A 54,614-nucleotide genomic window follows, 5' to 3' on the forward strand; every position below is an offset into this window, starting at 1 on the left:
CCGCGCCGCCCGCCGCGCCGGCGGCCCCCGCGCAACCGGCGGCGAGCGCCGAGGCCGCGCAGGCGCCGTCGCGCACGGTGCCGCGCCTGCGCGTGACCACGCTCGACGGCGGCACGTTCGACCTCGCCGAGCGCCGCGGGCGCTGGGTGGTGGTCAACTTCTGGGCGACCTGGTGCAAGCCCTGCATCAAGGAGATGCCGGAACTGTCGGCGCTGGACACGATGCGCGAGCACATCGAGGTGGTCGGACTGGCCTACGAGGAGATCGACCCGGCGGCGATGCGCGAGTTCCTGCGCAAGGTGCCGGTGGTGTATCCGATCGCGATCCTCGACGTCACCGCGCCGCCGGAGGATTTCGAAACGCCGCGCGGGCTGCCGATGACCTATCTGATCGCGCCGGACGGGCAGGTCGCGAAGACCTTTCTCGGCCCGGTGACCGCGAAGGCGATCGAGGACGCGATCGCCGCGCACGGAGCCGGTCGCCGGTGAGCGCGGCGCGCTTCTTCGTGAGCGGCCGCGTGCAGGGCGTCGCGTTCCGCGCGCACACCCGCGAGCAGGCGCGCCGCCTCGGCCTGCGCGGGCATGCGCGCAACCTGGCCGATGGGCGGGTGGAGGTGCTGGCGGTGGGCGCGGCCGACGCGATCGAACGCCTGCACGCCTGGCTGCACGACGGCCCGCCGCTGGCGCGGGTGGAACGCGTGGAGCGCTGCGCCGCCGCGGAGGACGAGGCGGGCGAGGGGTTCGGTATCGGCTAGGGCCGACGTGCGGGTGGTGGCGTCGAGGCTCGCGCACGTGCCTGCCGCCCTCGCCGGCCCGGCCGTGGCGAGCCTGCCGAAGCACGGGCGGGCCGGCCGACGCGGGGAACGGAGCCCGCCCGCCTCCGGCCCGCTCCGCACCCGCGTCGCCCTTCACTCCACCGACGGAATCGGCTTCAGCACCCGGTAGCGTTCCTTGCGCGGCTTGCCATCCAGCGGCGGCAGGCCGATCTCCACCGGCGGCAGCGCGGTATCCGGCAGGCGCGAGAGCAGATCGCGGATCAGCGTCAGACGGCCGCGCTTCTGGTCGTTGAAGTCGACCAGCGTCCACGGCGCCCACGGCGTATGGGTGGCGCGCAGCATGGCGTCGCGGGCGCGGGTGTAGTCCTCGTAGCGTTCGCGCGCGCGCACGTCCACCGGCGAAAGCTTCCAGCGCTTGAGCGGATTCTCCAGCCGCTCGGCGAAGCGTTCCTCCTGCTTCGCCTGGTCGCAGCAGAGCCAGTACTTGAACAGCAGGATGCCGTCCTCCACCAGCATCTGTTCGAACACCGGCGCCTGCTTCAGGAACAGCGCGACCTGCGCCTCGTCGGCGTAGCCCATCACCTGCTCGACGCCGGCGCGGTTGTACCAGCTCCGATCGAACAGCGCGATCTCGCCGGCGGCGGGCAGATGCGGCACGTAGCGCTGGAAGTACCACTGCGTGCGCTCGCGCTCGCCGGGCTTGGGCAAGGCCACCACGCGGCACTGGCGCGGATTGATGTGCGCCCGGATGGCGTCGATGGTGCCGCCCTTGCCGGCGGTGTCGCGGCCCTCGAACAGCACCACCAGCCGCTGCCCCGTTTCGCGCACCCAGTGCGCCATCGCCGCCAGTTCGCAGTGCAGCGGCTTCAGGCGTTGCTCGTATTCCTTGCGCTTGAGCTTCTTCATCGCGATCGCTTGCGCGCCGCGCGGCGCTGGCCGGCCATGCTGCGCGCCACTTCCAGCAGCGCGCCCTGCTGGCGCGCATCGAGCGCGCGGTAGGCGGCGAGCAGGTCGTGTTCGCCGGCGGTGCGTGCCGGATCGAGCGTGCTCGCCAGTTCGGCCAGCAGCGCGCCGGCCGGCACGCCGAAGGTGCGCGCCAGCGCCGCGAGCTGCTCGCGTCCGGGCTGTTTCTCGCCGGTGAGCCAGGCGCGCACGGTGGCCACGCCGGCGCGCGGAATGGCGGTGGCGATGTCGGCGGTGGTGAGTCCGCGGGCGCGGGCGAGCAGGCGCAGCGTGGTGTCCAGCGGCATGCGTCACTCCTTCAGCCGCGGGCGCAGCGCGGCGAGGTTGCAGGGGCGCGTGCGCGCGTCGAGCTGCGCGCGGATGATGCGCTCCCACGCGGTGCGGCAGGCCGACGTCGAACCGGGCAGGGCGAACACGAAGGTGGCGTTGGCCAGCCCGGCGAACGCGCGCGACTGCACGGTCGAGGTGCCGATCTCCTCGTAGCTGAGCATGCGGAACAGCTCGCCGAAGCCGGGCATCTCCTTGTCGAGCAGCGGCAGCAGCGCTTCCGGGGTGGAATCGCGGCCGGTGAACCCGGTGCCGCCGGTCACCAGGATGCCGTCCACGTGCGGATCGGCGATCCACAGCGACACCTGCGCGCGCAGGCGGTACTTGTCGTCGGGCAGCAGCACGCGTTCGTGCAGGATGTGGCCGTCCTCGGCCAGCGCGTGCACGAGGTAGTCGCCGGAGGTGTCCTCCGGCAGGGTGCGGGTGTCGGACACCGTGAGCACGGCGATCCGCAGCGGCACGAAGTCGGTCTGCGCGGTCATCGGCTGAGCCTACTCCATCGGCCATCGCGGCGGCGGCGAGGCGGGCGCGGCGTCAGGGCGATCGCGCCGGCGGTGTCGCCATCGCGGCCACCGCGGCGGCGAAATCGCGCGCGAAGCCGTCCATGTCGAACAGCCCGGACACGCGTCGCCGTTCGGTCAGCTCCGCGCGCAGCGCGCGGCGGGCGTGGGCGTCGCGTCCGAGCGCGACCGCGCGCGCGACGAAGGCCTCGTCGCTGTCGACGTTCATCGCGTCCAGGCCGAGATGGTGGTTGAGGCTGCCGGCGACGCGCGCGGCGAAGGTGTCGCCCGGCCGCGTGAGCACCGGGCAACCGGCCCACAGCGCGTCCGATGCGGTGGTGTGCGCGTTGTAGGGGCCGGTATCGAGAAAGAGGTCGGCCTGCGCCAGGCGCGCCAGGTACTCCGCGTGCGGCTGCTTGGGCATGAACACCAGGCGCGCGGGGTCCACCCCCTGCGCCTGCGCGAACGCCCGCAGCCGCTCGTCGGCGCGGCCGGGGCCGGACAGCAGCCACAGGACGCTGCCCTCCACCTCGCGCAGCACCGCCAGCGCGCGCGCCACGCTGCGCGGGTTGAGCTTGTAGCTGTTGTTGAAGCAGCAGAACACCACCGCGTGCTCGGGCAGCCCGCATTCCGCGCGCGGCATCGGGACCGGCGCGGCGCGCGCGGTGTCGGACGGCTGGAACGCGCGCGGCAGGCGGATCACCCGTTCGCTGAAGTGCGGCTGCAGCGCCTCCGGCAGCACGAAGCCGTCGGCCAGCACGTGGTCGATCCACGGCGCGCCGGACGTGCCCGGATACGCCAGCCAGTTCACCTGCACCCGCGCCGGCCGCATCGCCAGCACCTCCGGGGCGCCGCCGCCGCCCCAGCCGCGCAGGTCGAACAGCACGTCGATGCCCGCATCGCGGATGCGCTGCGCCACCGCCGCATGCGGCTGGCCGGCGACGTCGTGCACGGCGTGCGCGGCGTGGGCGAGGCGCTGCCGGATCGTGCTGCCGTCGTCGGGGTTGAGCGCGAACAGGTGCGCTTCGAACGGATCGAGTGCGCGCAGCGCTTCGAACATCGCCGCGGTGAGCAGCCCGGTCGGGTGCGCGCCGAAGCCGTTGGACAGGAAGCCGACCCGCAGGCGCGCCGCGGGATCGCGCGGCGGCGGGGGCGGCAGCGGACGCACCGCGGCCGCCACCGCCCGCGCGCGCAGGCGGGCGCATTGCAGTTGCTCGGCCGGCGTGGCGTCCTCGCTGAGGAAGGCGAACGGCTCGACTGCGGCCTGCCCGGCCCGCACGGCGGCGCGCACCTGCAGGGCGAGCGCGTCGAGGCCGCGCCAGTCGCACAGCTTGCGGCGCAGGTGCAGCAGGTAGCCGGCGATCATCGGTTCCTGCGGCGCCAGCGCGTGCGCGCGGGCGTAGGCCTCGCCGGCCTCCTCCCAGGCGCCGATGTCCTCCAGCGTATGGCCGAGCCACACGGCGATGCCGGCGTGCGCGGGCGCGTTCGCCGAAGCGCGCCGCAGGCTGTCGGCGGCCTCCTCGCGGCGGCCCTGCATCCACTGCGCCCGTCCCAGCCGCGCCAGCGCCTCGGGATGGCCGGGCCGCAGCGCCAGCGCGCGGTTCGCCGCGGCCTCGCCCGCGCGCGCGTCGCCGGCGTCCAGTTCGGCCTCGGCGAGCAGGATCCAGGCCAGCGCGTCGTGCGGTGCACGCTGCACCGCGGCTCGGGCGGCGCTGCGCGGGTCGGCGCTCATGGCGCTTCCACGTACAGCCAGGCGTCGGCGCCGGAGGCCAGCCGCACCTGCACGCGGCGGTAGTCGTCGGCCTCGTAGTCGTCGGCGCGCGCCAGCTCCGCCGCGGTCAGCCGGAACAGCGTGCCGGGCACGCGATCGCGGTCGTCGCCGGTGGCGTGCACCACCGGATGGCGGACGATGCCGCTGGTGGCGACGGCATCGGGGTCGCGCGTCTCCAGCCAGTCGAGCCGGTATCCGACCAGCGCGTCGGGCGTGCCGTGCAGACTGCGGCCGAACAGGCGCTGCTGCACCGCCTCGTCCTGCAGGGTGCCGTAGGAAAACAGCGGCTGGTCGCGCGGTGCCTGTTCGAAGGACAGGCCGTACCACTGCGTCGCCTCCTCGCGCCAGCCCGCGCCGCGATAGAGCGCGCGCGCGGCGGCGTTGTCGCGCGCGGTCTCCAGCACGATGCCGACCGCGCCGTCCTCGCGCGCGAACGCGGCCGCCGCGTCCAGCAGCGCGCGCGCCACGCCCTGCCGGCGCGCGCCTTGCTCGACGAACAGGTCGTTGAGGATCCACAGCCGGCCCAGCCGCACCGACGACCACGTCGGGTAGAGCTGGGCGAAGCCGACGGCGGCGCCGTCGCGTTCCGCGAGCAGGACGCGCGATTCGCCGTTGCGCAGGCGCTGCTGCAGGAACTCGCGCGCGCAGTGCGGGGCGGGCGGCTGGCCGTAGAAGCGGCGGTAGGCGTCGAACAGCGCGCCGAGCGCTTCGGCGTCGGCGAAGGTGGCGGTGCGGATCTCGATCATCGGCGCGGCGGCGAAAAGCGCACAGCGTAGCGCGCGCGACGCGCGGACAGGCGGGCTCTCCGCCGGGCGGTCAGTCGCCGCGCGTGAGGCGCGCCAGCTCGTCCGCCTGGTGCTCCGCCATCAGCCGGCCGATCAGCGCGTCGAGGTCGCCCTCGAGGATGTTCGGCAGGTCGTACAGCGTCAGGCCTTCGACGCGATGGTCGGTGATGCGGCCCTGCGGGAAGTTGTAGGTGCGGATGCGCTGGCTGCGGTCGCCGCTGCCGACCTGCAGCTTGCGCATCGAAGCCTGTGCGGCGGCGGCCTTGGCCGCCTGCGCCTCGGCCAGCATCGCTTTGAGCCGCTTCATCGCCTTGTCGCGGTTGGCGTGCTGGCTGCGCTCGGTCTGGCTTTCGACCACCAGGCCGCTCGGCAGGTGGGTGATGCGCACCGCCGAATCGGTCTTGTTGACGTGCTGGCCGCCGGCGCCGGAGGAACGGTAGGTGTCGATGCGCAGCTCGGCCGGATTGATCTCGATCGGCGCGCCCTCCGGTTCCACCGGGATGATCGCCACCGTCGCCGCCGAGGTGTGGATGCGGCCCTGGGACTCGGTCTCGGGCACGCGCTGCACGCGATGGGTGCCGGACTCGAACTTCAGCCGGGAATAGGCGCCGCGGCCCTCGACGCGGGCGATGATCTCCTTGAAGCCGCCATGCTCGCCCGGATTGGCCGATTCCACCTCGACCTTCCAGCCCTGGCGCTCGGCGTAGCGCGCGTACATCCGGAACAGGTCGCCGGCGAAGATCGCCGCCTCGTCGCCGCCGGTGCCGGCGCGCACTTCCAGGTAGAGGTCGCCTTCGTCGCGCGGGTCCTTCGGAATCAGGTGCGCCAGCAGCTCCTGTTCGAGCCGCTGCAGGCGCGCCTGCGCGGCGGCCGATTCCTCCTCGGCCAGCTCGCGCAGCTCGGGATCGGCGCGCATCGCCTCGGCGGCGGCGAGATCGGCGCGCGCCTGGCGCTCGGCGGCCATCGCGGCGGCCACCGGCTCGAGCTGCGCGAACTCGCGCGACAGCGCGCGGAAGCGTTCGCCATCGCCGATCACGGCGGGATCGGCGAGCAGACGTTCGAGTTCCTCGCGCCGTTCGACCAGCGCCTCGAGCTTACGGCGCAGGGTCGGCGTCATCGGTCCGCGACGGCAGGGGAGGGAAGAGCTGTTCGGCGGCGCGGGTCAGTTCGACGTCGCCGATCAGCGCCGCCTCGCGCAGCGCCACCGTCGGCGCGTGCAGCAGGCGGTTGGTGAGGGTGTGGGCGAGCAACTGCAGCGCCGCTTCGGGCGACTCGCCCGCGCGCAGGCGCTCCAGCGCCTTCTCCAGCGCCTCGGCGCGGGCGGCCTCGCCGTGCGCGCGCAGGCGCTTCAGCGGTTCGCTGTGGCGGCGCGCGGCGATCTGCTCGCGGTAGCGAGCGACCTGAAGCTCGATGATGGCTTCCGCCTCCTCCGCGGCCTCGCGCCGGCTGCGGCGGTTGTCCTCGATGACCTGCTCGAGGTCGTCGACGGTGTAGACGAAGGCGTCCTCGAGCTGCGCGACGTCGGCGGCGATGTCGCGCGGTACGGCGAGGTCCAGCAGCAGCATCGGCCGGTGCCGCCGGGCGCCGAGCGCGGCCCGCACCTGGTGCGTGTGCAGGATCGGCTCGCGCGCGGCGGTGGCGGAGATCACGATGTCGGCCTCGGCCAGGTGGCGGTCGAGGTCGGCCAGCGGCAGCGCGTAGCCGCCGTGGCGCAGCGCCAGTTCCTGCGCATGCGCCAGCGTGCGGTTGGCGACCAGCAGGCGTTTGGCCTTCGCCTGCACCAGGTGACGCGCGGCCAGCTCGATGGTCTCGCCGGCGCCGATCAGCAGCACGGTGGAATCCTCCAGCCGCGCGAACGATTCCTGCGCCAGCCGCACCGCCGCCGAGGCCACCGAGACCGGGTTGGCGCCGATGCGGGTGTCGGTGCGCGCGCGCTTGGCGGTGGCGAACGCCTGCTGGAACAGGCGGTCGAGTTCGCGCCCCAGCGTGCCGGCGGCGCGCGCGGTCGCCCAGGCTTCCTTCACCTGGCCGAGGATCTGCGGCTCGCCCAGCACCAGCGAATCCAGCCCGGTGGCGACGCGGAACAGGTGCCGCACCGCGCCCTCGTCGCGGTGCAGATAGAGGTAGGCCTGCAGCGTCTGCGCCGCCTGGCCGGCCTGGCGCGCGAGCCAGTCGGCCAGCGCATCGGCCTCGCCCTCGGCGGCGACGTAGATCTCGGTGCGGTTGCAGGTGGACAGCAGCGCGGCCTCCGATACGCCCGGCAACGCCTTCAGCCCGCGCAACGCCGCGGCGAGCGCCTCGCCGGAGAAGGCGACCCGCTCGCGCAGGCTGACCGGCGCGGTCTGATGGTTGAGGCCGAGGGCGTACAGCGTCACGGGAGTGGGTTCAGGCGCTTGCGCTAAGCTGGCTGCCGAAGGCCGTCATTCTACCGGCCGCCCGGACCCCCATGCCCGCACGCGCCCGCACGCGGCTGTTCATCGTCGCGATCTGCGCCGTCCTGTCGATCCAGGCGGTCGCCGCCGAGCCCGCCCGCGCGCCGCTGCCGCGCGACCGCATCGCGCGGGCGCTGGAGCCCGCACTGGTGGGCGAATTCGCCCTGCAGGCCGGGCGCCTGAAGGAGGCGGCTGCGGCCTATCTCGAGGCCGCGCGCGCCGCGGAGGATGCCGAGCTGGCCTCGCGCGCCACCCGCATCGCCCTGCTGGCCAAGGACGATGCGCGCACCGCGCAGGCGCTGGCGCTCTGGAAGCGGCTCGCCCCGCCCGAAGACGCGCTCGCCCTGCGCGGCGCCGAAGCCGTGCTCGCGCTGCGCCGCAACGACACCGCCACCGCGCGCGCGCAGCTCAACGCGCTGCTGGCCGCGCCCGGCGAGGACGGCTGGAAGCAGGCGCTGGCGGTGCTCAGCACCGGCACCCGCGAGCCCGCGCAGGCGGTGCCGATCCTGCGCCGCCTGATCAACGAGGGCCGCATCCCGGATCACCTGCCGGCGTGGCTCGCCTTCGGCGGCCTGGCGCAGCAGCTCGAACAGCCGCAGCTCGCCGAGCGGGTGGTGGACGAGGTGGTGCGCCGGTTTCCCGGCGAACCGCGGGTGGGCCTGCTGCGCGCCAACCAGTTGCGCGAGGCGGGGCGGACCGACGAGGCCCGCGCAGCCCTGCGCGAGCTCGAGCCGAAGCTGGCCGGCGACGCCACCCTGCGCCGTCTGCTCGCCGACGAGTACTTCCGCCTGCGCGACTATGCCGAGGCCGAGCGGCTGCTCGCCGCCGGCCCGCAGGACGAGCAGACCATCGCCCAGCGCGCGGCGCTGCTGGCGCAGGCGGAGGACAAGGCCGGCCTCGCCCGTCTGTACGGGGAATTGAAGGCCGACGCCGCGCGGCCCGACCCGGGCCGCCGGCTGCTGCTCGGCCGCATGGCCGAGTTCCTCGAACGCCATGCCGAAGCACTCGACTGGTACGAGGGCGTGCCTGGCGGCCCGCAGCGCTGGCAGGCCCGCCTGCGCAGCGCCAACGTGCTGCACGAACTGGACCGCAAGCGCGAGGCCTACGATCGCCTGCGCGCGATCCAGTCGGACGCCGCCGCCGAGGAAGAGGTCCGCCGCGACGCCTACCTGCTGGAAGCGGCGTTGTACCAGAAGGACGGCGAGACGGCCGCCGAGATGGACGCCTACGCGCGCGGCCTGGCGGCGTTCCCGGACGAGCCGGAGATCCTCTACGCCCGCGCGCTGAGCTACGAGCGGCAGGACGACATCCCGCGCGCCGAGGCCGACCTGCGCCGCATCCTGGTCATCGACCCGGACAACGTCGCCGCCCTCAACGCGCTCGGTTACACCCTCGCCGACCGCACCACGCGCTACCAGGAGGCGCTCGAGCTGATCGACCGCGCGCGCGCCGCCGAGCCCGAATCCGGCGCGATCGTCGACAGCTACGGCTGGGTCCTGTACCGCCTCGGCCGGCACAAGGAAGCGCTGGTCGAACTGCGCCGCGCGCTCACGCTGCAGAAGGATCCCGAGATCGCCGCGCACCTGGCCGAGGTGCTGTGGGTCAGCGGCCAGCGCGAGGAGGCGATGAAGTACTTCGAAATGGCGCGCAAGCTCGATCCGGAGAACCGCGCCCTGCGGCGCGCGCTGGAGAAGACCGGCGCCCGGCTGCCCGCCGCGCCGGCGCCGGCGGCCAGGACCGGAGGCGACGCGTGAAGCGGTGGCTCGCGCCGGCGGGGATCGCGCTCGCGCTGGCCGGCTGCACCGTCGCGCCGCCGCGCCCGGCCGTGCCCGCCGCCCAGGCCGAAGCCGCGCAGCAGGCGCGCGAGGCGGCCGTCCGCGCGCAGGCCGACTGGCATCTGGAAGGCCGCATCGCCGTCGCCAACGGCAGGGACGGCGGCAGCGGGCGGATCGAGTGGACCCAGCAGGGCAGCCGCTACCGGATCGCGGTCAGCGCGCCCGTCACCCGGCAGAGCTGGCGGCTGACCGGCGATGCCGCCGCCGCGCGCATCGAGGGCCTGCCTGGCGGTCCGCGCGAGAGCGAAGACCCGGCGGCGCTGCTGCACGAAACCACCGGCTGGCCGGTGCCGGTCGAGGCGCTGGCGTGGTGGGTGCGCGGCGCGCGCGCGCCGGGAGAGCCGGCGGTGATCGAGTTCGGCCCGGACGGCCTGCCCGCGCGCATCGCCCAGGACGGCTGGACCATCGCCTACGTCTGGCCCGACGGCGCCGCCGCGCCGGAATTTCCGGCCCGTATCGAGGCCCGCCGCGACCCCGTCCGCGTGCGGCTGGCGATCGACGCCGCCCGCCTCGGGTCCGCCGCCGACACCGCGTCCGCGCCATGAGCGACGCCGGCTGGACCGCCTGGCCCGCGCCGGCCAAGCTCAACCTGTTCCTGCGCATCACCGGCCGCCGCGCCGACGGCTACCACCTGCTGCAGACCGTGTTCCGCCTGCTCGACTGGGGCGACACCGTGCGCCTGCGGGTGCGCGGCGACGGCGCGATTCGCCGCGTCGGCGCCTCGGTGCCCGGTGTTGCCGAGGAGGACGACCTGCTGGTGCGCGCCGCGCGCCTGCTGCAGCAGGCCACCGGCACCCGGCTGGGCGCCGACGTCGCGGTCGACAAGCGCATCCCCGCCGGCGGCGGCTTCGGCGGCGGTTCGTCCGACGCGGCGACCGTGCTGGTCGCGCTCGACGCCCTGTGGGGCACCGGCCTGGACGAGGACGCCCTGGCCACGCTCGGTCTGCGCCTCGGCGCCGACGTGCCGGTGTTCGTGCGCGGCCGCAACGCCTGGGCCGAGGGGGTGGGGGAAGCGCTGGTGGCGGTCGACCTGCCGCCGGCCTGGTACCTGATCGCCGACCCCGGCGTCCACGTTCCGACCGCCGCGCTCTTCCAAGCCCCTGAATTGACGCGCAATGCCGCGCCCGCGACAATGCACGACTTCGTTTCGGGGGTACCGCTCGGCAACGCGTTCGAGCCGGTGCTGCGCGCGCGGGAGCCGGCGGTGGACGCGGCCTTCCGCCTGCTGGCGCAGACCGGCACGCCGCGGCTGACCGGCACCGGCAGCGGCTGCTTCGTCGAGTTTTCCACTCGCGAGGCCGCCGAGGCGGCCCGGGCGCGGCTGGCGCCGGACCTGCGGGTCTGGGTCGCCGCCGGCGCCGCGCGCTCGCCGCTGCGGGACGCCCTCGAGCGGACGCCACAGGGGCGTCGCCAAGAGGTCCAAGGCACCGGGTTTTGATCCCGGCATTCGTAGGTTCGAATCCTACCGCCCCTGCCAGTTCGGGAATCGGGAATCGAACGCCGCGTGCGTGCAGGCGCGCCACCCGCCCCCGGATCCGATCCCGATTCTCCGTTCCCGATTCTTCACTCCCGACCGCGGCCATGCAGAACGATCGCAACCTCCTGGTCTTCAGCGGCAACGCCAACCGCCCGCTGGCCGACGCCGTCTGCCGCGAGCTGGGCGTGCGCCCGGGCAAGGCGCTGGTCGGTCGCTTCTCCGACGGCGAGGTGCAGATCGAGATCGAGGAGAACGTGCGCCGGCAGGAAGTGTTCGTGGTCCAGCCGACCTGCGCGCCGACCGCCGAGAACTTCATGGAGCTGCTGGTGCTGGTGGACGCGCTCAAGCGCGCCTCGGCCGCCAGCGTGACCGCGGTGGTGCCGTACTTCGGCTATGCCCGCCAGGACCGCCGCCCGCGTTCCTCGCGCGTGCCGATCACCGCCAAGGTCGCGGCCAAGATGTTCACCGCGGTGGGCACCGACCGCGTGCTCACGGTCGACCTGCACGCCGACCAGATCCAGGGCTTCTTCGACATCCCGGTCGACAACGTCTACGCCTCGCCGCTGCTGCTGGCCGACATCTGGCGCACGCACGGCACGCAGAACGTCATCGTCGTCTCGCCCGACGTCGGCGGCGTGGTGCGCGCGCGCGCGATCGCCAAGCGGCTCGACGATGCGGACCTCGCCATCATCGACAAGCGCCGCCCGCGCGCCAACGTCGCCACGGTGATGAACATCATCGGCGACGTGCGCGAGAAGACCTGCGTGCTGGTCGACGACATCGTCGATACCGCCGGCACGCTGTGCGCGGCGGCCGCGGCGCTGAAGGCGCAGGGCGCGTCGAAGGTGGTCGCCTACTGCACCCACCCGGTGCTGTCCGGCGCGGCGATCGACAACATCGGCAAGTCGCAGCTCGACGAGCTGGTGGTGACCGACACCATCCCGCTGAGCGAGGCCGCCCGCGCCTGCGGCCGCATCCGCCAGCTCAGCGTCGCCGAGCTGCTCGCCGAGACCATCCGGCGCGTGGCGTTCGGCGAGTCGGTGAGTTCGCTCTACATCGATTGACGGGATTCGCCATTCGGGATTCGCAACTTCCGGCTTTGACGGATCCCGATCCGAATCCCGGCTTCACCCCCTCGCCTGGTCGCGGGCGAGGCTTTCCGCCGCAGCGATGCGGCTCAACGCAGCAAGTGAGTAAACCGCAATGTCCGAACACATCATCCAGGCCGTGGGCCGCAAGGACGAGGGGAAAGGTGCGAGCCGCCGCCTGCGTCGTTCCGGCTTCATCCCGGCCGTCGTCTACGGCGGTCAGTCCGCCCCCAAGTCGATCCAGCTCGAGCACGAGAAGACTTGGATCGCCAGCCAGAACGAGTGGTTCTACTCGTCCATCCTGACGCTCGAAGTCGACGGCCAGCGCGAGAGCGTGCTGCTGCGCGACATGCAGCGTCATCCGTACAAGCAGCTGATCATGCATCTGGACTTCCAGCGCGTGGACGCCAACCAGGCCCTGCGCGTGAAGGTGCCGCTGCACTTCCTCAACCAGGAGAAGTCGCCGGCCGGCAAGACCGCGGGCGTGGTGATCCTGCACGAGCTCAACGAGATCGAGATCAGCTGCCTGCCGAAGGATCTGCCGGAGTTCATCGAGGTCGACCTCGGCGAGCTGAAGGTCGGCGACATCGTCCACCTGTCCGACCTCACGCTGCCGGCCGGCGTGGAGATCCCCGAGCTCAAGCTCGGCAAGGAGCACGACGTCGCGGTGGTGATCGCCAAGCACGCCCGCGAGGAAGCCGAGGAAGCCCCGGCCGAGGCGCCGGCCGAAGTGCCGGCCGCCAAGGTCACCAAGAAGGACGAGGGCAAGAAGTAAGCCCTCGCCCGTGCCGTGCGGGCCCGCCCCGCACGGCGCCGCGTCCCCCTGCGCGCAGGGGGAGCCTGCAGGGGGCGGCGTGCCCGGTCCGCGACCGGTCGCGCCGCCGCCCGTCGCGGCGAAGCCCCCGCACCGCCGCCCTCCCGTCCCTCCGCTTCCGCTGACCCGTGACCGGCCTGCGCCTGATCGTGGGGCTCGGCAACCCCGGCCCCGAACATGCCAAGACCCGGCACAACGCCGGTTTCTGGCTGGTGGACGCCCTCGCCGAACAGGCCGGGGCGCGCTTCGGGCTGGAATCCAAACTGTTCGGCGAAACCGCCAAGGCGACGCTCGCCGGCCAGTCGCTCTGGCTGCTCAAGCCGGCCACCTTCATGAATCTTTCCGGCAAGTCGGTCGCCGCCGCGCTGCGCTACTGGAAGATCGAGCCGGAGCAGATGCTGGTCGCCCACGACGAGCTCGACCTGCCGCCGGGCACCGCCCGGCTCAAGTTCGACGGCGGCCACGGCGGCCAGAACGGCCTGCGCGACATCATTCGCCTGCTCGGCCATGCCCGCTTCCACCGCCTGCGGGTCGGCATCGGCCACCCCGGCCACAAGGACCGCGTCACCCCCTGGGTGCTGGGCCGCCCCGGCCGCGACGACGAGGCCGCGATCCTGCGCGCCATCGACGACGCGCTGGCGGTCCTGCCGCTGGCGGTGACCGGCGATTTCAACGAGGCGATGAAGCGCCTGCATACGGCCGGGAATCGGGAATCGGGAACCGGAAGTCGCTGACCGACGCCCCGTCCCGCATCTCGATTCCCATTCCCGATTCCCCATTCCCGGACCAACACCATGGGCATCAAATGCGGCATCGTCGGCCTGCCGAACGTCGGCAAGTCGACCCTGTTCAACGCGCTGACCAAGGCCGGCATCGCCGCCGCCAACTTCCCGTTCTGCACCATCGAGCCCAACGTGGGCGTGGTGCCGGTGCCGGATCCGCGCCTGAACGCGCTGGCGGAGATCGTCAAGCCGCAAAAGGTGATCCCCACCGCGGTCGAGTTCGTCGACATCGCCGGCCTGGTCGCCGGCGCCGCCAGCGGCGAGGGGCTGGGCAACAAGTTCCTCTCGCACATCCGCGAGGTCGATGCGATCGCCCACGTCGTGCGCTGCTTCGAGCACCCCGACATCGTCCATGTCGCCGGCCGGGTCGACCCGATCGCCGACATCGAGACCATCGACACCGAACTGGCGCTGGCCGACCTGGAGACGGTCGAGAAGGCGCTGGCCAAGGCCGAGCGTGCGGCCAAGGGCGGCGACAAGGAGGCGATCGCGCGCAAGGCCGTGCTGACCCGGCTCGCCGCCGGGCTCAATGAGGGCCGCACCGCCCGCGCGCTCGGACTGGGCGAGGACGAGCGTGCGCTGGTCCGCGACCTGTTCCTGCTGACCCTCAAGCCGGTGATGTACGTCGCCAACGTGCTCGAGGACGGCTTCACCGGCAATCCGCACCTGGACGCCGTGCGCGCCCGCGCCGCGTCCGAGGGCGCCGAGGTGGTGCCGGTGTGCGCCGCCATCGAGGAGGAGCTGGCCCAGCTCGACGACGCCGACCGCGACGCCTTCCTGGCCGACCTCGGCCTCGACGAGCCCGGCCTGAACCGCGTGATCCGCGCCGCCTACCGCCTGCTCGGCCTGCAGACCTACTTCACCGCCGGCGTGAAGGAAGTCCGCGCCTGGACCGTGAAGGTCGGCGCCACCGCGCCGCAGGCCGCCGGCGTGATCCACAGCGATTTCGAGAAGGGCTTCATCCGCGCCGAGACCATCGCCTACGACGACTTCATCCGCTACGGCGGCGAAGCCGGCGCCCGCGATGCCGGCCGCCTGCGGCTGGAAGGCAAGGACTACCGTGTCCAGGAGGGCGACGTCCTGCACTTCCGCTTCAACGTCTGAGCCAAGCGAGCGCGGCCCCGTCATCATCCGTTGACTTCCGCGCGCGGCCCCGCCAGAATTGCGGGCTCTTTTGGAGGGATACCCAAGCGGCCAACGGGGGCAGACTGTAAATCTGCTGGCTTACGCCTTCGGTGGTTCGAATCCACCTCCCTCCACCAGCTTCAACGGAGTGAAGAGTTTCACCGGCGGGAAAGTGGCCGGGCTGATCCAGAGGTGGATGAGAACCACCGCTGGTTCGGCGACGACGCGAAGCGTCGTCGTGCGCGCCGAAGGCGCGGCCCATCCGGTTTGTCGCCGATCGTTGTACCCGCGCCTTCGGGTGCGGTGCAGTAGCAGTCTCCCGGCGCGGGAGTAGTTCAATGGTAGAACCTCAGCCTTCCAAGCTGATGGTGCGGGTTCGATTCCCGTCTCCCGCTCCATTGCCGCTTCCGCGCCGAATCCGCGAGGCATAGCGCGAAAACGAGTTTCCGCTCACGTAGCTCAGTCGGTAGAGCACCTCCTTGGTAAGGAGGAGGTCGCTGGTTCGATTCCAGTCGTGAGCACCATTTCGAAACGGGCCCAACGCAACCCAACCGTCTCAACGAGAAGCGACCGCCATGGCAAAAGAAAAGTTCGAGCGCAAGAAGCCGCACGTGAACGTGGGCACGATCGGTCACGTGGACCACGGCAAGACGACGCTGACGGCGGCGCTGACGAAGGTGGGTGCCGAGCGTTTCGGCGGTGAGTTCAAGGCGTACGACCAGATCGACGCGGCGCCGGAAGAGAAGGCGCGCGGCATCACGATCTCGACGGCGCACGTGGAGTACGAGTCGCCGACCCGTCACTACGCGCACGTGGACTGCCCGGGTCACGCCGACTATGTGAAGAACATGATCACCGGTGCGGCGCAGATGGACGGCGCGATCCTGGTGGTGTCGGCGGCGGACGGCCCGATGCCGCAGACCCGCGAGCACATCCTGCTGGCGCGTCAGGTGGGCGTGCCGTACATCGTGGTCTTCCTGAACAAGGCGGACATGGTGGACGACGCCGAGCTGCTGGAGCTGGTGGAGATGGAGGTGCGTGAGCTGCTGTCGAAGTACGACTTCCCGGGCGACGACACCCCGATCATCAAGGGTTCGGCGCTGAAGGCGCTGGAAGGCGACCAGTCGGAGATCGGCGTGCCGGCGATCATCAAGCTGGTGGACGCGCTGGACACCTACATTCCGGAGCCGCAGCGCGCGATCGACAAGCCGTTCCTGATGCCGGTGGAGGACGTGTTCTCGATCTCCGGTCGCGGCACGGTGGTGACCGGCCGAATCGAGCGCGGCACGATCAAGGTGGGCGAGGAAGTCGAGATCGTCGGCATCCGCCCGACCACCAAGACCACGGTGACCGGCGTTGAGATGTTCCGCAAGCTGCTGGACCAGGGTCAGGCGGGCGACAACGCGGGTCTGCTGCTGCGCGGCACCAAGCGCGACGAAGTGGAGCGCGGCCAGGTGCTGGCGAAGCCGGGCACGATCACCCCGCACACCGACTTCGAGTGCGAGGTGTATGTGCTGTCGAAGGAGGAGGGCGGCCGTCACACGCCGTTCTTCAAGGGCTACCGTCCGCAGTTCTACTTCCGCACCACGGACGTGACCGGCGCGGTGACGCTGCCGGAGGGTGTGGAGATGGTGATGCCGGGCGACAACGTGAAGCTGTCGGTGTCGCTGATCAACCCGGTGGCGATGGAAGAGGGTCTGCGCTTTGCGATCCGCGAGGGCGGCCGCACGGTCGGCGCCGGCGTGGTGGCGAAGATCCTGAAGTGACGCAACCGCGCGCCTGCGCCCAGCGCAGGCGCCTTTGCGGATGCGTCATCCCGCGAAAGCGGGGATCCATGGACCAGGCGCCTTTGCGGTTGCGTCATACCCGCGCAAGCGGACCAAGGCGAGCGCCAGGCGCCCATGGACCCAAGGAACAACGCCAGAAGCGGCGATCCCGAGGCGAGTCGGCAACGGCTCGCCGTCGCCGTCTAAGGCAAGTGAGGAAAAAACGGTTTTACGCCAGTAGCTCAATCGGCAGAGCAGCGGTCTCCAAAACCGCAGGTTGGGGGTTCGAGTCCCTCCTGGCGTGCCACTTCGCGCGGTCCTGCGGACCGCCACGACATGAACCATCGAGAGGTCCGTGTCAGGGACGGACGGACTCGCGAGGGAATCGCGGTTGATGAATAGCAAGGTCGAACAATCCAAGCCCGCCTCGGCCGGCGACCTCGCCAAGTACGCTCTGGCCCTCCTGCTGGTGGGGGCGGGCGTGTTCGGCTACTACTGGTTCGCCCAGTGGGCGATCGGCCTGCGCGCGCTGCTGGTGGTGGCCGGTCTGGTGCTGGGCGCCGGTGTGTTCCTGCTGACGGCGCGCGGCGGGCAGACGCGCGAGTTCCTGGCCGAATCGCGTTTCGAATTGCGCAAGGTCGTCTGGCCGACCCGCCAGGAGGCGCTGCGCACGACGTGGGTCGTGGTCGTGATGGTGGTGGTGCTGTCGCTGATCCTGGCCGGTTTCGACCTGGTGATCCAGGCTGGCGTGAAGTTCCTGCTGGGGCGGTGAAGGACATGAGCGAAGTGCAGAAGCGCTGGTACGTGGTGCACGCCTATTCCGGCTTCGAGAAGTCGGTGGCGCAGGCGCTGCGCGACCGCATCGCCCGTTACGGCATGCAGGACCGCTTCGGCGACGTGCTGGTGCCGACCGAGGAAGTGGTGGAGATGCGCTCCGGCCAGAAACGCCGTTCCGAGCGCAAGTTCTTCCCCGGTTATGTGCTGGTGCAGATCGCCACCCACATGGAAGGCGGCATTCCGCGCATCGACAGCGAGAGCTGGCATCTGGTCAAGGAGACGCCGAAGGTGATGGGCTTCATCGGCGGCACCGCCGACCGCCCGCTGCCGATCACCGACGCCGAGGCCGACGCCATCCTGCAGCGCGTGCAGGAAGGCGTGGAGAAGCCCAAGCCGAAGGTGCTGTTCGAAGTCGGCGAGATGGTGCGCGTCACCGACGGCCCGTTCAACGATTTCAACGGCGTGGTCGAGGAGATCAACTACGAGAAGAGCCGCCTGCGCGTGGCGGTCCTGATCTTCGGACGCTCCACGCCGGTCGAGCTGGAATTCGGCCAGGTCGAGAAGGCCAAGTAAGCATTCGCCGGCACGAGCGGTTCGTGCCGGCCGCAACGCGAGGAGCCGCAAGGCGTTCGCACTCGCAGGAGTCAAGCAATGGCAAAGAAAGTCGTCGGTTACATCAAGCTGCAGGTCAAGGCCGGCCAGGCCAACCCGTCGCCGCCGGTGGGCCCCGCCCTCGGTCAGCGCGGCCTCAACATCATGGAGTTCTGCAAGGCGTTCAACGCCGCCACGCAGAAGATGGAGCCGGGCATTCCGATCCCGGTGATCATCACCGCCTACTCGGACCGTACCTTCACCTTCGTCACCAAGACCCCGCCGGCGACGATCCTGCTGAAGAAGGCGGCCGGCATCCAGTCGGGCTCCAAGCGCCCGAACACCGACAAGGTGGGCAAGGTGACGCGCAAGCAGCTCGAGGAGATCGCCAAGCTGAAGGAGCCCGACCTGACGGCGGCGGATCTGGATGCGGCGGTGCGCACGATCGCGGGCTCGGCCCGCAGCATGGGTCTGGTGGTGGAGGGCTAAGCCATGGCGATGACCAAGCGACAGAAGGCCATCAAGGCGGCCGTGGTGCCGGGCAAGGCCTACCCGATCGACGAGGCGATCAAGATCGTCAAGACCGCGACCCGCGCCAAGTTCACCGAATCGGTGGACGTCGCCGTGCGTCTCGGCGTCGATGCCAAGAAGTCCGACCAGCAGGTGCGCGGCTCGACCGTGCTGCCGGCCGGCACCGGCAAGTCCGTGCGCGTGGCGGTGTTCGCCCCGGCCGGCGCCAAGGCCGATGAGGCCCTCGCCGCCGGCGCCGACGTGGTCGGTATGGACGATCTGGCCGAGAAGATGATGGCCGGCGACCTCAACTACGACGTGGTGATCGCCACCCCGGATGCGATGCGCGTGGTCGGCAAGCTCGGCCAGGTGCTCGGCCCGCGCGGCCTGATGCCGAACCCGAAGGTGGGCACCGTGTCGCCGAACCCGGCCGAAGCCGTGCGCAACGCCAAGGCCGGTCAGGTGCGTTACCGCACCGACAAGGCCGGCATCATCCACTGCACGATCGGCAAGGTCAGCTTCGACGACGAGGCGCTGAAGTCGAACCTGCAGGCGCTGCTGGCGGACTTGCTGAAGGCCAAGCCGGCCACGGCGAAGGGTCAGTACCTGCAGAAGATCGCGATCAGCTCGACCATGGGGCCGGGCGTGATCGTCGACCAGGCCTCGCTCCCGCTCGGCAAGTGACGCATCGGCGCGCCCGCGCACAGCGCGGGCGCCTTTGCCGATGCGTCATCCCCGCGAAAGCAGGGATCCACCGACGGATGGCGCGCCTTCGCGGTTGCGTCACCCCCGCGAAAGCGGGGATCCATCGACGGATGGCGCGCCTTCGCGGTTGCGTCATCCCCGCGAAAGCGGGGATCCCGTGCCTCCAACGCCCGGGCGCCGGAGGCACGGGAAGCAGGACCGGTATTCCGCTGCCGCGGGGCAACGCAGCAGCACCCCGCGCAAGCGGGCGAACGCAACACCCGGCGGCGGGCCGAAGTTCGCCGCCACGCTTTTGAGGGCATCGCACGGGTTCGCCCGCGCGATCGCCGTCAAAGACCGCAGGCGCGGACAGCGCGCACCGGAGGCGGGCAGGGAGGCTCGGCTGGCAAGGAGTCGCCCCCGGTGAAAGCGAGCCGCTTAATGAGCCCTTCGGGGCGATGCCTGCGCAGATGGTCGCCGCCCCTCCAGTTTTCGGGTCAACCGGATTTGGAAACGGCCACCACCCGGACGCCGCGAGGCGTCCCGGCACCGCGCCGAACGGTGCCGACCGAGGACCGCCGCCGCACACCCGCGCGGCGGCGGCGTTAAGTACGGAGGAGTGCAATGGCTCTCAATCTGACTCAGAAGCAGGAAGTCGTTGCCGAACTGGCCGAGGTCGCCGGCAAGGCGCTCTCGCTGGTCGCGTCGGAGTACGCGGGTCTGACGGTCGCCGAGCTGACCGAAATGCGCAAGAAGGCGCGTCAGAACGGCGTGTATCTGAAGGTTGCGAAGAACACGCTGGTCTCGCGCGCGGTGGAGGGTACCGATTACGCCGTCGTCAAGGACGCGCTGACCGGCCCGCTGCTGTATGCCTTCTCGCAGGAAGACCCCGGCGCCGCCGGCCGCCTGATCAAGGAGTTCGCCAAGACCAACGACAAGCTGAAGCCGCGCCTCGTCTCGATCGGCGGGCAGATGTACCCGGGCACCCATGTCGAGGTGCTCGCGTCGCTGCCGACCCGCGAGCAGGCCCTGTCGATGCTGCTGTCGGTCCTGGTGCAGCCCGCCACCCAGCTGGTCCGTCTGCTCTCCGAGCCGGCGGCGCAGGTCGCCCGCGTGGTCAACGCGGTCGGCCAGCAGAAGGCGGCCTGACCCTGATCATCGGCAAACGAAATCCGAACCGTTCAACCGTTTCCATTTGAGATACCCGAGGTAAACACCATGTCCCTGTCCAACGAGCAGATCATCGAAGCGATCGCCAGCAAGACCCTCGTCGAGGTGATGGAGCTGGTGAAGGCGATGGAAGAGAAGTTCGGCGTGTCCGCGGCCGCTCCGGTCGCCGTCGCCGCCGCCCCGGCCGCCGGTGCGGCCGCCGCTCCGGCCGAAGAGCAGACCGAGTTCACGGTCACCCTGAAGTCGGCGGGCGAGAAGAAGGTCGAGGTCATCAAGGTGGTCCGCGCGATCACCGGCCTGGGCCTGAAGGAAGCCAAGGACCTCACCGAGGCCGGCGGCGTCGTGAAGGAAGGCGTGTCGAAGGACGACGCCGCGAAGATCAAGAAGGATCTCGAGGCGGCTGGCGCCACCGTCGAAGTGAAGTAAGCGTTACTTGCGTCGCCGTTCGTACAAGGCGACCACCGAAGGCTGGGGGTGCAAGCCCCCGGCCTTTGGCCGTTGTAAAGCCGGGAGCCGGGAATCGGGAATCGGGAATCGTCGAAGCGAACGGCAAAGGGCCTGCCTGCTTGCGACTCCCCATTCCCGATTCCCGGTTCCCGTCCACCGAGTTGACAGTCGGAAGTAGCGGGAGAGGGCGTGCTGGTGCCGGCAATACCAGCGACTTCCTACTGGCAATTTGATCTTCCCCCAAGGGCGTCGTGACGACGCGGCATCCACGAGCAGGCGGATGGCCGAGGCGGTTCCCGATACCCGGCTCTAGCGAGGCGGTAGCACCATGACCACAGCGACGAATTACTCGTTCACCGAAAAGAAGCGCGTCCGCAAGGATTTCGGCAAGCGCAAGTCGATCCTCGAGGTGCCTTACCTCCTGGCGATCCAGGTCGATTCCTACCGCGAGTTCCTGCAGCAGGACGTCGAGCCGGCCCAGCGCGAGGACAAGGGTCTGCACGCCGCGCTGAAGTCGGTCTTCCCGATCGTCAGCTACAGCGGCAACGCCGCGCTCGAATACGTCGGCTACAAGCTCGGCGAGCCGCCGTTCGACGAGCGCGAGTGCCGCAACCGCGGCCTGTCCTACGGCGCGCCGCTGCGCGTGACCGTGCGCCTGGTGATCTACGACCGCGAGTCGTCGAACAAGGCGATCAAGTACGTGAAGGAGCAAGAGGTCTACATGGGCGAGATCCCGCTCATGACCGAGAACGGCACCTTCATCGTCAACGGCACCGAGCGCGTCATCGTCTCCCAGCTGCACCGCTCGCCGGGCGTGTTCTTCGACCACGACCGCGGCAAGACCCACAGCTCGGGCAAGCTTCTGTACAGCGCCCGCATCATTCCCTACCGCGGCTCGTGGCTGGACTTCGAGTTCGACCCGAAGGATGCCGTGTTCTGCCGCATCGACCGCCGCCGCAAGCTGCCGGTGACGATCCTGCTGCGCGCGCTCGGCTACTCCAACGAGGAGATGCTGCGCCACTTCTTCGAGATCAACACCTTCCACATCCTGCCGGAAGGCGTGCAGCTCGAGCTGGTGCCGGAGCGCCTGCGCGGCGAGACGCTCAACTTCGACCTGGCCGACGGCGACCGCGTGATCGTCGAAGCCGGCAAGCGCATCACCGCGCGCCACGTCAAGCAGCTCGAGCAGTCGGGCATCGCCGCGCTGGCGGTGCCGGACGAGTACCTGCTCGGCCGCATCCTCGCGCACGACGTGGTCGACGCGAAGACCGGCGAGCTGTTGGCCAGCGCCAACGAGGAGATCAACGACGACCACCTGAAGGCTTTCCGCAAGGCCGGCGTGGCGTCGGTCGGCACGCTTTGGGTCAACGACCTCGACCGCGGTCCGTACATTTCCAACACGCTGCGCATCGATCCGACCAAAACCCAGCTCGAGGCGCTGGTCGAGATCTACCGCATGATGCGTCCGGGCGAGCCGCCGACCAAGGAAGCCGCGCTCAACCTGTTCCACAACCTGTTCTTCACCTTCGAGCGCTACGACCTGTCCGCGGTCGGCCGCATGAAGTTCAACCGCCGCCTCGGCCGCAAGGAGACCGAGGGCGCGCCGGTGCTGTACGACGCCAAGTACTTCCAGGACCGCAAGGACGACGAGTCGGTGCGCATGCGCGACATGTGCGGCGACAGCTCCGACATCCTCGACGTGATCCGCGTGCTGACCGAGATCCGCAACGGCCGCGGCGTGGTGGACGACATCGACCACCTCGGCAATCGCCGCGTGCGTTCGGTCGGCGAGATGGCCGAGAACGTGTTCCGCGTCGGCCTGGTGCGCGTGGAGCGCGCGGTCAAGGAGCGCCTGTCGATGGCCGAGTCCGAAGGGCTCACCCCGCAGGAGCTGATCAACGCCAAGCCGGTGGCGGCCGCGATCAAGGAGTTCTTCGGCTCCTCGCAGCTCTCGCAGTTCATGGACCAGAACAACCCGCTGTCGGAAGTGACGCACAAGCGTCGCGTCTCGGCGCTGGGTCCGGGCGGTCTGACCCGCGAGCGCGCCGGCTTCGAGGTGCGCGACGTGCACCCGACCCACTACGGCCGCGTCTGCACGATCGAAACGCCGGAAGGTCCGAACATCGGCCTGATCAACTCGCTGGCGGTGTTCGCCCGCACCAACCGCTACGGCTTCCTGGAGACGCCGTACCGCAAGGTGGTGGACGGCCGCGTCACCGACGAGGTCGAGTTCCTCTCGGCGATCGAGGAGAACGAGTACGTCATCGCCCAGGCCAACGTGCCGGTGGACGAGAAGGGCGCGATCACCGCGCAGTTCGTCGCCTGCCGCTACCAGGGCGAGTCGATGCTCAAGCCGCCGAGCGAGGTCCACTACATGGACGTCTCGCCGATGCAGACGGTGTCGGTCGCGGCCGCGCTGGTGCCGTTCCTCGAGCACGACGACGCCAACCGCGCGCTGATGGGCGCCAACATGCAGCGCCAGGCGGTGCCGACGCTGCGCGCGCAGAAGCCGCTGGTCGGCACCGGCATCGAGCGCGCGGTCGCCCGCGACTCGGGCGTGACCGTCAACGCCCGCCGCGGCGGCGTGATCGAGCAGGTCGACGCGGCGCGCATCGTGGTCAAGGCCAACGAGAGCGAGATCGAGGGCGAGACCGACGCCGGCGTCGACATCTACACGCTGGTCAAGTACACGCGCTCCAACCAGAACACCTGCATCAACCAGCGTCCGCTGGTGAAGGTGGGCGACGTGGTGGCGCGCGGCGACGTGCTGGCCGACGGTCCGTCGACCGACATCGGCGAGCTCGCGCTCGGCCAGAACATGCTGGTCGCGTTCATGCCGTGGAACGGCTACAACTTCGAGGACTCGATCCTGCTGTCCGAGCGGGTCGTCCAGGAAGACCGCTACACCACGATCCACATCGAGGAGCTGACCTGCGTCGCGCGCGACACCAAGCTCGGGCCGGAGGAGATCACCGCCGACATCCCGAACGTGTCCGAGCAGGCGCTCAACCGCCTCGACCAGTCGGGCGTGGTCTACATCGGCGCCGAGGTGCGCGCCGGCGACATCCTGGTCGGCAAGGTCACGCCGAAGGGCGAGACCCAGCTCACGCCGGAGGAGAAGCTGCTGCGCGCGATCTTCGGCGAGAAGGCGTCCGACGTGAAGGACAGCTCGCTGCGCGTGCCGCCGGGCATGGACGGCACCGTGATCGACGTGCAGGTGTTCACCCGCGACGGCATCGAGAAGGACGCCCGCGCGCGCCAGATCGAGGAGAGCGAGATCAAGCGCGTCAAGAAGGACTTCGACGACCAGTTCCGCATCCTCGAGGCGGCGATCTACGACCGCCTGCGCTCGCAGTTGATCGGCAAGGTGGCCAACGGCGGCGCCGGCCTGAAGAAGGGCGACGTCGTCACCAGCCTGGTGCTCGACAGCCTGCCGCGCAAGGAGTGGTTCAACCTGCGCATGAAGGACGAGGAGGCCGTGGAGGCCATCGAGCGCGCGCAGAAGCAGATCGAGGCGCACAAGGCGGAGTTCGAGAAGCGCTTCGCCGACAAGCGCGCCAAGATCACCGCGGGCGACGACCTCGCCCCGGGCGTGCTGAAGATGGTCAAGGTGTTCCTCGCGGTGAAGCGCCGCATCCAGCCGGGCGACAAGATGGCCGGCCGCCACGGCAACAAGGGCGTGGTGTCCAACATCGTCCCGGTCGAGGACATGCCGTACATGGCCAACGGCGAGACGGTGGACATCGTGCTCAACCCGCTGGGCGTGCCGAGCCGAATGAACATCGGCCAGATCCTCGAGACGCACCTGGGCTGGGCGGCCAAGGGCCTCGGCCAGAAGATCCAGCGCATGCTGGAAGCCAAGGCCAAGGTCGACGACCTGCGCGCGTTCCTCGACCAGATCTACAACCACGACCGCAAGCTGGTGGGCGAGCGCGTCGACCTGTCGCAGTTCTCCGACGAGGAGCTGCTGCGCCTGGCCGGCAACCTCACCGACGGCGTGCCGATGGCCACCCCGGTGTTCGACGGCGCGACCGAGGAGGAGATCAAGACGATGCTCAGGCTCGCCGATCTGCCCGAGAGCGGCCAGACCACGCTCTACGACGGTCGCACCGGCGAGGCGTTCGATCGTCCGGTCACGGTGGGCTACATGCACATGCTGAAGCTCAACCACCTGGTCGACGACAAGATGCACGCGCGTTCGACCGGCCCGTACTCGCTGGTCACCCAGCAGCCGCTGGGCGGCAAGGCGCAGTTCGGCGGCCAGCGCTTCGGCGAGATGGAAGTCTGGGCGCTGGAAGCCTACGGCGCGGCCTACACCCTGCAGGAGATGCTGACGGTGAAGTCCGACGACGTGCAGGGCCGCAACCAGATGTACAAGAACATCGTCGACGGCAATTACGAAATGGTCGCGGGCATGCCGGAGTCCTTCAACGTGCTGGTGAAGGAGATCCGCTCGCTGGCCATCAACATGGAGCTCGAGGAGCACTGAGGACGGGAATGGGGAATCGGGAAGCGGGAACCGTCAAAGGCGCGCAACGCCGGCGGTCCCGACCTGATTCCCCGCTCTCCACGATTCCCGATTCTCGATTCCCGATTCCCGGAGATTTCCAATGAAAGACCTGCTCAACCTCTTCAACCAGCAGCGGACGGTCATCGACTTCGACGCCATCAAGATCGGCCTGGCGTCGCCGGACCTGATCCGCTCGTGGTCGTACGGCGAGGTCAAGAAGCCCGAGACGATCAACTACCGCACGTTCAAGCCCGAGCGTGACGGCCTGTTCTGCGCCGCCATCTTCGGTCCGATCAAGGACTACGAGTGCCTGTGCGGCAAGTACAAGCGCATGAAGCACCGCGGCGTGGTGTGCGAGAAGTGCGGCACCGAGGTCACGCTGGCCAAGGTGCGCCGCGAGCGCATGGGCCACATCGAGCTGGCCTCGCCGGTCGCGCACATCTGGTTCCTGAAGTCGCTGCCGTCGCGCATCGGTCTGATGCTCGACATGACCCTGCGCGACATCGAGCGCATCCTGTACTTCGAAGCCTATGTCGTCACCGAGCCGGGCCTGACCCCGCTCGAGCGCGGCACCCTGCTCACCGAAGAGCAGTACATGCAGGCGCGTCAGGAGCACGGCGACGACTTCGAGGCCGCGATGGGCGCCGAGGCCGTCTACGAGCTGCTGCGCACGATCGACCTGCAGGCCGAGATGGTGCGCCTGAAGGAAGAGATCGCCGCCACCAACAGCGAGACCAAGCTCAAGCGCCTGACCAAGCGCATCAAGCTGGTCGAGGCCTTCCTCGACTCCGGCAACCGTCCGGAGTGGATGGTGATGACCGTGCTGCCGGTGCTGCCGCCGGACCTGCGTCCGCTGGTGCCGCTGGACGGCGGCCGCTTCGCGACTTCCGACCTCAACGACCTCTACCGTCGCGTCATCAACCGCAACAACCGCCTCAAGCGCCTGCTCGAGCTGAACGCGCCCGACATCATCGTGCGCAACGAAAAGCGCATGCTGCAGGAAGCGGTCGACGCGCTGATGGACAACGGCCGCCGCGGCCGCGCCATCACCGGCACCAACAAGCGCCCGCTCAAGTCGCTGGCCGACATGATCAAGGGCAAGCAGGGCCGCTTCCGCCAGAACCTGCTCGGCAAGCGCGTGGACTACTCCGGCCGCTCGGTGATCGTGGTCGGCCCGACCCTGCGACTGCACGAGTGCGGCCTGCCGAAGAAGATGGCGCTGGAACTGTTCAAGCCGTTCATCTTCTCCAAGCTGCAGCGCCTGGGCCTGGCCACCACCATCAAGGCGGCCAAGAAGCTGGTCGAGCGCGAAGACGCCGCGGTGTGGGACATCCTCGAAGAGGTGATCCGCGAGCATCCGGTGCTGCTGAACCGCGCGCCGACCCTGCACCGCCTCGGCATCCAGGCGTTCGAGCCGGTGCTGATCGAAGGCAAGGCGATCCAGTTGCACCCGCTGGTGTGCACCGCGTTCAACGCCGACTTCGACGGCGACCAGATGGCCGTGCACGTGCCGCTGTCGCTGGAAGCCCAGCTCGAAGCGCGCGCGCTGATGATGTCGACCAACAACATCCTCAGCCCGGCCAACGGCGAGCCGATCATCGTCCCGTCGCAGGACGTCGTGCTCGGCCTGTACTACATGACCCGCGCGCTCGAGAACAAGAAGGGCGAGGGCATGGTGTTCGCCAACGTCGCCGAAGTGAAGCGCGCTTACGACAACCGCGTCGTCGAGCTGCACGCCAAGGTCAAGGTGCGCATCACCGAGACGGTGATCGCCGAGGACGGCAGCCGCAGCGAGCAGACCCGCGTGGTCGACACCACGGTGGGCCGCGCGCTGCTGCGCGAGATCCTGCCCGACGGCCTGCCGTTCGCGCTGGTCAACACCGAGCTCAACAAGAAGGCCATCAGCCGCCTGATCAACTCCTGCTACCGCTCGCTCGGTCTGAAGGAGACGGTGATCTTCGCCGACCAGCTGATGTACACCGGCTTCGCCTACGCCACCCGCGCCGGCGTGTCGATCGGCATCGACGACATGATCATCCCGGAGGAGAAGAAGGAGATCCTGGGCGAGGCCGAGACCGAGGTGCTGGAGATCCAGCAGCAGTACCAGTCGGGCCTGGTCACCGCCGGCGAGCGCTACAACAAGGTGGTCGACATCTGGTCGCGCACCAACGAGCGCGTGGCCAAGGCGATGATGGACGCGATCGGCGTCGATCGCGTGCAGAACGCCAAGGGCGACACGGTCGAGCAAAAGTCGATGAACTCGATCTTCATCATGGCCGACTCCGGCGCGCGCGGTTCGCAGGCGCAGATCCGCCAGCTCGCCGGCATGCGCGGCCTGATGGCCAAGCCGGACGGCTCGATCATCGAAACGCCGATCACCGCGAACTTCCGCGAAGGCCTCAACGTCCTGCAGTACTTCATCTCCACCCACGGCGCCCGCAAGGGCCTGGCCGACACCGCGCTGAAGACGGCGAACTCGGGTTACCTGACCCGCCGTCTGGTCGACGTCGCCCAGGACGTGGTCGTCACCGAGCCGGACTGCGGCACGCACGCGGGCCTCACCATGACGCCGATCGTCGAAGGCGGCGACGTGGTCGAGCCGCTGCGCGACCGCGTGCTCGGCCGCATGGTGGCCGAGGACGTCTACCTGCCGGGCAACGACGAGGAGCCGATCGTCACCCGCAACACGCTGCTCGACGAGCAGTGGGTGCAGAAGCTCGAAGATGCGGGCGTGCAGGCGATCAAGGTCCGCTCGGCGATCACCTGCGAGACCGCGTTCGGCGTGTGCGCGTACTGCTACGGCCGCGACCTCGGCCGCGGCCACATCGTCAACCTCGGCGAGGCGGTGGGCGTGGTGGCCGCGCAGTCGATCGGCGAGCCGGGCACGCAGCTCACCATGCGCACGTTCCACATCGGTGGTGCGGCCTCGCGTGCGGCGGCGATCGACAACGTGACGGTCAAGACCACCGGCACGATCAAGTTCAACAACCTCAAGCACGTGCAGCACGCCAACGGCCATCTGGTCGCGGTGTCGCGCTCGGGCGAGCTGTCGGTCCTCGACGGCCACGGCCGCGAGCGCGAACGCTACAAGGTGCCGTACGGCGCGATGATCGCGGTCAAGGACGGCGACGAGGTCAAGGCCGGCCAGCAGATCGCCAACTGGGACCCGCACAACCACCCGATCGTGTCCGAAGTGGCCGGCTTCGTGCGCTTCATCGACTTCGTCGACGGCGTCACCGTCATCGAGAAGACCGACGAGCTCACCGGCCTGGCCTCGCGCGAGATCACCGATCCGAAGCGTCGCGGCTCCGCGGGCAAGGATCTGCGTCCGATCGTCCGCATCGTCGACAAGAACGGCAACGATCTCAGCATCCCCGGCACGGACCTGCCGGCGCAGTACCTGCTGCCGCCGCGCTCGATCGTCAACCTGCAGGACGGCGATGCGGTCGGCGTCGGCGACGTGGTCGCCAAGATCCCGCAGGAAGCGTCCAAGACGCGCGACATCACCGGCGGTCTGCCGCGCGTGGCCGACCTGTTCGAGGCGCGCAAGCCGAAGGATCCGGCGATCCTGGCCGAGCGCTCGGGCGTGGTCAGCTTCGGCAAGGACACCAAGGGCAAGCAGCGCCTGATCATCAAGGACGCCGACGGCGGCGAGCACGAGGAGCTGATCCCGAAGTACCGCCAAATCATCGTGTTCGAAGGCGAGCACGTGGAGAAGGGCGAAACCATCGTGGACGGCGAGCCGAACCCGCAGGACATCCTGCGCTTGCTCGGCGTCGAGCCGCTGGCGGCGTACCTGGTCAAGGAGATCCAGGACGTCTACCGCCTGCAGGGCGTGAAGATCAACGACAAGCACATCGAGGTGATCATTCGCCAGATGCTGCGCAAGGTCGAGATCACCGACGCCGGCGACACCCGCTTCCTGCAGGGCGAGCAGGTGGAGAAGCAGCGCGTGCTCGAGGAGAACGCCCGCGTGATGGCGCGCAACGAGATTCCGGCCAAGTACGAGCCGGTGCTGCTCGGCATCACCAAGGCGTCGCTCGCGACCGAGTCGTTCATCTCCGCCGCGTCGTTCCAGGAGACCACCCGAGTGCTCACCGAGGCGGCCGTGCGCGGCACCCGGGACACGCTGCGCGGTCTCAAGGAAAACGTCATCGTCGGCCGCCTGATCCCGGCCGGCACCGGTCTTGCGTACCATACGCAGCGCCGCCGCACCGCCTCGGGCCTGACCGAATCGGAGCTGGAAACGCTGACGGGCGGCGCCGAGACCGAAACCGCCACCGCCGATACCGGCGAGGAGTCGAGCGAGTCCTGAGCAATGCCTGAGCCGACGGCCCCCGCGCGGGCCGTCCAGAACCCGAAATGAGGCGGACGGATCCGCCTCGTGTTCGGTCCACCGGATGGACGGGGTATTCCGCGGAGGCCGCGCGCCGCCGCATGCCGGACTTCCGGCCGCCATCCGGGCAGACGCCCGGCAGGCGGTCGGACGCCCGGATTCGTGTTTGACGCCTGCCGTTAACGCGGGCTATACTTTTCCGTCTCGCTGGGCCGAAACGCCCGGCGTCCGTTTTTCCGCAAGGGCTCCGGCCCGAAACCAAGCAAAGCGAACGCATGGCAACCATCAACCAGCTGGTCCGCAAGCCCCGGCGGGCGGCCACCGAGAAGAGCGCCTCGCCGGCGCTGGCCAACTGCCCGCAGCGCCGCGGCGTCTGCACCCGCGTCTACACCACCACGCCGAAGAAGCCGAACTCGGCCCTGCGCAAGGTCGCCAAGGTGCGGCTGACCAACGGCTACGAGGTGATCTCCTACATCGGTGGCGAAGGCCACAACCTGCAGGAGCACTCGGTGGTGCTGATCCGCGGCGGCCGCGTCAAGGACCTGCCGGGTGTGCGCTACCACACCGTCCGCGGCTCGCTGGACGCCGCCGGCGTCGCCAAGCGTCGCCAAGGCCGTTCGAAGTACGGCGCCAAGCGTCCGAAGTCCTGATCGGCCGCCGGCCGCCCCGAATCACGAGTAACAGGTACGCACAATGTCGCGTAAAGGCTCTGCCCCGCAGCGCTCGGTCCTGCCGGATCCCAAGCACGGCAGCGAAACGATCGCGCGTTTCATCAACATGGTCATGAAGAGCGGCAAGAAGTCCGTCGCCGAGAAGATCGTCTACGGCGCGATGGACATCATTGCCGAGAAGAACGCCAATGCGCTCGAGCTGGTCGAGAAGGCGCTCGGCAACGTCGCTCCCGCGGTCGAGGTGAAGTCCCGCCGCGTCGGCGGCGCCACCTACCAGGTGCCGGTCGAAGTGCGCGCCACCCGCCGCACCGCGCTGGCGATGCGCTGGGTGATCGATTCCGCCCGCAAGCGTGGCGAGAACGGCATGCCGCGGAAGCTCGCCGCCGAACTGCTCGACGCCTCCGAGAACCGCGGTGGCGCGATCAAGAAGCGCGAGGAAACCCACCGCATGGCGGAAGCCAACAAGGCGTTCGCCCACTACCGCTGGTAACCGGCGGCTGACGCGGCCGCGGTCGCGTCCACTACGAAGCCGCGTCGGCCTTGCCGCACGGCGATCCGGATGCCGCCTCACGGGCGGCGTCCGGCCATCTGGAAACCGCAAACGAGACAGAGGATCCCGTGGCTCGCACCACTCCCATCGAGCGCTACCGCAACTTCGGCATCATGGCCCACATCGATGCCGGCAAGACCACCACGACGGAGCGCATCCTTTTCTACACCGGCGTCAACCACAAGCTTGGCGAGGTGCACGAGGGTGCCGCGACGATGGACTGGATGGAGCAGGAGCAGGAGCGCGGCATCACCATCACGTCCGCGGCCACGACCTGCTTCTGGCGTGGCATGGACCACAACTTCCCCGAGCACCGGTTCAACATCATCGACACGCCGGGCCACGTCGATTTCACCATCGAGGTGGAGCGCTCGCTGCGCGTGCTCGACGGTGCGGTGTTCGTGCTGTGCGCGGTCGGCGGCGTGCAGCCGCAGTCGGAAACCGTGTGGCGCCAGGCCAACAAGTACGGCGTGCCGCGGCTGGCGTTCGTCAACAAGATGGACCGCACCGGCGCCAACTTCGAGAAGGTCGTCGAACAACTGAAGTCGCGCCTGAACGCCTACCCGGTGCCGATGCAGGTGCCGATCGGCGCCGAGGACGCGTTCGAGGGCGTGATCGACCTGGTCAAGATGAAGGCGATCCATTGGGATCCGGCGTCGCAGGGCACCAAGTTCGAGTACCGCGACATCCCGGCGCATCTGCAGTCGAAGGCGGAAGAGGCGCGCAGCTTCATGGTCGAGGCCGCGGCCGAGGCCAACGAGACGCTGATGGACAAGTACCTCAACGACGGTGACCTGTCCGAAGCCGAGATCATCGCCGGCATCCGCGAGCGCACGATCAAGACCGAGATCGTGCCGGTGTTCTGCGGCACCGCGTTCAAGAACAAGGGCGTGCAGGCCATGCTCGACGCGGTGATCCAGTTGCTGCCGTCGCCGGCCGATCGTCCGCCGGTCAAGGGCATCGACGACAACGAGCAGGAAGCCGAGCGCCGGGCGTCGGACGACGAGCCGTTCTCCGCGCTCGCGTTCAAGATCATGACCGATCCGTTCGTGGGCTCGCTGACGTTCTTCCGCGTCTACTCGGGCGTGCTGAGCGCGGGCGACCAGGTCTACAACCCGGTCAAGCGCAAGAAGGAGCGCGTCGGCCGCATTCTGCAGATGCACGCCAACCAGCGCGACGAGATCAAGGAGGTCCGCGCCGGCGACATCGCCGCGGCGGTCGGTCTGAAGGACGTCACCACCGGCGACACGCTCTGCGCGCAGGACAAGGTCATCACGCTCGAGCGCATGACCTTCCCCGAGCCCGTCATCTCGATGGCGGTCGAGCCGAAGACAAAGTCGGACCAGGAAAAGATGGGCATGGCGCTGTCGCGCCTGGCGCAGGAAGACCCGTCGTTCCGCGTCCGCACCGACGAGGAGTCGGGCCAGACGATCATCTCCGGCATGGGCGAGCTGCACCTGGAGATCATCGTCGACCGCATGAAGCGCGAGTTCAACGTCGAGGCCAATGTCGGCAAGCCGCAGGTGGCCTATCGCGAGGCGATCCGCAAGGCGGTCAAGGTCGAAGGCAAGTTCGTGCGCCAGTCGGGCGGTAAGGGCCAGTACGGTCACGTCTGGATCGAGCTCGAACCGCAGGAGCGTGGCGCCGGCTACGTGTTCGAGAACGCGATCGTCGGTGGCGTGGTGCCGAAGGAGTACATCCCGGCGGTCGACAAGGGCATCCAGGAGGCGATGGCGAACGGCGTGATGGCCGGCTACCCGGTCGTCGACATCAAGGTGCGTCTGGTCGACGGCTCGTACCACGAGGTCGACTCGTCCGAAATGGCGTTCAAGATCGCCGGTTCGATGGCCTTCAAGGAAGGCTTCATGAAGGCCAGCCCGGTGCTGCTCGAGCCGATCATGAAGGTCGAAGTGGTCACGCCCGAGGATTACCTCGGCGACGTGATGGGCGACATCAGCCGTCGTCGTGGCATCCTGCAGGGCCAGGACGACAGCCCGTCGGGCAAGGTCATCAACGCGATGGTGCCGCTGGGCGAGATGTTCGGCTACGCGACCACGCTGCGCTCGATGTCGCAGGGCCGCGCCACCTTCACCATGGAATTCGACCACTACGCCGAGGCGCCGGCCAACATCGCCGAAGCGGTGATGAAGAAGAGCTGATCACTCCGACTTTCCGACTCTCGAGGACATTGCGATGGCAAAAGAAAAGTTCGAGCGCAAGAAGCCGCACGTGAACGTGGGCACGATCGGTCACGTGGACCACGGCAAGACGACGCTGACGGCGGCGCTGACGAAGGTGGGTGCCGAGCGTTTCGGCGGTGAGTTCAAGGCGTACGACCAGATCGACGCGGCGCCGGAAGAGAAGGCGCGCGGCATCACGATCTCGACGGCGCACGTGGAGTACGAGTCGCCGACCCGTCACTACGCGCACGTGGACTGCCCGGGTCACGCCGACTATGTGAAGAACATGATCACCGGTGCGGCGCAGATGGACGGCGCGATCCTGGTGGTGTCGGCGGCGGACGGCCCGATGCCGCAGACCCGCGAGCACATCCTGCTGGCGCGTCAGGTGGGCGTGCCGTACATCGTGGTCTTCCTGAACAAGGCGGACATGGTGGACGACGCCGAGCTGCTGGAGCTGGTGGAGATGGAGGTGCGTGAGCTGCTGTCGAAGTACGACTTCCCGGGCGACGACACCCCGATCATCAAGGGTTCGGCGCTGAAGGCGCTGGAAGGCGACCAGTCGGAGATCGGCGTGCCGGCGATCATCAAGCTGGTGGACGCGCTGGACACCTACATTCCGGAGCCGCAGCGCGCGATCGACAAGCCGTTCCTGATGCCGGTGGAGGACGTGTTCTCGATCTCCGGTCGCGGCACGGTGGTGACCGGCCGAATCGAGCGCGGCACGATCAAGGTGGGCGAGGAAGTCGAGATCGTCGGCATCCGCCCGACCACCAAGACCACGGTGACCGGCGTTGAGATGTTCCGCAAGCTGCTGGACCAGGGTCAGGCGGGCGACAACGCGGGTCTGCTGCTGCGCGGCACCAAGCGCGACGAAGTGGAGCGCGGCCAGGTGCTGGCGAAGCCGGGCACGATCACCCCGCACACCGACTTCGAGTGCGAGGTGTATGTGCTGTCGAAGGAGGAGGGCGGCCGTCACACGCCGTTCTTCAAGGGCTACCGTCCGCAGTTCTACTTCCGCACCACGGACGTGACCGGCGCGGTGACGCTGCCGGAGGGTGTGGAGATGGTGATGCCGGGCGACAACGTGAAGCTGTCGGTGTCGCTGATCAACCCGGTGGCGATGGAAGAGGGTCTGCGCTTTGCGATCCGCGAGGGCGGCCGCACGGTCGGCGCCGGCGTGGTGGCGAAGATCCTGAAGTGACGCAACCGCGCGCCTGCGCCCAGCGCAGGCGCCTTTGCGGATGCGTCATCCCGCGAAAGCGGGGATCCATGGACCAGGCGCCTTTGCGGTTGCGTCATACCGGCGCAAGCGGGATCCATGGCGCAGTGACGCGATCCCCGCGCAAGCGGGGATCCACCGCCAGTAGTGAGGCCATCCCCGCGCAAGCGGGATCCCGGCGGCAGCGGCACGCGGGCCCCGGCGCAAGCGGGGCCCTCAAGCGGGGCCCTCAAGCGGGGCACCGCCCCTGCGTGCGGCCCGGTATCCCGTCGGGACGCGGGCCGTCTGAACAGGGCAGGCTTCAGCCGGGGGGCAGTGCAGGTGAAGAACGCTTGCATCGCACCGCACGAACCCACTAGAATGCACGACCACCTGCGGCAATCCCTTCGGGGCGCCGCAAAACCAGCGAAATGAGGGGCAGGACGCGCCTCGTCTTCGCCAGACAGGGAACTGTCGCGCGGCCGCCGAGCCGCCCCGCGAGGGGCGCATCCGCTCGGATGGCGCGTCCGCGATTCTCCGTCTGGGCGGGCCGGTGATCACCGGCCTGCCTTGTTTTTCGACTCAGGGAAGGTGTCGGCGCCGCGAGGTGAGGCGTCGGGACCGCTCTTTCATTGGGGTTCGGCGCCTCGCGTCGTCGGGCCCGTCGCTCTTTCATCAAGGAAACCGTCATGGCGGACCAGAAGATCCGAATCCGGCTGAAGGCGTACGATCATCGTCTGATCGATCGCTCGGCCAGCGAGATCGTCGAGACGGCCAAGCGGACCGGCGCGCAGGTGCGCGGCCCGATCCCGCTGCCGACCAAGATCGAACGCTACACCGTCCTGGTGTCCCCGCACGTCGACAAGGACGCGCGCGACCAGTACGAGACCCGCACGCACAAGCGCGTGCTCGACATCGTCGACCCCAACGACAAGACCGTGGACGCGCTGATGAAGCTCGAGCTCGCGGCGGGCGTCGACGTCCAGATCAAGCTGACCTGAGGTTCCGGCCATGGCGACGAAGAAGCATTCGTTGGGCATCGTCGGCCGCAAGGCCGGCATGAGCCGGTTCTTCACCGAGGACGGCAAGTCCATCCCGGTGACGCTGATCGAGGCGACCCCGAACCGGATCACCCAGATCAAGACGGTCGACAGCGACGGCTACAGCGCGGTGCAGGTCACTGCCGGCGTCAAGCGCGCCTCGCTGCTGAACAAGCCGGAAGCCGGCCACCTGGCCAAAGCCAAGGTCGAAGCCGGTCGCGGCCTGTGGGAGTTCCGCGTCGCCGACGAGGCGATCGGCGACTTCCAGGTCGGCGGCGAGATCAAGGCCGACATCTTCCAGGTCGGTCAGAAGGTCGACGTGCAGGGCGTCAGCAAGGGCAAGGGTTTCCAGGGCACGATCAAGCGCTGGAACTTCACCATGGGTGACGCCAGCCACGGTAACTCGCTATCGCACCGTGCGCCGGGCTCGATCGGCCAGCGCCAGACGCCGGGCCGCGTGTTCCCGGGCAAGAAGATGGCCGGCCACATGGGTGCGGTCACGACCAGCGTGCAGAACCTCGAAGTGGTGCAGGTCGACGTCGAGCGCGGCCTGATCGCGGTCAAGGGCGCCGTTCCGGGCGCTCCGGGTGGCGACGTGGTCGTCCGTCCGGCGAGCAAGGGAGCATGACGATGGAACTCGCCATCACGGGTAGCAACAACAAGCTGACGGTGTCCGACGCCGTCTTCGGCCGCGAATTCAGCGAGCCGCTGGTGCACCAGGTCGTGGTCGCGTTCCGCAACGCGGCTCGCGCCGGCACCAAGGCGCAGAAGACGCGTTCGGAAGTCAACGGCACCACCAAGAAGTCGAAGCGCCAGAAGGGCGGCGGCGCGCGTCACGGCGCGCTGACCGCGCCGATCTTCGTCGGCGGCGGCGTGACCTTCGCGGCCAAGCCGCGCAGCTTCGCGCAGAAGGTCAACCGCAAGATGTACCGCGCGGCGATCGCGGCGATCCTGTCCGAGCTCAACCGCCAGGGCCGCATCACCGTGGTCGAGGCGTTCGACGTCGACGCGCCGAAGACCAAGGGCCTGGTCGCCAAGCTGAAGGACCTCGGCGTGGGTCAGCGTCCGCTGATCGTCACCGAGGACGCCACCGAGAACCTGTACCTCTCCGCGCGCAACCTGCCCTACGTGGAAGTGCGCGACGTGCAGGGCCTGGACCCGGTCGCGCTGGTCGGCGCCGACTCGGTCGTGATGACCACGGACGCGGTCAAGAAGATCGAGGAGTGGCTGGCATGAACGAGGCCAAGCTCTACAGCATCATCCGTGCGCCGCGCGTGTCCGAGAAGACTGCGCGCTTGCAGGAAGTGTCCAACCAGTACGTCTTCGAAGTCGCGACGGACGCCACCAAGGCCGACATCAAGCAGGCCGTGGAAAAGCTGTTCGACGTGACGGTCGAGGCCGTCAACGTGGTCAACGTGAGGGGCAAGAAGAAGTCCTTCCGCTTCCGCGAAGGTCGCCGCAGCGACTGGCGGAAGGCGTACGTGAAGCTGGCCGAAGGCCAGTCGATCGACGTGATGGCCAAGGCCTGAGGAGTCCGCCATGCCATTGATGACGTTCAAGCCGACCTCCCCCGGCCGCCGCAGCGCGGTCCGCGTGGTGACGCCGGGCCTGCACAAGGGTGAGCCGTACGCGCCGCTGGTCGAGAAGCAGACCAAGACCGGTGGTCGCAACCACTACGGCCGCATCACCACCCGCCACATCGGCGGTGGCCACAAGCACCACTACCGCATCATCGACTTCAAGCGCGACAAGGAAGGCATTCCGGCGCGCGTGGAGCGCATCGAGTACGACCCCAACCGCACCGCGCACATCGCGCTGCTGTGTTATGTGGACGGCGAGCGCCGCTACATCATCGCGCCGAAGGGCCTCAAGCCCGGCGACCAGGTGATCTCCGGCCGCGATGCCCCGATCCGCGTCGGCAACACGCTGCCGCTGGCGAACATCCCGGTGGGCTCGACCGTGCACTGCGTCGAGATGAAGCCCGGCAAGGGCGCCCAGCTCGCCCGCGCCGCCGGCGCCGGCGTGCAACTGGTCGCGCGCGAGCAGGGTTACGCCACGCTGCGCCTGCGCTCCGGCGAGATGCGCAAGGTGCCGGCCGAGTGCCGCGCCACCGTCGGCGAGGTCGGCAACGACGAGCACAACCTGGAGAAGCTCGGCAAGGCGGGCGCCAGCCGCTGGCGCGGCATCAAGCCGACCGTCCGCGGTGCGGCGATGAACCCGGTCGACCATCCGCACGGCGGTGGTGAAGGTCGCGCCGGTCAGGGCAATCCGCATCCGGTCACGCCGTGGGGCGTGCCGACCAAGGGTTACAAGACGCGCAAGAACAAGCGCACCCAGCAGTTCATCGTGCGCGATCGCAGGGGTTAATCGGCCATGGCACGTTCACTCAAGAAGGGCCCGTTCGTCGATCACCACCTCCTCAAGAAGGTGGAGACCGCGGGCAACAACAAGAAGCCGATCAAGACCTGGTCGCGTCGTTCCACGATCCTGCCGGAAATGATCGGGTTCACCATCGCCGTGCACAACGGCAAGACCCACGTTCCGGTGCTGGTCAACGAGAACATGGTCGGCCACAAGCTCGGCGAGTTCGCCATCACCCGGACCTTCAAGGGTCACGGCGGCGACAAGAAGTCCGGCAAGTAAGGAGAGATGACCATGGAAGCGAAAGCGATCCTGCGCACCGCGCGCATCTCCCCGCAGAAGGCCCGCCTGGTCGCCGACCAGGTGCGTGGCCTGCCGGTCGAACGCGCCGTCAACCTGCTGAAGTTCTCGGACAAGAAGGCCGCCCACCTGATCCGCAAGGTGGTCGAGTCGGCGATCGCCAATGCCGAGAACAACCAGGGTGCCGACATCGACGAACTGAAGGTCAAGACCATCATGGTCGACGAAGGTCCGACGCTGAAGCGCTTCATGGCGCGCGCGAAGGGCCGCGGCACCCGCATCCTCAAGCGCACCAGCCACATCACCGTGGTCGTGGGCGCGGGCAAGTAAGGCGGAGTAGACAATGGGTCATAAAGTTCATCCGACCGGAATCCGCCTGGGCATCGCCAAGGACTGGAATTCCAAGTGGTTCGCCAACAAGAAGCAGTACGCCGAGTACCTGGCCGCTGACCTCAAGGTCCGCGAGATGCTGCGCAAGAAGCTGGCGCAGGCCGGCATCTCGCGCATCTTCATCGAGCGTCCGGCGAACAACGCCCGCGTGACCATCCACACCGCCCGCCCGGGCGTGGTGATCGGCAAGCGCGGCGAGGACATCGAGAAGCTGCGCAAGGAGATCAGCGACATGATGGGCGTTCCGGCGCACATCAACGTCACCGAGGTCCGCAAGCCGGAGCTCGACGCCCAGCTGGTCGCCGAGTCGATCGCGCAGCAGCTCGAGCGTCGCATCATGTTCCGTCGTGCGATGAAGCGCGCGGTCGGCAACGCGATGCGCCTCGGCGCGCTCGGCATCAAGGTCAACGTCGCCGGCCGCCTGAACGGCGCCGAGATCGCGCGTTCGGAGTGGTATCGCGAAGGCCGCGTGCCGCTGCACACCCTGCGCGCCGACATCGACTACGGCTTCGCCGAGGCGCGCACCACCTACGGCGTGATCGGCATCAAGGTGTGGATCTACAAGGGCGAAGTCTTCGACTTCTCCCAGGTCGGCCAGGAAAAGCAGGACGACACGCCGCGCGCCGAGCGCGGTGAGCGTGGCGACCGCGGCGATCGTCGCGACCGCAGCGACCGTCCGTCGCGCCAGGCCCGTGAAGCGAGGTAATCGACCATGTTGCAACCCAAGCGAACCAAGTACCGCAAGGTACACAAGGGCCGCAACGAAGGCCTGAGCTGGAGCGGCAATGCCGTCAGCTTCGGCGAGTACGGTCTGAAGGCCACCTCGCACGGCCGCCTGACCGCCCGCCAGATCGAGGCCGCGCGTCGCGCCATCAGCCGCTACGTCAAGCGTGGCGGCAAGATGTGGATCCGCGTGTTCCCCGACAAGCCGATCACCCAGAAGCCGATCGAAGTCCGAATGGGCTCCGGTAAGGGCAACGTGGAGTACTGGGTCGCCCAGATCCAGCCCGGCCGCATGATCTACGAGATCGAGGGCGTCAGCGAGGAAGTCGCGCGCGAGGCGTTCCGCCTGGCCGCCGCCAAGCTGTCGGTGACCACCCAATTCGTGACCCGGACGGTGCGCTAATGGAACTGAAGCAACTGCGCGAAAAGTCGGCCGAAGAGCTCAAGGCCCACCTGGTCGAGCTGCGCAAGGAGCAGTTCTCGCTGCGCATGCAGCAGGCCACCGGTCAGCTCGCCAAGACCCACGAAGTCCGCCGGGTGCGCCGCGAGATCGCGCGCGTGAACATGCTGCTCGGCGCGAAGACGAAGTAAGGATCCGCCATGACCGAGAACACTGAAACCAAGCGGCGCACGGTCGAAGGCCGGGTCGTCAGCAACAAGATGGACAAGACGGTGACCGTGCTGGTCGAGCGTCTGGTCAAGCATCCGCTGTACGGCAAGTACATCAAGCGCTCGACCAAGCTGCACGCCCATGACGCCGACAACGCCTGCAACGAGGGCGATGTCGTCCGCGTCGTCGAGTGCGCGCCGCTGTCCAAGACCAAGAACTGGCGGGTGGTGGAGATCGTCACCCGCGCCGGCGAGTAAGCGAGGAGCACGACCATGATCCAGATGCAAAGCTACCTCGACGTGGCCGACAACTCCGGTGCCAAGGAAGTGATGTGCATCAAGGTGCTCGGCGGCTCCAAGCGCCGCTATGCGGGCATCGGCGACATCATCAAGGTCACCGTGAAGGACGCCATTCCGCGCGGCAAGGTCAAGAAGGGCGACGTTTACGACGCCGTCGTGGTGCGCACCCGCAAGGGCGTGCGCCGTCCGGACGGTTCGCTGATCCGCTTCGACGCCAATGCTGCCGTGCTGCTCAACAACAAGCATGAGCCGATCGGCACCCGCATCTTCGGGCCCGTGACCCGCGAGCTGCGCTCCGAGAAGTTCATGAAGATCGTCTCGCTCGCGCCCGAAGTGCTCTGAGCGGGTGAGCTGAGGCACGCTTGGCGCGGCACTGCCGCGCCGCCTCGGCGAACGCCCGGCCAGGATGGCCGGGCCGGACGATCCGAAGGTGACGAGGTCGCGCCATGGACGGCAGTTCGCTCACAGAGAGAAGAGTCATGAACCGAATCAAGAAGGGCGACCAGGTGGTCGTCATCGCCGGCAAGGACAAGGGCAAGAAGGGCGAGGTCGTGCGCGTGGCCGGCGACAAGGTCGTCGTGTCCAACGTCAACGTCGTCAAGCGCCATACCAAGCCCAATCCGCAGGCCGGTCAGCCCGGCGGCGTGATCGAGCGTGAGGCGCCGATCCACATTTCCAACGTGATGCTGTTCAACCCGGCCACCGGCAAGGGCGAACGCGTCGGATTCAAGGTGCTGGAGGATGGACGCAAACTGCGTGTGTTCCGCTCCAGCGGTGAGGCGGTCGACGCCTGAGGAACCCGAAATGACCCGGCTTGAAGAGTTCTACAAGAAGGAAGTGGTGCCGGCGCTGACCGCGCGGTTCGGATACAAGAACCCGATGGAAGTGCCGCGCCTGGTCAAGATCACGCTCAACATGGGCGTGGGCGAGGCCGCGAGCAACAAGAAGGTGCTCGAGAATGCGGTCGCCGACATGACCAAGATCGCCGGCCAGAAGCCGGTGGTGACGAAGGCGCGCGTGTCGGTGGCGTCGTTCAAGATCCGCGACGGCTGGCCGATCGGCTGCAAGGTCACGCTGCGCCGCGACCGGATGTACGAGTTCCTCGATCGCCTGGTCAACATCGCGCTGCCGCGCGTGCGCGACTTCCGCGGCGTGTCGGGCCGGGCGTTCGACGGCCGCGGCAACTACAACATGGGCATCAAGGAGCAGATCATCTTCCCGGAGATCGATTTCGATCAGGTGGATGCGCTGCGCGGCATGGACATCGCCATCACCACCACCGCCAAGACCGACGCCGAAGCCAAGGCGCTGCTCGAGGCGTTCCGCTTCCCGTTCCGCAACTGAGGCTCGAGGACCAACCATGGCCAAGACTTCGATGGTGAACCGCGAGATCAAGCGGGCCAAGCTGGCGAAGCGTTACGCCGCCAAGCGCGAGGCGCTCAAGCAGGTGCTGAAGAGCGCGACCGCGTCGTACGAGGAGAAGATGGAAGCGTCGGCCAAGCTGCAGAAGCTGCCGCGCGATTCCTCGCCGATCCGCCAGCGCAACCGGTGCGCCCTGTCCGGGCGTCCGCGCGGCGTGTACCGCAAGTTCGGCCTCGGCCGCAACATGCTGCGCGCCGCCACCATGCGCGGCGACGTGCCGGGCCTGCGCAAGGCGAGCTGGTAACAACGTGGGAATCCGGGAATCGGGTGAGGGAAGCGCAAGCGACACCGCGGCCCCTTTCCGATTCCCGTTCCCGATTCTCGATTCCCGCATACCGCGGATATCGGTGCTTCTCATCAGGAACCATCCATGAGCATGACTGATCCCATCGCCGACATGCTGGTCCGCATCAAGAATGCGGCGGCCGTCGGCAAGCCCAGCGTCACGCTGCCGTCCTCCAAGGTGAAGGTGGCGATCGCCTCCGTGCTGAAGGACGAGGGCTACATCCAGGACTACCGCGTCGACGAGGTCGGCGCCGGCAAGACCGAGCTCACGATCGCGCTGAAGTACTACGAAGGCCGGCCGGTGATCGAGCGGCTGGAGCGCTACTCGCGCTCGGGCCGTCGCCAGTATCGCGGCAAGGACGCGCTGCCCAAGGTCCTCGGCGGCCTGGGCGTGGCGATCGTTTCCACCTCCAAGGGCATCATGACCGATGCGCGCGCACGCCAGCTTGGCGTGGGCGGCGAGGTCCTGTGCCTGGTGGCCTAAGGGAGGACCGTCCATGTCCCGAGTTGCCAAGAAGCCGGTCGCCCTCCCGAAGGGCGTCGAAGTGTCCGTCCAGGACGAGAGCATCACCGTCAAGGGCCCGAAGGGCACCCTGACCCAGGCCAAGCCCGCCGCCATCACGCTGAAGCTCGACAACGGCACCGCCCTGTTCGAGACGCAGGACGAGGCGCTGGTGCCGCTGACCGGCACGCTGCGCGCGATCCTCGCCAACATGGTCGAGGGCGTGTCCAAGGGTTTCGAGCGCAAGCTCGAGCTGGTCGGCGTCGGTTACCGTGCCGCCATGCAGGGCAAGGATCTGAGCCTGTCGCTCGGCTTCTCCCACCCGGTCGTGTTCAAGGCGCCGGAGGGCATCACGCTCGCCACGCCGACCCAGACCGAGATCGTGGTGCAGGGCGCCGACAAGCAGCGCGTCGGTGAGGTGGCGGCCAAGATCCGCGCCTTCCGTCCGCCGGAACCCTACAAGGGCAAGGGCGTGAAGTACGCCGGCGAGAACATCATCCGTAAGGAAGCGAAGAAGGCGTAATGCGGGCCGGTCCGGATGCATCCGGACCGCCGCGACGACCCGCTTCCGATCTGCGAGAACACGACCATGGAAAAGAAGACCGCCCGCCTGCGCCGCGCCAAGTCGACCCGTCTGCACATCCGCGAGCTGGGTGTGCCGCGTCTGTCGGTGCTGCGCACCGGCCAGCACCTGTACGCGCAGGTGTTCACCGCCGACGGCTCGCGCGTGATCGCCGCCGCTTCGACCACCCAGGCCGAGCTGCGCGAAGGCCTCAAGAGCGGCAAGAACCTCGAGGCCGCCGCCAAGGTCGGCCGCGCGATCGCCGAGAAGGCGAAGGCCGCCGGCGTCGAGAAGGTGGCGTTCGACCGCTCCGGCTACCGCTACCACGGCCGCATCAAGGCCCTGGCGGACGCCGCGCGCGAGGCCGGCCTGCAGTTCTGATGCTTGAACGGGCGGGGGTTCGCCCCCACCCGGGCATCCGTCGCCGACGCGACTGGCGTCGGGCGCCGCGAGAGGATTCCCTCTCGTCGCGATCCACCCGCAACACACCACAACCATAAGCGGCACCGCCGCAAGCATCCTCAACAGACAAGAGAATTCACATGGCGAACGAGCGTGAACCGCGGGGTCGTGATCGCGACCGCAACCGCGAGGAAATCGACGACGGCATGATCGAGAAGCTGATCGCGGTCAACCGCGTCAGCAAGACGGTCAAGGGCGGCCGCCAGTTCACCTTCACCGCGCTGACGGTGGTGGGCGATGGCAACGGCAAGGTCGGCTTCGGCTACGGCAAGGCGCGCGAAGTGCCGGTCGCGATCCAGAAGTCGATGGAGCATGCGCGCAAGAGCATGATCTACGTCGACCTCAACAACGGCACCCTGTGGCACTCGGTCAAGGCCGGCCACGGCGCGGCGCGCGTGTTCATGCAGCCGGCGTCCGAAGGTACCGGCGTGATCGCCGGCGGCGCGATGCGCGCGGTGCTGGAAGCGGTCGGCGTCAAGAACGTGCTCGCCAAGGCGATCGGTTCGCGCAACCCGATCAACCTGGTGCGCGCCACGCTCAAGGGCCTGGCCGACATGCGTTCGCCGCAGCGGATCGCGGCCAAGCGCGGCAAGAAGGTGGAGGAGCTGCTCAATGGCTAACAACAGCGCGAGCAACGGCACCATCAAGGTGCGTCTGGTGAAGGGCCTGCGCGGCACGCAGTCGCGCCACCGCCTGTCGGTGCGCGCGCTCGGCCTCAACAAGGTCAACGACGTCCGTGAGCTGAAGGACAGCCCGCAGGTGCGCGGCCTGATCAACCAGCTCCATTACCTCGTCCGCGTCGAGGAGTAAGGAACATGCGTCTCAACACTCTCAAGCCCGCCGAGGGCGCCCGCACCGAGCGCAAGCGCGTCGGCCGCGGCATCGGCTCCGGCCTCGGCAAGACCGCCGGCCGCGGTCACAAGGGTCAGTACGCGCGTTCGGGCAAGGGCAAGGTGAAGCCCGGCTTCGAAGGCGGCCAGATGCCGCTGCAGCGCCGTCTGCCCAAGGTCGGTTTCCGCTCGCTGACCGCGAAGGACACCGTCGAGGTGCTGCTGTACCAGCTCGACAAGCTGCAGGCGGGTGAGGTCGATTTCGCCGCGCTGCGCGCCGCCAAGCTGGTGCCGGCCAATGCGCGCAAGATCAAGATCGTCAAGAAGGGCGACGTCAGCAAGGCGTTCGTGCTGAAGGGCCTGACCGTGACCGCCGGTGCCAGGGCGGCCATCGAGGCCGCAGGCGGCCGGATCGAGGAGTAATCGCGCATGGCGCGAAACGCCAACGCGTTGGGCGGACTGGGTGGCGGGCTCGGCAAGTTCACCGAGCTCCGCCAGCGCCTGCTGTTCGTGCTCGGGGCGCTGATCGTCTACCGCATCGGCTGCTACGTGCCGGTGCCGGGCGTCAATCCCGAGGCGATGCTCCAGCTGATGGAGACGCAGGAAGGCACCATCGTGGACATGTTCAACATGTTCACCGGCGGCGCGCTGGAGCGCTTCAGCCTGTTCGCGCTCAACGTGATGCCCTACATCTCCTCCTCGATCATCGTCCAGTTGCTGGTGCAGATCGTGCCCAGCCTGAAGGCGATCCAGAAGGAGGGCGAGTCAGGGCGCAGGCGGATCAACCAGTGGTCGCGCATCGGCGCGATCCCGCTGGCGATCTTCCAGGCGTGGGGCATCGCCTCGGCGCTTCAGGCCAGCGGCGCCTCGCAGGGCATCCCGGTGGTCTACAGCCCGGGCATCGGCTTCCTGTTGACCGCGGTCATCGCGCTCACCGCCGGCACCATGTTCCTGATGTGGCTGGGCGAGCAGGTCACCGAGCGCGGCGTCGGCAACGGCGTGTCGCTGATCATCTTCGCGGGCATCGTGGCCGGACTGCCGTCGGCGGTGCTGACGATGTTCGAGAACGTCCGCAACGAGGACATCAACGTCCTGCAGGCGCTGCTGATCGCGGCGATCGTGCTCGGCTTCACCTACCTGGTGGTGTTCGTCGAGCGCGGCCAGCGACGGATCACGGTGAACTACGCCCGGCGCCAGGGCGGCCGCAACGCCTACCTGAACCAGTCGTCGTTCCTGCCGCTCAAGCTCAACATGGCGGGCGTGATCCCGGCGATCTTCGCCTCGAGCATCGTCATGTTTCCGGCGACCGCGGCGCAGTGGTTCGGGCAGGGGGGCGGCGACTCGTGGCTGCAGCGCGTCAGCCAGGCGTTGAGCCCGGGACAGCCGGTGCACATGATCCTGTACGGCGCGCTGATCGCGGGCTTCGCGTTCTTCTACACCGCGCTGGTGTTCAACTCGCAGGAAACCGCGGACAACCTGAAGAAGTCGGGTGCGCTGATCCCGGGCATCCGTCCGGGCAAGGCGACGGCGGACTACATCGACGGCGTGCTGACCCGGCTGACGGCCGCCGGTGCGCTGTACCTGGTGATCGTCTGCCTGCTGCCGGAAGTGATGCGGGCGGAGCTGAACACGCCGTTCTACTTCGGCGGCACCTCGCTGCTGATCGTGGTGGTCGTGGTGATGGACTTCATCGCCCAGATCCAGGCCCACCTGATGTCGCATCAGTACGAGAGCCTGCTGAAGAAGGCCAACCTCAAGGGCGGCCGTCCCGGATCGGGACGCTGACCCGGAGCCGGGCGCAGGCCCGGTGCGGTCATCGGCCCCGGGCATGCCGCCGGGGCCTCGCCGGCACCCCTCGGGTGACGGCATCCGGATCCGGGGTGAGGGCCCCGGATCCACACAGGGCGGCTCGCGCGGCGGTCTCGCGCGCGGGTGAGCCGGGCCGGTCCGCGCGCCAGAGTAGCGCGCGGCGTCGGACGAGGGGCCTCCCCCGCGTCCGGCAGCCCGGGCTCGTCGCCGGAGCATGGGCACACTCCCCATGCCGGGGTTCAGCGGCCACAGGCCGCGGGGCTTCCTAGGTAACCCGAGACCACGCTAGAATTTCGAGTTCCCTCAGCCGGGCAGCCCCCGGCCGACACTTTCGTTGGAGATCGCCACATGGCGCGTATTGCGGGCGTCAACCTGCCTGCCCAGAAGCACGTCTGGGTCGGGCTTCAGAGCATCTACGGCATCGGCCGTACCCGTTCCAAGCAGATCTGCGAGTCCGCCGGGGTCAACCCGTCGACCAAGATCCGCGACCTGTCCGAACCGGAGGTCGAGCGCCTCCGCGCCGAGGTCGGCAAGTTCACGGTCGAAGGCGACCTGCGCCGCGAGGTCGGCATGGCGATCAAGCGCCTGATGGACCTCGGTTGCTACCGCGGTCTGCGCCATCGTCGCGGCCTGCCGGTCCGCGGTCAGCGCACCCGCACCAACGCCCGCACCCGCAAGGGCCCGCGCAAGGCGATCAGGAAGTAAGGACGGACGATCATGGCCAAACCCGCCGCAGCTGCGAAGACGAAGAAGAAGATCAAGCGCGTCGTCACCGACGGCATCGCGCACGTCCACGCTTCGTTCAACAACACCATCGTCACCATCACCGATCGCCAGGGCAACGCGCTCTCGTGGGCGACCTCCGGCGGCGCCGGCTTCCGCGGTTCGCGCAAGTCGACCCCGTTCGCCGCCCAGGTGGCCGCCGAGAAGGCCGGCCGCGCCGCGCTCGACTACGGCGTCAAGACGCTCGAAGTGCGCATCAAGGGCCCGGGTCCGGGCCGCGAATCGGCCGTGCGTTCGCTGAACGCGGTCGGCTACAAGATCACCAACATCGTCGACGTCACGCCGATTCCGCACAACGGCTGCCGTCCGCCGAAGAAGCGCCGCGTCTGAGGAGCTGAAGAACCATGGCTCGTTACATTGGTCCCACCTGCAAGCTCGCGCGTCGCGAAGGCGTCGATCTCGGCCTGAAGTCGCCGGCGCGCGCGCTCGATTCCAAGTGCAAGCTGGAGCAGAAGCCCGGCCAGCACGGTCCCACGGCGCGCAAGGGCAAGCTGTCCGACTACGCCACCCAGTTGCGCGAGAAGCAGAAGGTCAAGCGCATCTACGGCCTGCTGGAGCGCCAGTTCCGCAACTACTACAAGAAGGCGTCGACCCGGAAGGGCAACACCGGCGAGAACCTCCTGCAACTGCTGGAAACCCGCCTGGACAACGTCGTCTACCGCATGGGCTTTGCGGTCACGCGCGCCTCGGCGCGCCAGCTGGTCAGCCACCGCGGCGTCACCGTGAACGGCAAGATCGTCAACCTGCCGTCGTACCAGGTGAAGGCCGGCGACACGATCGCGCTCGCCGAGCGCGCGCAGAAGCAGTTGCGCGTGCAGGAAGCGATCCAGGTCGCCTCGCAGATGGACCTCGTCCCCTCGTGGGTCGAGGTGGACGCGAAGAAGTTCGCCGGCGTGTTCAAGGCCGTGCCGGACCGCGCCGATCTGCCGGCCGACATCAACGAAGCGCTGATCGTCGAGCTGTACTCCAAGTAATCCATTGTCGCCGGCCGCCGCGGATGCGGCGGCCCGCAGGAGACCCAACCCCATGACGGTTACCGCCAACCAGGTTCTGCGCCCGCGTGGTCCCCAGATCGAACGCCTGAGCGGCAATCGCGCGAAGGTCGTGATCGAGCCGCTGGAACGCGGCTACGGGCACACGCTCGGCAACGCCCTGCGTCGCGTGCTGCTGTCGTCCATCCCCGGCTTTGCGATCACCGAGGTGGAAATCGACGGCGTGCTGCACGAGTACACCACGGTCGAGGGCCTGCAGGAGGACGTGCTCGAGGTTCTGCTGAACCTCAAGGATGTCGCCATCCGCATGCACACCGGCGACCAGTCCACGCTGAGCCTGTCCAAGCAGGGCCCGGGCGTGGTCACCGCCGGCGACATCAAGACCGACCACAACGTCGAGATCGTCAATCCCGAGCACGTGATCTGCCACCTGACCAAGGACACGGCGATCAACATGCGGCTGAAGATCGAGCGCGGCTACGGCTACCAGCCGGCCGCCGCGCGCCGCCGTCCCGACGAGGAGACCCGCGCGATCGGCCGCCTGCTGCTGGATGCGTCGTTCTCGCCGGTGCGCCGCGTCGCCTACGCGGTGGAAGCCGCGCGCGTCGAGCAGCGCACCGACCTCGACAAGCTGGTGCTGGACATCGAGACCAACGGCACCATCGATGCCGAGGAAGCGGTGCGCACCGCGGCGGACATCCTCACCGACCAGCTCTCGGTGTTCGGCGACTTCACCCACCGCGACCGTGGCGCCTCCAAGCCGCAGACGGCGGGTGTCGATCCGATCCTGCTGCGCCCGATCGACGATCTGGAGCTCACCGTGCGCTCGGCGAACTGCCTCAAGGCCGAGAGCATCTACTACATCGGCGATCTGGTGCAGAAGACCGAGGTCGAGCTGCTGAAGACGCCGAATCTCGGCAAGAAGTCGCTCACCGAGATCAAGGAAGTGCTCGCGCAGCGTGGCCTGTCGCTCGGCATGAAGCTCGAGAACTGGCCGCCGGCCGGCATCGCCAGCCACGGCATGATGGGGTGAAGCGCAGCGCTTGCGAGATGCCCAAAGGCATCTCGCGCTGCGCTGAACGCCCGGCCGCTAGGCCGGGCCGGGGCGCCAGGCTCCGGCACCAGCGGATCTGGCGATCCGACCCGCCGAACGCCCGCGCCGCTGGCGCGGGCCGGGCGGCAAGCTCCAGAGGTGTGGGGCCCGACACGCAGTAGAACGCCCGGCCGCAAGGCCGGGCCGGGGCGCCAGGCTCCGGCACCAGCGGACCTGGCGATCCGATCAGTCGAACGCCCGCGCCGCTGGCGCGGGCCGGGCGGCGCGGTCGCAGCGCTGACGGTGCGTCTTCGCAAGCGCGACCGGCCGCAAGGCCAGTGGACACCCGGCCGGTGATCGGCGGGTGCCCGGTGAAGTTTCGAGGCCTGCGCCGCGTGCGGCGCAAGGCCGGCGCCAGGCTCCGGCTGCGGCGCTGCCGTCGCCGCGCCGTCCCCGAGGGTGGCGCGGACGACCCGCCGACGGGCTCAGCCCGCGGCATGTCCGGTCACGGAGGGCCGGCGAGGACCACCCGCAGTCCGATGCTCCAACGCCACGATGGCGACAGCGAAGTCCAAGGTTTCAGCATTCAACAGGAATCCAAGCCATGCGCCACCAGAAAGCCGGACGCAAGTTCAGCCGCACCAGCGCCCATCGCGAAGCGATGTTCCGCAATATGGCCGCGTCCCTCATCAAGCACGAACTGATCCGCACCACCCTGCCGAAGGCCAAGGAGCTGCGCCGCGTCGCCGAGCCGCTCATCACGCTGGCCAAGCAGGATGGCGTGGCGAACCGCCGCCTCGCGTTCTCGCGTCTGCGCGACAAGCAGGCGGTCGGCAAGCTGTTCATGGAGCTGGGCCCGCGCTACCGCGAGCGTCCCGGCGGTTACCTCCGCATCCTGAAGTGCGGCTTCCGCGCCGGCGACAACGCGCCGATGGCGTACGTGGAGCTGGTGGACCGTCCGCAGACCGTGAGCGCCGACGTCGGCGAGTGATTCGGCCGACCTCGGTACGACGCGCGAAAGCCCCGGCCTGGTCCGGGGCTTTTGCTTTCCGCACCGCCGCTTGCGACGATGACGTTCCCCTCACATCCGTGTCCGCGATGCCTGCCAATCCCTTCCGCGCTTCGTTCCGCACCCAGTTCCTGCTCGGGTTCCTCGCCTGCGCCGGGCTGATGGGCTATGCGCTGTACGCGCAGCACGTGCAGGGTTTCGAGCCGTGCCCGCTGTGCATCTTCCAGCGCGTGGCCGTGATCGCGCTCGGCGTCGTGTTCCTGCTGGGCGCGCTGCATGGCCCGCGCGGTCGCGGCGGGCGCGCGGCGTGGGGCGTGCTCGCGCTGCTGGCGGCGGGGGCGGGGATCGCCGTCGCCGGGCGCCACGTCTGGCTGCAGAACCTGCCGCCCGATCAGGTGCCGGCATGCGGGCCGCCGTTCGAGTTCATGCGTGAAACGCTGCCGCTCGCGGAGCTGGTGTCGAAGGTGCTGCGCGGCAGCGGCGAATGCGCGAACATCGACTGGACGCTGCTCGGCCTGTCGATGCCGGCGTGGGTGCTGATCAGTTTCGTCGCACTCGCGCTGTGGGCCGGGTATGCCGCCTTCCGTCGCTGACCGCCGAGTGCCCATGAGTCCCATCGACCGTCGCCTGCACCCCGTCCGCCTGCCCGACGCCTGGGCGCCGGACTCCTGGCGTGCGCGGCCGGCGCGCCAGTTGCCGCAGTATCCCGATGCCGGCGCGCTGGAAGGCGTGCTGCGCGAGCTGCGCGCGCTGCCGCCGCTGGTGACGTCATGGGAAATCCTCGCGCTCAAACAGCAGCTCGCCGAGGCGCAGGAGGGCCGCCGCTTCCTGCTGCAGGGCGGCGACTGCGCCGAGAGCTTCGACGCCTGCACCTCGGAAGTCATCAGCAACCGGCTGAAGGTGCTGCTGCAGATGAGCCTGGTGCTGGTGCACGGCATGCGCAAGCCGGTCGTGCGGGTGGGGCGGTTCGCCGGGCAGTACGCCAAGCCGCGTTCGGCCGACAGCGAGACCATCGACGGCCTCACCCTGCCGAGCTACCGCGGCGACATGGTCAACGCGCCCGCGTTCACCGCGGAGGCGCGCACGCCCGATCCGCGGCGGATGGTGAAGGCGCATGCGCGTTCGGCGATGACGATGAACTTCGTGCGCGCGCTGATCGACGGCGGCTTCGCCGACCTGCATCACCCGGAATACTGGAATCTGAGCTGGGTCGGCCATTCGCCGCTGGCGGACGAGTACCGGCGGATGGTGGAAGCCATCGGCGATGCCGTGCGCTTCATGGAAACGCTCTCGGGCGAGGAGATCCACAACCTCAACCGGGTCGACTTCTACACCTCGCACGAGGCCCTGCTGCTGCCGTACGAGGAAGCGCTCACCCGGCAGGTGCCGCGCCACTGGGGCTGGTTCAACCTCAGCACCCATTTCCCGTGGATCGGCATGCGCACGGCCGACGTGGACGGCGCGCACGTGGAGTACTTCCGCGGCATCCGCAATCCGGTCGCGGTGAAGGTCGGGCCCTCGGTGGCGCCGGATGCGCTGCTGCGGCTGATCGACGTGCTCAATCCCGAGGACGAGCCGGGCCGACTGACGCTGATCCACCGCATGGGCGCGGCGCACATCGCCGAGCGGCTGCCGCCGCTGCTGGATGCGGTACGCCGCGACGGCCGACGCGTGCTGTGGGTGTGCGATCCCATGCACGGCAATACCGAAACCACGCGCAACGGTTACAAGACGCGCCGCTTCGCCAACATCGGCCGCGAACTGGAGCTGGCGTTCGAACTGCACGCGGCGGCCGGTACGCGCCTGGGCGGCGTGCATCTGGAGCTCACCGGCGAGGACGTCACCGAGTGCCTCGGCGGTGCGCGCGAGTTGACCGAGACCGATCTGGAACGCGCGTACTGCTCGACCGTCGATCCGCGCCTGAACTACGAGCAGGCGCTGGAAGTGGCGATGCTGATCGTGCGCAAGCACGGGGCGGGCTGAGGCCGGCGCGCAGCCGGCCCGGTGGGGGGCGGTCAGGGCTCATCGGTGGGGTCCGCTTCGCCGGCATGCCGCGGCTCGCCGCCGACGCGGCGCTTTCGCGCGCGCCGCATGCGCGCGGGCGAGCGCGCCTCACGCGCCTTGGCGCGACGTTCGCGCTGCGGCTGGACAATGCGGCGGCGATGGACATCTTCGCACCCGACTGGGACCAGATCGCCCGCTTCGCGATTCCGCTGGGACTGGCGCTCCTGCTCGGCCTGCTTGCGCGGCATCTGCTGCTGGCGATCGCGCGCCGCGTGCGCGGCGGCAAGACCCTGCGCGCCCTGCTGGTGCGCGCGATCAGCATTCCGGCGGCGTTCGCGCTGCCGCTGGTGTTCCTCGGCATGGCGCTGCGCTTCGTGCCGCTCGCGCCGCGCGGACTGGCCGCGCTCCAGCATGCGATCTGGATCGGGCTGATCGCCGCGCTGACCTGGCTGGCGGTGCGGCTGGTGAATGCCGCACAGCGGTGGGTGCTGCTGAAGCATCCCGTCGACGTGGAGGACAACCTCGCCGCGCGCCGCGTGCAGACCCAGACGCGCGTGCTCGCGCGCGTGGTGATGGGCGGCATCGTCGTGGTGGGCGCGGCGGCGGCGTTGATGACGTTTCCGGCCGTGCGCCAGGTCGGGGCCACCCTGCTGGCCTCGGCGGGCCTGGCCGGTCTGGTCGCGGGCATCGCGGCGCGCCCGGTGTTCGGAAACCTGATCGCCGGTCTGCAGATCGCGCTCACCCAGCCGATCCGGCTCGACGACGTCGTGATCGTCGACGGCCAGTGGGGGCGGATCGAGGAGATCACTTCGTCCTACGTGGTGGTCCGCATCTGGGACGAGCGGCGGATGATCGTGCCGCTGAGCTGGTTCATCGAGAACCCGTTCCAGAACTGGACCAGACGCACCGCGTGCCTGCTCGGCGAGGTGTTCCTGTGGCTGGACTACCGCACGCCGATGGAGCCGCTGCGCGCGCAACTGCAACGCATCTGCGAGAGCGATGCGCGCTGGGACGGCCGCGTGTGCATCGCCCAGATCACCGACACCGACAAGCACACGATGCAGGTACGCCTGCTGGTCAGCGCGCGCAACTCGGGCGATGCGTTCGATCTGCGCTGCGCGGTGCGCGAGCGGATGATCGACTTCCTGCAGCGCGAGCATCCCGAGGCGCTGCCGCGGCTGCGCGCCAGCGTGGCGCAGACCGAACGTCCCGAACGCCGCTGGCGGCTGCCGACGACCGCCGATCTGCCGAGCTCGCCGCGGGCCGAGGACGAGACGGTCACCGACACCGCGGAGCGGATGGGCTGAAGGCCGCCCTGGGCGCTCGATGGGGCGGAAACGGGCAGGGTTCCGACGCAGCACGAGCGCTTTGCGATCGGCGGCTTCGTTGACCCCCTCACCCCAACCTCTCCCCCACGTGGTGGGGGAGAGGGAATCACGCGGCGGTGGAGTTACATCGCAGTGCGAGCGCCATGCGATCGGCTTCGTTGGCCCTCTCACCCAAATCTCTCCGCCAGGGGGTGGGAGAGAGGGCGGTTGCGCTCCCGCCAGGGCGCCGCGAGAGGGCGCCTGTTACGCCGCGCGCGAGGCGCGCTTGCGGTCCACCTCGGCGCGCAGCTTCTTGCGCAGGCGGATCGACTTCGGCGTGACCTCGACCAGCTCGTCGTCGTCGATGAACTCCAGCGCCTGCTCCAGCGAGAACTTCAGCGGCGGTGTCAGCATCAGGTTGTCGTCCTTGCCGGCGGCGCGGAAGTTGGTGAGCTGCTTGGCGCGCAGGGCGTTGACGGTGAGATCGTTGTCCTTGCTGTGGATGCCGATGATCTGGCCTTCGTAGATCTCCTCGCCCGGCTCGATGAACAGCCGGCCGCGCTCCTGCAGCGCGAACTGCGCGTACGCGGTCGAGGTGCCGGTGTCGTTGGAGATCAGCACGCCGTTCTGGCGCTGGCCGATCGCGCCCTCGGCCTTCGGGCCGTAGTGGTCGAACACGTGGAACAGCAGGCCGGTGCCGGCGGTGAGCGTGCGGAACTCGGTCTGGAAGCCGATCAGGCCGCGCGCCGGGATGATGAACTCCATGCGCACGCGCCCTTTGCCGTCCGGCTCCATGTTGCGCAGGATCGCCTTGCGCTCGCCCAGGCGCGACATCACGCCGCCCTGGTACTGCTCCTCGAGGTCGACGACCAGTTGCTCGTACGGCTCCTGCGCCACGCCGTCGATCTCGCGCACGATCACTTCCGGGCGCGAGACCGCCAGCTCGTAGCCCTCGCGGCGCATCGTCTCGATCAGGATCGACAGGTGCAGCTCGCCGCGGCCGGAGACCTTGAACTTGTCGGCATCGGCGGTGTCCTCGACCTTCAGCGCGACATTGTGCTGCGTCTCGCGCAGCAGGCGGTCGCGCAACTGCCGGCTGGTGAGGAACTTGCCGCCGCTGCGCTCCTTGTGGCCGGCGAACGGCGAGTCGTTGACCTGGAAGGTCATCGAGATGGTCGGCTCGTCGACGGTGAGCACCGGCAGCGCCTCCGGCGCGCTCGGGTCGCACACGGTCTCGGAAATGCCGAGGCCCTCCACGCCGCTGATGGCGATGATGTCGCCGGCCTGCGCCTCCGGCACCTCGATGCGCTCCAGGCCCATGAAGCCGAGCACCTGCAGCACCTTGCCGCTGCGCGGCTTGCCGTCGCGGTCGATCACCGTCACCGGCATGTTGGTGCGGATCCTGCCGCGCTGGATGCGGCCGACGCCGATGATGCCGACATAGCTGTTGTAGTCGAGCGAGCTGATCCGCATCTGGAACGGGCCGTCCGGATCGACCGGCGGGGCGGGGACGTGCTTCACGATCGCCTCGAACAACGGCGTCATGTCGCCGCCGCGCACGTCCTCGGTCAGGCCGGCGTAGCCCTGCAGGCCGGAGGCGTACACCACCGGGAAGTCGAGCTGCTCGTCGGTGGCGCCGAGGCGGTCGAACAGGTCGAACGTCTGGTCCAGCACCCAGCTCGGCCGTGCGCCGGGACGGTCCACCTTGTTGATCACCACGATCGGCTTGAAGCCCATCGCGAACGCCTTCTGGGTGACGAAGCGCGTCTGCGGCATCGGGCCGTCCATCGCGTCGACCAGGATCAGCACCGAGTCGACCATCGA

At 69.0% G+C, this 54,614-nt stretch carries 60 protein-coding genes and 5 tRNA genes (1 of these 65 running past the window's edge); 57 read left to right on the forward strand and 8 right to left on the reverse strand.

Annotated elements, in window-relative coordinates; genetic code table 11:
- The coding region (locus tag FQY64_RS05770; RefSeq protein ID WP_244942401.1) for a TlpA family protein disulfide reductase at positions 1–488 on the forward strand (488 nt) is incomplete at its 5' end.
- The gene (gene yccX / locus FQY64_RS05775) at positions 485–754 is read left to right on the forward strand and encodes an acylphosphatase (protein ID WP_146472833.1); all 270 of its coding nucleotides are present in this window, start codon (positions 485–487) and stop codon (positions 752–754) included. The genes FQY64_RS05770 and yccX, both read left to right, overlap by 4 nt.
- Before the next feature lie 153 nt (positions 755–907).
- Here yccX and ppk2 read toward each other — a convergent pair whose 3' ends face one another.
- From ppk2 to hemA, 7 genes are all read right to left on the reverse strand, one after another.
- Complete coding sequence (ppk2, locus tag FQY64_RS05780) at positions 908–1,681, reverse strand: polyphosphate kinase 2 (RefSeq protein ID WP_146472835.1); 774 nt, start codon at positions 1,679–1,681, stop codon at positions 908–910.
- Positions 1,678–2,025, reverse strand: a complete 348-nt coding sequence (locus tag FQY64_RS05785; protein ID WP_146472837.1) for a helix-turn-helix domain-containing protein — start codon at positions 2,023–2,025, stop codon at positions 1,678–1,680. Before FQY64_RS05785 ends, ppk2 begins: the two co-directional genes overlap by 4 nt.
- 3 nt (positions 2,026–2,028) lie before the next feature.
- Positions 2,029–2,547 carry a molybdenum cofactor biosynthesis protein B gene (gene moaB / locus FQY64_RS05790; RefSeq protein WP_146472839.1) on the reverse strand — a complete coding sequence of 173 codons (519 nt, stop codon included), beginning with the start codon at positions 2,545–2,547 and terminating at the stop codon, positions 2,029–2,031.
- A 52-nt stretch (positions 2,548–2,599) separates the two neighbouring features.
- Positions 2,600–4,297, reverse strand: coding sequence for an O-linked N-acetylglucosamine transferase, SPINDLY family protein (locus FQY64_RS05795; protein ID WP_146472841.1), 1,698 nt, complete (start codon positions 4,295–4,297; stop codon positions 2,600–2,602).
- The gene (locus tag FQY64_RS15210) at positions 4,294–5,082 is read right to left on the reverse strand and encodes a GNAT family N-acetyltransferase (protein WP_308435017.1); all 789 of its coding nucleotides are present in this window, start codon (positions 5,080–5,082) and stop codon (positions 4,294–4,296) included. Before FQY64_RS15210 ends, FQY64_RS05795 begins: the two co-directional genes overlap by 4 nt.
- Positions 5,083–5,152: 70 nt before the next feature.
- The gene (gene prfA / locus FQY64_RS05810) at positions 5,153–6,238 is read right to left on the reverse strand and encodes a peptide chain release factor 1 (RefSeq protein WP_146472843.1); all 1,086 of its coding nucleotides are present in this window, start codon (positions 6,236–6,238) and stop codon (positions 5,153–5,155) included.
- Entirely contained in the window at positions 6,216–7,496 is a 1,281-nt protein-coding gene (gene hemA, locus FQY64_RS05815; RefSeq protein ID WP_146472845.1) for a glutamyl-tRNA reductase, read from the reverse strand. The genes prfA and hemA overlap by 23 nt, the downstream gene beginning before the upstream one ends.
- Positions 7,497–7,567: 71 nt before the next feature.
- Here hemA and FQY64_RS05820 point away from each other — a divergent pair, with 71 nt between their 5' ends.
- The 55 genes from FQY64_RS05820 to FQY64_RS06090 all read left to right on the forward strand — a co-directional run bounded on the left by FQY64_RS05820 (position 7,568) and on the right by FQY64_RS06090 (position 52,790).
- On the forward strand, positions 7,568–9,307 hold the full coding sequence (locus tag FQY64_RS05820; protein ID WP_146472847.1) for a tetratricopeptide repeat protein: 1,740 nt from the start codon (positions 7,568–7,570) through the stop codon (positions 9,305–9,307).
- Positions 9,304–9,933 (forward strand): lipoprotein insertase outer membrane protein LolB, encoded by a 630-nt coding sequence (gene lolB / locus FQY64_RS05825; RefSeq protein WP_146472849.1) that lies wholly within the window; start codon positions 9,304–9,306, stop codon positions 9,931–9,933. Before FQY64_RS05820 ends, lolB begins: the two co-directional genes overlap by 4 nt.
- Positions 9,930–10,826 (forward strand): 4-(cytidine 5'-diphospho)-2-C-methyl-D-erythritol kinase, encoded by an 897-nt coding sequence (gene ispE / locus FQY64_RS05830; RefSeq protein WP_146472851.1) that lies wholly within the window; start codon positions 9,930–9,932, stop codon positions 10,824–10,826. The genes lolB and ispE overlap by 4 nt, the downstream gene beginning before the upstream one ends.
- A tRNA-Gln gene (locus FQY64_RS05835) sits at positions 10,789–10,865 on the forward strand. Before ispE ends, FQY64_RS05835 begins: the two co-directional genes overlap by 38 nt.
- Before the next feature lie 104 nt (positions 10,866–10,969).
- Entirely contained in the window at positions 10,970–11,929 is a 960-nt protein-coding gene (locus FQY64_RS05840) for a ribose-phosphate diphosphokinase (protein WP_146472853.1), read from the forward strand.
- Positions 11,930–12,068: 139 nt separating this feature from the next.
- Entirely contained in the window at positions 12,069–12,728 is a 660-nt protein-coding gene (locus FQY64_RS05845; RefSeq protein ID WP_146472855.1) for a 50S ribosomal protein L25/general stress protein Ctc, read from the forward strand.
- A gap of 167 nt (positions 12,729–12,895) precedes the next feature.
- A complete protein-coding gene (pth, locus tag FQY64_RS05850; RefSeq protein WP_146472857.1) occupies positions 12,896–13,501 on the forward strand; it encodes an aminoacyl-tRNA hydrolase in 606 nt (201 codons plus the stop codon).
- A gap of 60 nt (positions 13,502–13,561) precedes the next feature.
- Complete coding sequence (gene ychF / locus FQY64_RS05855; protein ID WP_146472859.1) at positions 13,562–14,653, forward strand: redox-regulated ATPase YchF; 1,092 nt, start codon at positions 13,562–13,564, stop codon at positions 14,651–14,653.
- Positions 14,654–14,725: 72 nt separating this feature from the next.
- A tRNA-Tyr gene (locus FQY64_RS05860) sits at positions 14,726–14,811 on the forward strand.
- A gap of 187 nt (positions 14,812–14,998) precedes the next feature.
- Positions 14,999–15,072 (forward strand) — tRNA-Gly (locus FQY64_RS05865).
- Between the two features lie 50 nt (positions 15,073–15,122).
- Positions 15,123–15,198, forward strand: a tRNA-Thr gene (locus FQY64_RS05870).
- A 51-nt stretch (positions 15,199–15,249) separates the two neighbouring features.
- Positions 15,250–16,440 carry an elongation factor Tu gene (tuf, locus tag FQY64_RS05875; protein WP_146472861.1) on the forward strand — a complete coding sequence of 397 codons (1,191 nt, stop codon included), beginning with the start codon at positions 15,250–15,252 and terminating at the stop codon, positions 16,438–16,440.
- Positions 16,441–16,671: 231 nt separating this feature from the next.
- Positions 16,672–16,747 (forward strand) — tRNA-Trp (locus FQY64_RS05880).
- Between the two features lie 87 nt (positions 16,748–16,834).
- Positions 16,835–17,212: a preprotein translocase subunit SecE gene (secE, locus tag FQY64_RS05885; protein ID WP_146472863.1), complete on the forward strand. Its 378-nt coding sequence runs from the start codon at positions 16,835–16,837 to the stop codon at positions 17,210–17,212.
- Positions 17,213–17,217: 5 nt separating this feature from the next.
- Positions 17,218–17,790: a transcription termination/antitermination protein NusG gene (gene nusG / locus FQY64_RS05890; RefSeq protein WP_146472865.1), complete on the forward strand. Its 573-nt coding sequence runs from the start codon at positions 17,218–17,220 to the stop codon at positions 17,788–17,790.
- Positions 17,791–17,868: 78 nt separating this feature from the next.
- Positions 17,869–18,297 carry a 50S ribosomal protein L11 gene (gene rplK / locus FQY64_RS05895; protein WP_146472867.1) on the forward strand — a complete coding sequence of 143 codons (429 nt, stop codon included), beginning with the start codon at positions 17,869–17,871 and terminating at the stop codon, positions 18,295–18,297.
- A 3-nt stretch (positions 18,298–18,300) separates the two neighbouring features.
- Entirely contained in the window at positions 18,301–19,002 is a 702-nt protein-coding gene (gene rplA, locus FQY64_RS05900) for a 50S ribosomal protein L1 (protein WP_146472869.1), read from the forward strand.
- A gap of 624 nt (positions 19,003–19,626) precedes the next feature.
- Positions 19,627–20,151 (forward strand): 50S ribosomal protein L10, encoded by a 525-nt coding sequence (rplJ, locus tag FQY64_RS05905; protein ID WP_146472872.1) that lies wholly within the window; start codon positions 19,627–19,629, stop codon positions 20,149–20,151.
- Between the two features lie 69 nt (positions 20,152–20,220).
- On the forward strand, positions 20,221–20,598 hold the full coding sequence (gene rplL, locus FQY64_RS05910) for a 50S ribosomal protein L7/L12 (RefSeq protein WP_146472874.1): 378 nt from the start codon (positions 20,221–20,223) through the stop codon (positions 20,596–20,598).
- Positions 20,599–20,947: 349 nt separating this feature from the next.
- A complete protein-coding gene (gene rpoB / locus FQY64_RS05915) occupies positions 20,948–25,108 on the forward strand; it encodes a DNA-directed RNA polymerase subunit beta (RefSeq protein ID WP_146472876.1) in 4,161 nt (1,386 codons plus the stop codon).
- Between the two features lie 121 nt (positions 25,109–25,229).
- Entirely contained in the window at positions 25,230–29,444 is a 4,215-nt protein-coding gene (gene rpoC / locus FQY64_RS05920) for a DNA-directed RNA polymerase subunit beta' (RefSeq protein WP_146472878.1), read from the forward strand.
- Between the two features lie 296 nt (positions 29,445–29,740).
- Positions 29,741–30,115: a 30S ribosomal protein S12 gene (rpsL, locus tag FQY64_RS05925; RefSeq protein ID WP_146472880.1), complete on the forward strand. Its 375-nt coding sequence runs from the start codon at positions 29,741–29,743 to the stop codon at positions 30,113–30,115.
- A 43-nt stretch (positions 30,116–30,158) separates the two neighbouring features.
- A complete protein-coding gene (gene rpsG, locus FQY64_RS05930) occupies positions 30,159–30,626 on the forward strand; it encodes a 30S ribosomal protein S7 (RefSeq protein ID WP_146472882.1) in 468 nt (155 codons plus the stop codon).
- 128 nt (positions 30,627–30,754) lie between these two features.
- Positions 30,755–32,845, forward strand: a complete 2,091-nt coding sequence (fusA, locus tag FQY64_RS05935; RefSeq protein ID WP_146472884.1) for an elongation factor G — start codon at positions 30,755–30,757, stop codon at positions 32,843–32,845.
- A 34-nt stretch (positions 32,846–32,879) separates the two neighbouring features.
- Positions 32,880–34,070, forward strand: coding sequence for an elongation factor Tu (gene tuf, locus FQY64_RS05940; protein WP_146472861.1), 1,191 nt, complete (start codon positions 32,880–32,882; stop codon positions 34,068–34,070).
- Positions 34,071–34,756: 686 nt separating this feature from the next.
- Entirely contained in the window at positions 34,757–35,068 is a 312-nt protein-coding gene (rpsJ, locus tag FQY64_RS05945; RefSeq protein WP_022968186.1) for a 30S ribosomal protein S10, read from the forward strand.
- A 10-nt stretch (positions 35,069–35,078) separates the two neighbouring features.
- On the forward strand, positions 35,079–35,735 hold the full coding sequence (gene rplC, locus FQY64_RS05950) for a 50S ribosomal protein L3 (protein WP_146472886.1): 657 nt from the start codon (positions 35,079–35,081) through the stop codon (positions 35,733–35,735).
- 2 nt (positions 35,736–35,737) lie between these two features.
- Positions 35,738–36,343, forward strand: coding sequence for a 50S ribosomal protein L4 (gene rplD / locus FQY64_RS05955; RefSeq protein ID WP_146472888.1), 606 nt, complete (start codon positions 35,738–35,740; stop codon positions 36,341–36,343).
- On the forward strand, positions 36,340–36,636 hold the full coding sequence (gene rplW / locus FQY64_RS05960; RefSeq protein WP_146472890.1) for a 50S ribosomal protein L23: 297 nt from the start codon (positions 36,340–36,342) through the stop codon (positions 36,634–36,636). Before rplD ends, rplW begins: the two co-directional genes overlap by 4 nt.
- A 10-nt stretch (positions 36,637–36,646) precedes the next feature.
- Positions 36,647–37,474 carry a 50S ribosomal protein L2 gene (gene rplB, locus FQY64_RS05965; RefSeq protein WP_146472892.1) on the forward strand — a complete coding sequence of 276 codons (828 nt, stop codon included), beginning with the start codon at positions 36,647–36,649 and terminating at the stop codon, positions 37,472–37,474.
- Positions 37,475–37,480: 6 nt separating this feature from the next.
- Positions 37,481–37,750, forward strand: a complete 270-nt coding sequence (gene rpsS, locus FQY64_RS05970; RefSeq protein WP_146472894.1) for a 30S ribosomal protein S19 — start codon at positions 37,481–37,483, stop codon at positions 37,748–37,750.
- A gap of 12 nt (positions 37,751–37,762) precedes the next feature.
- Positions 37,763–38,098: a 50S ribosomal protein L22 gene (gene rplV / locus FQY64_RS05975; protein WP_146472896.1), complete on the forward strand. Its 336-nt coding sequence runs from the start codon at positions 37,763–37,765 to the stop codon at positions 38,096–38,098.
- 13 nt (positions 38,099–38,111) lie between these two features.
- Positions 38,112–38,864, forward strand: a complete 753-nt coding sequence (rpsC, locus tag FQY64_RS05980) for a 30S ribosomal protein S3 (protein WP_146472898.1) — start codon at positions 38,112–38,114, stop codon at positions 38,862–38,864.
- Positions 38,865–38,870: 6 nt separating this feature from the next.
- Positions 38,871–39,284, forward strand: a complete 414-nt coding sequence (rplP, locus tag FQY64_RS05985) for a 50S ribosomal protein L16 (protein ID WP_146472900.1) — start codon at positions 38,871–38,873, stop codon at positions 39,282–39,284.
- Entirely contained in the window at positions 39,284–39,472 is a 189-nt protein-coding gene (gene rpmC / locus FQY64_RS05990; RefSeq protein WP_146472902.1) for a 50S ribosomal protein L29, read from the forward strand. Before rplP ends, rpmC begins: the two co-directional genes overlap by 1 nt.
- A 9-nt stretch (positions 39,473–39,481) precedes the next feature.
- Entirely contained in the window at positions 39,482–39,748 is a 267-nt protein-coding gene (gene rpsQ, locus FQY64_RS05995; protein ID WP_146472904.1) for a 30S ribosomal protein S17, read from the forward strand.
- Between the two features lie 15 nt (positions 39,749–39,763).
- The gene (rplN, locus tag FQY64_RS06000; RefSeq protein ID WP_146472906.1) at positions 39,764–40,132 is read left to right on the forward strand and encodes a 50S ribosomal protein L14; all 369 of its coding nucleotides are present in this window, start codon (positions 39,764–39,766) and stop codon (positions 40,130–40,132) included.
- A 137-nt stretch (positions 40,133–40,269) separates the two neighbouring features.
- Entirely contained in the window at positions 40,270–40,584 is a 315-nt protein-coding gene (rplX, locus tag FQY64_RS06005) for a 50S ribosomal protein L24 (RefSeq protein WP_146472908.1), read from the forward strand.
- Between the two features lie 10 nt (positions 40,585–40,594).
- Complete coding sequence (gene rplE, locus FQY64_RS06010) at positions 40,595–41,134, forward strand: 50S ribosomal protein L5 (protein ID WP_146472910.1); 540 nt, start codon at positions 40,595–40,597, stop codon at positions 41,132–41,134.
- Positions 41,135–41,150: 16 nt separating this feature from the next.
- On the forward strand, positions 41,151–41,456 hold the full coding sequence (gene rpsN, locus FQY64_RS06015) for a 30S ribosomal protein S14 (protein WP_146472912.1): 306 nt from the start codon (positions 41,151–41,153) through the stop codon (positions 41,454–41,456).
- 126 nt (positions 41,457–41,582) lie between these two features.
- Positions 41,583–41,981, forward strand: a complete 399-nt coding sequence (rpsH, locus tag FQY64_RS06020; protein WP_146472914.1) for a 30S ribosomal protein S8 — start codon at positions 41,583–41,585, stop codon at positions 41,979–41,981.
- Between the two features lie 13 nt (positions 41,982–41,994).
- Complete coding sequence (gene rplF, locus FQY64_RS06025) at positions 41,995–42,522, forward strand: 50S ribosomal protein L6 (RefSeq protein WP_146472916.1); 528 nt, start codon at positions 41,995–41,997, stop codon at positions 42,520–42,522.
- A 66-nt stretch (positions 42,523–42,588) separates the two neighbouring features.
- On the forward strand, positions 42,589–42,942 hold the full coding sequence (rplR, locus tag FQY64_RS06030; RefSeq protein WP_146472918.1) for a 50S ribosomal protein L18: 354 nt from the start codon (positions 42,589–42,591) through the stop codon (positions 42,940–42,942).
- A 161-nt stretch (positions 42,943–43,103) separates the two neighbouring features.
- On the forward strand, positions 43,104–43,643 hold the full coding sequence (rpsE, locus tag FQY64_RS06035; RefSeq protein ID WP_146472920.1) for a 30S ribosomal protein S5: 540 nt from the start codon (positions 43,104–43,106) through the stop codon (positions 43,641–43,643).
- Positions 43,636–43,833 (forward strand): 50S ribosomal protein L30, encoded by a 198-nt coding sequence (gene rpmD, locus FQY64_RS06040; RefSeq protein WP_146472922.1) that lies wholly within the window; start codon positions 43,636–43,638, stop codon positions 43,831–43,833. Before rpsE ends, rpmD begins: the two co-directional genes overlap by 8 nt.
- 5 nt (positions 43,834–43,838) lie before the next feature.
- Positions 43,839–44,276 carry a 50S ribosomal protein L15 gene (rplO, locus tag FQY64_RS06045; protein WP_146472924.1) on the forward strand — a complete coding sequence of 146 codons (438 nt, stop codon included), beginning with the start codon at positions 43,839–43,841 and terminating at the stop codon, positions 44,274–44,276.
- Between the two features lie 6 nt (positions 44,277–44,282).
- Positions 44,283–45,638 (forward strand): preprotein translocase subunit SecY, encoded by a 1,356-nt coding sequence (gene secY, locus FQY64_RS06050; protein WP_146472926.1) that lies wholly within the window; start codon positions 44,283–44,285, stop codon positions 45,636–45,638.
- A 372-nt stretch (positions 45,639–46,010) separates the two neighbouring features.
- The gene (rpsM, locus tag FQY64_RS06055; RefSeq protein WP_146472928.1) at positions 46,011–46,367 is read left to right on the forward strand and encodes a 30S ribosomal protein S13; all 357 of its coding nucleotides are present in this window, start codon (positions 46,011–46,013) and stop codon (positions 46,365–46,367) included.
- Positions 46,368–46,379: 12 nt separating this feature from the next.
- Entirely contained in the window at positions 46,380–46,775 is a 396-nt protein-coding gene (rpsK, locus tag FQY64_RS06060; protein ID WP_146472930.1) for a 30S ribosomal protein S11, read from the forward strand.
- Between the two features lie 14 nt (positions 46,776–46,789).
- Positions 46,790–47,419, forward strand: a complete 630-nt coding sequence (rpsD, locus tag FQY64_RS06065; RefSeq protein ID WP_146472932.1) for a 30S ribosomal protein S4 — start codon at positions 46,790–46,792, stop codon at positions 47,417–47,419.
- A 52-nt stretch (positions 47,420–47,471) separates the two neighbouring features.
- A complete protein-coding gene (locus tag FQY64_RS06070) occupies positions 47,472–48,470 on the forward strand; it encodes a DNA-directed RNA polymerase subunit alpha (protein WP_146472934.1) in 999 nt (332 codons plus the stop codon).
- 604 nt (positions 48,471–49,074) lie between these two features.
- Complete coding sequence (gene rplQ / locus FQY64_RS06075; RefSeq protein ID WP_146472936.1) at positions 49,075–49,461, forward strand: 50S ribosomal protein L17; 387 nt, start codon at positions 49,075–49,077, stop codon at positions 49,459–49,461.
- Between the two features lie 107 nt (positions 49,462–49,568).
- A complete protein-coding gene (locus FQY64_RS06080; protein WP_146472938.1) occupies positions 49,569–50,072 on the forward strand; it encodes a disulfide bond formation protein B in 504 nt (167 codons plus the stop codon).
- Positions 50,073–50,085: 13 nt separating this feature from the next.
- Complete coding sequence (locus FQY64_RS06085; protein WP_146472940.1) at positions 50,086–51,462, forward strand: class II 3-deoxy-7-phosphoheptulonate synthase; 1,377 nt, start codon at positions 50,086–50,088, stop codon at positions 51,460–51,462.
- Positions 51,463–51,641: 179 nt separating this feature from the next.
- The gene (locus FQY64_RS06090) at positions 51,642–52,790 is read left to right on the forward strand and encodes a mechanosensitive ion channel family protein (protein ID WP_146473002.1); all 1,149 of its coding nucleotides are present in this window, start codon (positions 51,642–51,644) and stop codon (positions 52,788–52,790) included.
- 264 nt (positions 52,791–53,054) lie between these two features.
- Here FQY64_RS06090 and typA read toward each other — a convergent pair whose 3' ends face one another.
- Positions 53,055–54,614, reverse strand: partial view of a translational GTPase TypA gene (typA, locus tag FQY64_RS06095; RefSeq protein ID WP_146472942.1) — the 3' portion only. It continues 285 nt past the right edge of the window; 1,560 of the gene's 1,845 nt are visible here — the last part of the coding sequence; its start codon lies off the right edge, out of view; its stop codon occupies positions 53,055–53,057.

The organism is Vulcaniibacterium thermophilum (assembly GCF_007923255.1).
Classification (GTDB): domain Bacteria; phylum Pseudomonadota; class Gammaproteobacteria; order Xanthomonadales; family Xanthomonadaceae; genus Lysobacter_F; species Lysobacter_F thermophilum.

Coding starts and splice junctions, on each gene's coding strand:
- tuf (WP_146472861.1), top strand. CDS start 32,880: ATGGCAAAAGAAAAGTTCGAGCGCAAGAAGCCGCACGTGAACGTGGGC.
- rpsS (WP_146472894.1), top strand. CDS start 37,481: ATGGCACGTTCACTCAAGAAGGGCCCGTTCGTCGATCACCACCTCCTC.
- prfA (WP_146472843.1), bottom strand. CDS start 6,238: ATGACGCCGACCCTGCGCCGTAAGCTCGAGGCGCTGGTCGAACGGCGC.
- rpsH (WP_146472914.1), top strand. CDS start 41,583: ATGAGCATGACTGATCCCATCGCCGACATGCTGGTCCGCATCAAGAAT.
- FQY64_RS06090 (WP_146473002.1), top strand. CDS start 51,642: ATGGACATCTTCGCACCCGACTGGGACCAGATCGCCCGCTTCGCGATT.
- moaB (WP_146472839.1), bottom strand. CDS start 2,547: ATGACCGCGCAGACCGACTTCGTGCCGCTGCGGATCGCCGTGCTCACG.
- rplL (WP_146472874.1), top strand. CDS start 20,221: ATGTCCCTGTCCAACGAGCAGATCATCGAAGCGATCGCCAGCAAGACC.
- FQY64_RS05785 (WP_146472837.1), bottom strand. CDS start 2,025: ATGCCGCTGGACACCACGCTGCGCCTGCTCGCCCGCGCCCGCGGACTC.
- rpoB (WP_146472876.1), top strand. CDS start 20,948: ATGACCACAGCGACGAATTACTCGTTCACCGAAAAGAAGCGCGTCCGC.
- rpsN (WP_146472912.1), top strand. CDS start 41,151: ATGGCCAAGACTTCGATGGTGAACCGCGAGATCAAGCGGGCCAAGCTG.
- rplQ (WP_146472936.1), top strand. CDS start 49,075: ATGCGCCACCAGAAAGCCGGACGCAAGTTCAGCCGCACCAGCGCCCAT.
- rpmD (WP_146472922.1), top strand. CDS start 43,636: ATGGCTAACAACAGCGCGAGCAACGGCACCATCAAGGTGCGTCTGGTG.
- FQY64_RS06085 (WP_146472940.1), top strand. CDS start 50,086: ATGAGTCCCATCGACCGTCGCCTGCACCCCGTCCGCCTGCCCGACGCC.
- FQY64_RS05845 (WP_146472855.1), top strand. CDS start 12,069: ATGTCCGAACACATCATCCAGGCCGTGGGCCGCAAGGACGAGGGGAAA.
- rpsL (WP_146472880.1), top strand. CDS start 29,741: ATGGCAACCATCAACCAGCTGGTCCGCAAGCCCCGGCGGGCGGCCACC.
- rplO (WP_146472924.1), top strand. CDS start 43,839: ATGCGTCTCAACACTCTCAAGCCCGCCGAGGGCGCCCGCACCGAGCGC.
- tuf (WP_146472861.1), top strand. CDS start 15,250: ATGGCAAAAGAAAAGTTCGAGCGCAAGAAGCCGCACGTGAACGTGGGC.
- rplN (WP_146472906.1), top strand. CDS start 39,764: ATGATCCAGATGCAAAGCTACCTCGACGTGGCCGACAACTCCGGTGCC.
- rplD (WP_146472888.1), top strand. CDS start 35,738: ATGGAACTCGCCATCACGGGTAGCAACAACAAGCTGACGGTGTCCGAC.
- rpsD (WP_146472932.1), top strand. CDS start 46,790: ATGGCTCGTTACATTGGTCCCACCTGCAAGCTCGCGCGTCGCGAAGGC.
- FQY64_RS05795 (WP_146472841.1), bottom strand. CDS start 4,297: ATGAGCGCCGACCCGCGCAGCGCCGCCCGAGCCGCGGTGCAGCGTGCA.
- nusG (WP_146472865.1), top strand. CDS start 17,218: ATGAGCGAAGTGCAGAAGCGCTGGTACGTGGTGCACGCCTATTCCGGC.
- rplB (WP_146472892.1), top strand. CDS start 36,647: ATGCCATTGATGACGTTCAAGCCGACCTCCCCCGGCCGCCGCAGCGCG.
- rplX (WP_146472908.1), top strand. CDS start 40,270: ATGAACCGAATCAAGAAGGGCGACCAGGTGGTCGTCATCGCCGGCAAG.
- FQY64_RS06080 (WP_146472938.1), top strand. CDS start 49,569: ATGCCTGCCAATCCCTTCCGCGCTTCGTTCCGCACCCAGTTCCTGCTC.
- rplW (WP_146472890.1), top strand. CDS start 36,340: ATGAACGAGGCCAAGCTCTACAGCATCATCCGTGCGCCGCGCGTGTCC.
- FQY64_RS06070 (WP_146472934.1), top strand. CDS start 47,472: ATGACGGTTACCGCCAACCAGGTTCTGCGCCCGCGTGGTCCCCAGATC.
- rplC (WP_146472886.1), top strand. CDS start 35,079: ATGGCGACGAAGAAGCATTCGTTGGGCATCGTCGGCCGCAAGGCCGGC.
- rplR (WP_146472918.1), top strand. CDS start 42,589: ATGGAAAAGAAGACCGCCCGCCTGCGCCGCGCCAAGTCGACCCGTCTG.
- rpsM (WP_146472928.1), top strand. CDS start 46,011: ATGGCGCGTATTGCGGGCGTCAACCTGCCTGCCCAGAAGCACGTCTGG.
- rplP (WP_146472900.1), top strand. CDS start 38,871: ATGTTGCAACCCAAGCGAACCAAGTACCGCAAGGTACACAAGGGCCGC.
- rpmC (WP_146472902.1), top strand. CDS start 39,284: ATGGAACTGAAGCAACTGCGCGAAAAGTCGGCCGAAGAGCTCAAGGCC.
- rpsK (WP_146472930.1), top strand. CDS start 46,380: ATGGCCAAACCCGCCGCAGCTGCGAAGACGAAGAAGAAGATCAAGCGC.
- rplK (WP_146472867.1), top strand. CDS start 17,869: ATGGCAAAGAAAGTCGTCGGTTACATCAAGCTGCAGGTCAAGGCCGGC.
- rplF (WP_146472916.1), top strand. CDS start 41,995: ATGTCCCGAGTTGCCAAGAAGCCGGTCGCCCTCCCGAAGGGCGTCGAA.
- ychF (WP_146472859.1), top strand. CDS start 13,562: ATGGGCATCAAATGCGGCATCGTCGGCCTGCCGAACGTCGGCAAGTCG.
- rpsG (WP_146472882.1), top strand. CDS start 30,159: ATGTCGCGTAAAGGCTCTGCCCCGCAGCGCTCGGTCCTGCCGGATCCC.
- secY (WP_146472926.1), top strand. CDS start 44,283: ATGGCGCGAAACGCCAACGCGTTGGGCGGACTGGGTGGCGGGCTCGGC.
- rplA (WP_146472869.1), top strand. CDS start 18,301: ATGGCGATGACCAAGCGACAGAAGGCCATCAAGGCGGCCGTGGTGCCG.
- FQY64_RS05820 (WP_146472847.1), top strand. CDS start 7,568: ATGCCCGCACGCGCCCGCACGCGGCTGTTCATCGTCGCGATCTGCGCC.
- rpsC (WP_146472898.1), top strand. CDS start 38,112: ATGGGTCATAAAGTTCATCCGACCGGAATCCGCCTGGGCATCGCCAAG.
- rplV (WP_146472896.1), top strand. CDS start 37,763: ATGGAAGCGAAAGCGATCCTGCGCACCGCGCGCATCTCCCCGCAGAAG.
- rplE (WP_146472910.1), top strand. CDS start 40,595: ATGACCCGGCTTGAAGAGTTCTACAAGAAGGAAGTGGTGCCGGCGCTG.
- ispE (WP_146472851.1), top strand. CDS start 9,930: ATGAGCGACGCCGGCTGGACCGCCTGGCCCGCGCCGGCCAAGCTCAAC.
- FQY64_RS15210 (WP_308435017.1), bottom strand. CDS start 5,082: ATGATCGAGATCCGCACCGCCACCTTCGCCGACGCCGAAGCGCTCGGC.
- rpsE (WP_146472920.1), top strand. CDS start 43,104: ATGGCGAACGAGCGTGAACCGCGGGGTCGTGATCGCGACCGCAACCGC.
- rpsJ (WP_022968186.1), top strand. CDS start 34,757: ATGGCGGACCAGAAGATCCGAATCCGGCTGAAGGCGTACGATCATCGT.
- rpsQ (WP_146472904.1), top strand. CDS start 39,482: ATGACCGAGAACACTGAAACCAAGCGGCGCACGGTCGAAGGCCGGGTC.
- ppk2 (WP_146472835.1), bottom strand. CDS start 1,681: ATGAAGAAGCTCAAGCGCAAGGAATACGAGCAACGCCTGAAGCCGCTG.
- rpoC (WP_146472878.1), top strand. CDS start 25,230: ATGAAAGACCTGCTCAACCTCTTCAACCAGCAGCGGACGGTCATCGAC.
- FQY64_RS05840 (WP_146472853.1), top strand. CDS start 10,970: ATGCAGAACGATCGCAACCTCCTGGTCTTCAGCGGCAACGCCAACCGC.
- secE (WP_146472863.1), top strand. CDS start 16,835: ATGAATAGCAAGGTCGAACAATCCAAGCCCGCCTCGGCCGGCGACCTC.
- rplJ (WP_146472872.1), top strand. CDS start 19,627: ATGGCTCTCAATCTGACTCAGAAGCAGGAAGTCGTTGCCGAACTGGCC.